The sequence below is a fragment of the Corynebacterium stercoris genome, from assembly GCF_024160105.1.
GTDB classification, from domain to species: domain Bacteria; phylum Actinomycetota; class Actinomycetes; order Mycobacteriales; family Mycobacteriaceae; genus Corynebacterium; species Corynebacterium stercoris.
In genome coordinates, this window is record NZ_JAMFTQ010000002.1 from 57,672 (window position 1) to 113,971 (window position 56,300).

The 56,300-nt window shown below is 65.3% G+C and carries 57 protein-coding genes and 1 tRNA gene (2 of these 58 cut by a window edge); 18 read left to right on the forward strand and 40 right to left on the reverse strand.

Annotated elements, in window-relative coordinates:
• From M5J20_RS02395 to pdxS, 7 genes are all read right to left on the reverse strand, one after another.
• Positions 1-286: the start of a helix-turn-helix transcriptional regulator gene (locus M5J20_RS02395; RefSeq protein ID WP_253575998.1), read on the reverse strand. 626 nt of this gene lie to the left of the window's left edge; 286 of the gene's 912 nt are visible here — the first part of the coding sequence; it begins with the start codon at positions 284-286; its stop codon lies off the left edge, out of view.
• Positions 279-1,667 carry a Pup--protein ligase gene (gene pafA, locus M5J20_RS02400; RefSeq protein ID WP_253576000.1) on the reverse strand — a complete coding sequence of 463 codons (1,389 nt, stop codon included), beginning with the start codon at positions 1,665-1,667 and terminating at the stop codon, positions 279-281. Before pafA ends, M5J20_RS02395 begins: the two co-directional genes overlap by 8 nt.
• Before the next feature lie 5 nt (positions 1,668-1,672).
• Positions 1,673-1,858 carry a ubiquitin-like protein Pup gene (locus M5J20_RS02405; protein WP_253576002.1) on the reverse strand — a complete coding sequence of 62 codons (186 nt, stop codon included), beginning with the start codon at positions 1,856-1,858 and terminating at the stop codon, positions 1,673-1,675.
• Positions 1,851-3,362, reverse strand: coding sequence for a depupylase/deamidase Dop (dop, locus tag M5J20_RS02410; protein WP_253576004.1), 1,512 nt, complete (start codon positions 3,360-3,362; stop codon positions 1,851-1,853). The genes M5J20_RS02405 and dop overlap by 8 nt, the downstream gene beginning before the upstream one ends.
• A 19-nt stretch (positions 3,363-3,381) precedes the next feature.
• On the reverse strand, positions 3,382-4,455 hold the full coding sequence (locus M5J20_RS02415) for a DUF6414 family protein (RefSeq protein ID WP_437177609.1): 1,074 nt from the start codon (positions 4,453-4,455) through the stop codon (positions 3,382-3,384).
• Positions 4,442-7,249, reverse strand: coding sequence for a DNA methyltransferase (locus M5J20_RS02420; RefSeq protein ID WP_253576008.1), 2,808 nt, complete (start codon positions 7,247-7,249; stop codon positions 4,442-4,444). Before M5J20_RS02420 ends, M5J20_RS02415 begins: the two co-directional genes overlap by 14 nt.
• Positions 7,250-7,340: 91 nt before the next feature.
• Positions 7,341-8,216: a pyridoxal 5'-phosphate synthase lyase subunit PdxS gene (gene pdxS / locus M5J20_RS02425; protein WP_253576010.1), complete on the reverse strand. Its 876-nt coding sequence runs from the start codon at positions 8,214-8,216 to the stop codon at positions 7,341-7,343.
• A gap of 76 nt (positions 8,217-8,292) precedes the next feature.
• On the opposite strand from pdxS, the gene pdxR reads away from it, so the two are divergent.
• Positions 8,293-9,702 (forward strand): MocR-like pyridoxine biosynthesis transcription factor PdxR, encoded by a 1,410-nt coding sequence (pdxR, locus tag M5J20_RS02435; protein ID WP_256478022.1) that lies wholly within the window; start codon positions 8,293-8,295, stop codon positions 9,700-9,702.
• Positions 9,703-9,820: 118 nt separating this feature from the next.
• Positions 9,821-11,467: an HNH endonuclease signature motif containing protein gene (locus M5J20_RS02440; protein ID WP_253576012.1), complete on the forward strand. Its 1,647-nt coding sequence runs from the start codon at positions 9,821-9,823 to the stop codon at positions 11,465-11,467.
• A 19-nt stretch (positions 11,468-11,486) separates the two neighbouring features.
• Here M5J20_RS02440 and M5J20_RS02445 read toward each other — a convergent pair whose 3' ends face one another.
• The 4 genes from M5J20_RS02445 to M5J20_RS02460 all read right to left on the reverse strand — a co-directional run bounded on the left by M5J20_RS02445 (position 11,487) and on the right by M5J20_RS02460 (position 16,336).
• Positions 11,487-12,539 carry a bile acid:sodium symporter family protein gene (locus tag M5J20_RS02445; protein ID WP_253576014.1) on the reverse strand — a complete coding sequence of 351 codons (1,053 nt, stop codon included), beginning with the start codon at positions 12,537-12,539 and terminating at the stop codon, positions 11,487-11,489.
• Positions 12,540-12,686: 147 nt separating this feature from the next.
• Positions 12,687-14,219, reverse strand: coding sequence for a proteasome ATPase (arc, locus tag M5J20_RS02450; protein WP_253576016.1), 1,533 nt, complete (start codon positions 14,217-14,219; stop codon positions 12,687-12,689).
• A 47-nt stretch (positions 14,220-14,266) separates the two neighbouring features.
• Positions 14,267-15,100, reverse strand: coding sequence for a tRNA (adenine-N1)-methyltransferase (locus tag M5J20_RS02455; RefSeq protein ID WP_253576018.1), 834 nt, complete (start codon positions 15,098-15,100; stop codon positions 14,267-14,269).
• Complete coding sequence (locus M5J20_RS02460) at positions 15,101-16,336, reverse strand: M18 family aminopeptidase (protein ID WP_253576020.1); 1,236 nt, start codon at positions 16,334-16,336, stop codon at positions 15,101-15,103.
• 37 nt (positions 16,337-16,373) lie between these two features.
• Between M5J20_RS02460 and M5J20_RS02465 the strand changes: the two genes are divergently transcribed.
• Positions 16,374-17,255 (forward strand): RecB family exonuclease, encoded by an 882-nt coding sequence (locus M5J20_RS02465; protein ID WP_253576021.1) that lies wholly within the window; start codon positions 16,374-16,376, stop codon positions 17,253-17,255.
• Here the strand turns inward: M5J20_RS02465 and M5J20_RS02470 are convergent.
• The 9 genes from M5J20_RS02470 to M5J20_RS02510 form a co-directional block, all read right to left on the reverse strand.
• Complete coding sequence (locus M5J20_RS02470; protein WP_253576023.1) at positions 17,252-18,916, reverse strand: formate--tetrahydrofolate ligase; 1,665 nt, start codon at positions 18,914-18,916, stop codon at positions 17,252-17,254. The two genes, M5J20_RS02465 and M5J20_RS02470, sit on opposite strands and share 4 nt — an antisense overlap.
• 6 nt (positions 18,917-18,922) lie before the next feature.
• Positions 18,923-20,233, reverse strand: coding sequence for an anaerobic C4-dicarboxylate transporter (locus M5J20_RS02475; RefSeq protein WP_367614854.1), 1,311 nt, complete (start codon positions 20,231-20,233; stop codon positions 18,923-18,925).
• Positions 20,234-20,350: 117 nt separating this feature from the next.
• A complete protein-coding gene (gene aspA, locus M5J20_RS02480) occupies positions 20,351-21,784 on the reverse strand; it encodes an aspartate ammonia-lyase (RefSeq protein WP_253576025.1) in 1,434 nt (477 codons plus the stop codon).
• 26 nt (positions 21,785-21,810) lie between these two features.
• Entirely contained in the window at positions 21,811-22,659 is an 849-nt protein-coding gene (gene hisG, locus M5J20_RS02485; RefSeq protein ID WP_253576026.1) for an ATP phosphoribosyltransferase, read from the reverse strand.
• A 13-nt stretch (positions 22,660-22,672) separates the two neighbouring features.
• A complete protein-coding gene (locus tag M5J20_RS02490) occupies positions 22,673-22,936 on the reverse strand; it encodes a phosphoribosyl-ATP diphosphatase (RefSeq protein ID WP_253576027.1) in 264 nt (87 codons plus the stop codon).
• Between the two features lie 31 nt (positions 22,937-22,967).
• Entirely contained in the window at positions 22,968-23,645 is a 678-nt protein-coding gene (locus tag M5J20_RS02495; RefSeq protein WP_302467792.1) for an HAD family hydrolase, read from the reverse strand.
• Positions 23,638-24,033 (reverse strand): hypothetical protein, encoded by a 396-nt coding sequence (locus M5J20_RS02500; RefSeq protein WP_253576028.1) that lies wholly within the window; start codon positions 24,031-24,033, stop codon positions 23,638-23,640. The genes M5J20_RS02495 and M5J20_RS02500 overlap by 8 nt, the downstream gene beginning before the upstream one ends.
• Before the next feature lie 21 nt (positions 24,034-24,054).
• Entirely contained in the window at positions 24,055-25,272 is a 1,218-nt protein-coding gene (gene mshC / locus M5J20_RS02505; RefSeq protein ID WP_253576029.1) for a cysteine--1-D-myo-inosityl 2-amino-2-deoxy-alpha-D-glucopyranoside ligase, read from the reverse strand.
• Between the two features lie 13 nt (positions 25,273-25,285).
• On the reverse strand, positions 25,286-26,113 hold the full coding sequence (locus M5J20_RS02510) for an undecaprenyl-diphosphate phosphatase (RefSeq protein WP_256478040.1): 828 nt from the start codon (positions 26,111-26,113) through the stop codon (positions 25,286-25,288).
• Positions 26,114-26,200: 87 nt separating this feature from the next.
• Between M5J20_RS02510 and M5J20_RS02515 the strand changes: the two genes are divergently transcribed.
• The gene (locus tag M5J20_RS02515) at positions 26,201-27,241 is read left to right on the forward strand and encodes an NHL repeat-containing protein (protein WP_253576031.1); all 1,041 of its coding nucleotides are present in this window, start codon (positions 26,201-26,203) and stop codon (positions 27,239-27,241) included.
• A 33-nt stretch (positions 27,242-27,274) separates the two neighbouring features.
• Positions 27,275-28,330 carry a quinone-dependent dihydroorotate dehydrogenase gene (locus M5J20_RS02520; protein WP_256478042.1) on the forward strand — a complete coding sequence of 352 codons (1,056 nt, stop codon included), beginning with the start codon at positions 27,275-27,277 and terminating at the stop codon, positions 28,328-28,330.
• On the opposite strand, the gene M5J20_RS02525 is transcribed toward M5J20_RS02520, so the two are convergent.
• The 4 genes from M5J20_RS02525 to M5J20_RS02540 are packed head-to-tail and all read right to left on the reverse strand — an operon-like array spanning position 28,305 to position 32,600.
• Entirely contained in the window at positions 28,305-28,652 is a 348-nt protein-coding gene (locus tag M5J20_RS02525) for a hypothetical protein (protein WP_253576035.1), read from the reverse strand. The two genes, M5J20_RS02520 and M5J20_RS02525, sit on opposite strands and share 26 nt — an antisense overlap.
• 25 nt (positions 28,653-28,677) lie before the next feature.
• Entirely contained in the window at positions 28,678-29,220 is a 543-nt protein-coding gene (locus M5J20_RS02530) for a YbhB/YbcL family Raf kinase inhibitor-like protein (RefSeq protein WP_253576037.1), read from the reverse strand.
• 21 nt (positions 29,221-29,241) lie between these two features.
• A complete protein-coding gene (locus M5J20_RS02535; protein WP_253576039.1) occupies positions 29,242-31,041 on the reverse strand; it encodes an ABC transporter ATP-binding protein in 1,800 nt (599 codons plus the stop codon).
• Entirely contained in the window at positions 31,038-32,600 is a 1,563-nt protein-coding gene (locus M5J20_RS02540) for an ABC transporter transmembrane domain-containing protein (protein WP_367614856.1), read from the reverse strand. Before M5J20_RS02540 ends, M5J20_RS02535 begins: the two co-directional genes overlap by 4 nt.
• A gap of 105 nt (positions 32,601-32,705) precedes the next feature.
• Here M5J20_RS02540 and M5J20_RS02545 point away from each other — a divergent pair.
• The 3 genes from M5J20_RS02545 to M5J20_RS02555 all read left to right on the forward strand — a co-directional run bounded on the left by M5J20_RS02545 (position 32,706) and on the right by M5J20_RS02555 (position 34,115).
• A tRNA-Leu gene (locus tag M5J20_RS02545) sits at positions 32,706-32,791 on the forward strand.
• A gap of 77 nt (positions 32,792-32,868) precedes the next feature.
• A complete protein-coding gene (locus tag M5J20_RS02550) occupies positions 32,869-33,531 on the forward strand; it encodes a TVP38/TMEM64 family protein (RefSeq protein ID WP_253576041.1) in 663 nt (220 codons plus the stop codon).
• Between the two features lie 20 nt (positions 33,532-33,551).
• Complete coding sequence (locus M5J20_RS02555) at positions 33,552-34,115, forward strand: MarR family transcriptional regulator (RefSeq protein ID WP_253576042.1); 564 nt, start codon at positions 33,552-33,554, stop codon at positions 34,113-34,115.
• On the opposite strand, the gene M5J20_RS02560 is transcribed toward M5J20_RS02555, so the two are convergent.
• From M5J20_RS02560 to M5J20_RS02570, 3 genes are read right to left on the reverse strand one after another with little or no spacing between them, the layout of a single operon-like run.
• A complete protein-coding gene (locus M5J20_RS02560) occupies positions 34,081-35,307 on the reverse strand; it encodes an SPFH domain-containing protein (protein ID WP_256478044.1) in 1,227 nt (408 codons plus the stop codon). The two genes, M5J20_RS02555 and M5J20_RS02560, sit on opposite strands and share 35 nt — an antisense overlap.
• Before the next feature lie 17 nt (positions 35,308-35,324).
• Positions 35,325-35,750 (reverse strand): NfeD family protein, encoded by a 426-nt coding sequence (locus M5J20_RS02565; RefSeq protein ID WP_253576044.1) that lies wholly within the window; start codon positions 35,748-35,750, stop codon positions 35,325-35,327.
• A gap of 55 nt (positions 35,751-35,805) precedes the next feature.
• Positions 35,806-36,651, reverse strand: a complete 846-nt coding sequence (locus M5J20_RS02570) for a DUF3097 domain-containing protein (protein ID WP_253576046.1) — start codon at positions 36,649-36,651, stop codon at positions 35,806-35,808.
• 46 nt (positions 36,652-36,697) lie between these two features.
• On the opposite strand from M5J20_RS02570, the gene M5J20_RS02575 reads away from it, so the two are divergent.
• On the forward strand, positions 36,698-37,456 hold the full coding sequence (locus tag M5J20_RS02575; protein ID WP_253576047.1) for an Rv1486c family protein: 759 nt from the start codon (positions 36,698-36,700) through the stop codon (positions 37,454-37,456).
• A 13-nt stretch (positions 37,457-37,469) separates the two neighbouring features.
• Here M5J20_RS02575 and M5J20_RS02580 read toward each other — a convergent pair whose 3' ends face one another.
• The 3 genes from M5J20_RS02580 to M5J20_RS02590 form a co-directional block, all read right to left on the reverse strand.
• The gene (locus M5J20_RS02580) at positions 37,470-38,516 is read right to left on the reverse strand and encodes a ferrochelatase (RefSeq protein WP_253576049.1); all 1,047 of its coding nucleotides are present in this window, start codon (positions 38,514-38,516) and stop codon (positions 37,470-37,472) included.
• Between the two features lie 63 nt (positions 38,517-38,579).
• Positions 38,580-40,301, reverse strand: a complete 1,722-nt coding sequence (locus tag M5J20_RS02585; RefSeq protein ID WP_437177610.1) for an NlpC/P60 family protein — start codon at positions 40,299-40,301, stop codon at positions 38,580-38,582.
• A gap of 573 nt (positions 40,302-40,874) precedes the next feature.
• The gene (locus tag M5J20_RS02590) at positions 40,875-41,393 is read right to left on the reverse strand and encodes an Rv1476 family membrane protein (RefSeq protein WP_253576053.1); all 519 of its coding nucleotides are present in this window, start codon (positions 41,391-41,393) and stop codon (positions 40,875-40,877) included.
• A gap of 200 nt (positions 41,394-41,593) precedes the next feature.
• Between M5J20_RS02590 and acnA the strand changes: the two genes are divergently transcribed.
• The 3 genes from acnA to M5J20_RS02605 all read left to right on the forward strand — a co-directional run bounded on the left by acnA (position 41,594) and on the right by M5J20_RS02605 (position 45,808).
• Positions 41,594-44,374: an aconitate hydratase AcnA gene (gene acnA / locus M5J20_RS02595; RefSeq protein ID WP_253576335.1), complete on the forward strand. Its 2,781-nt coding sequence runs from the start codon at positions 41,594-41,596 to the stop codon at positions 44,372-44,374.
• A gap of 110 nt (positions 44,375-44,484) precedes the next feature.
• Positions 44,485-45,036: a TetR/AcrR family transcriptional regulator gene (locus M5J20_RS02600; protein WP_253576055.1), complete on the forward strand. Its 552-nt coding sequence runs from the start codon at positions 44,485-44,487 to the stop codon at positions 45,034-45,036.
• A gap of 37 nt (positions 45,037-45,073) precedes the next feature.
• Positions 45,074-45,808, forward strand: coding sequence for a glutamine amidotransferase-related protein (locus tag M5J20_RS02605; protein WP_253576057.1), 735 nt, complete (start codon positions 45,074-45,076; stop codon positions 45,806-45,808).
• Positions 45,809-45,810: 2 nt separating this feature from the next.
• Here M5J20_RS02605 and M5J20_RS02610 read toward each other — a convergent pair whose 3' ends face one another.
• From M5J20_RS02610 to M5J20_RS02620, 3 genes are read right to left on the reverse strand one after another with little or no spacing between them, the layout of a single operon-like run.
• Entirely contained in the window at positions 45,811-46,485 is a 675-nt protein-coding gene (locus M5J20_RS02610; protein ID WP_253576059.1) for an SDR family oxidoreductase, read from the reverse strand.
• Positions 46,486-46,504: 19 nt separating this feature from the next.
• Positions 46,505-47,008 carry a hypothetical protein gene (locus M5J20_RS02615; RefSeq protein WP_253576061.1) on the reverse strand — a complete coding sequence of 168 codons (504 nt, stop codon included), beginning with the start codon at positions 47,006-47,008 and terminating at the stop codon, positions 46,505-46,507.
• An 18-nt stretch (positions 47,009-47,026) separates the two neighbouring features.
• The gene (locus tag M5J20_RS02620; protein ID WP_256478046.1) at positions 47,027-47,224 is read right to left on the reverse strand and encodes a response regulator transcription factor; all 198 of its coding nucleotides are present in this window, start codon (positions 47,222-47,224) and stop codon (positions 47,027-47,029) included.
• A gap of 162 nt (positions 47,225-47,386) precedes the next feature.
• On the opposite strand from M5J20_RS02620, the gene M5J20_RS02625 reads away from it, so the two are divergent.
• From M5J20_RS02625 to M5J20_RS02640, 4 genes are all read left to right on the forward strand, one after another.
• The gene (locus M5J20_RS02625; protein ID WP_253576063.1) at positions 47,387-47,668 is read left to right on the forward strand and encodes an ACT domain-containing protein; all 282 of its coding nucleotides are present in this window, start codon (positions 47,387-47,389) and stop codon (positions 47,666-47,668) included.
• 11 nt (positions 47,669-47,679) lie between these two features.
• Positions 47,680-49,050 (forward strand): PFL family protein, encoded by a 1,371-nt coding sequence (locus tag M5J20_RS02630; protein ID WP_253576065.1) that lies wholly within the window; start codon positions 47,680-47,682, stop codon positions 49,048-49,050.
• 95 nt (positions 49,051-49,145) lie between these two features.
• The gene (locus M5J20_RS02635) at positions 49,146-49,403 is read left to right on the forward strand and encodes a type II toxin-antitoxin system Phd/YefM family antitoxin (RefSeq protein WP_253576067.1); all 258 of its coding nucleotides are present in this window, start codon (positions 49,146-49,148) and stop codon (positions 49,401-49,403) included.
• Positions 49,403-49,663 (forward strand): Txe/YoeB family addiction module toxin, encoded by a 261-nt coding sequence (locus tag M5J20_RS02640; protein ID WP_367614859.1) that lies wholly within the window; start codon positions 49,403-49,405, stop codon positions 49,661-49,663. Before M5J20_RS02635 ends, M5J20_RS02640 begins: the two co-directional genes overlap by 1 nt.
• Positions 49,664-49,690: 27 nt before the next feature.
• On the opposite strand, the gene M5J20_RS02645 is transcribed toward M5J20_RS02640, so the two are convergent.
• A complete protein-coding gene (locus M5J20_RS02645) occupies positions 49,691-49,933 on the reverse strand; it encodes a PLDc N-terminal domain-containing protein (protein ID WP_253576069.1) in 243 nt (80 codons plus the stop codon).
• 56 nt (positions 49,934-49,989) lie between these two features.
• On the opposite strand from M5J20_RS02645, the gene M5J20_RS02650 reads away from it, so the two are divergent.
• Together M5J20_RS02650 and M5J20_RS02655 are read left to right on the forward strand one after the other, a co-directional pair.
• Complete coding sequence (locus tag M5J20_RS02650) at positions 49,990-50,727, forward strand: glutamine amidotransferase (protein WP_253576071.1); 738 nt, start codon at positions 49,990-49,992, stop codon at positions 50,725-50,727.
• Between the two features lie 149 nt (positions 50,728-50,876).
• On the forward strand, positions 50,877-51,887 hold the full coding sequence (locus M5J20_RS02655) for a hypothetical protein (RefSeq protein WP_253576073.1): 1,011 nt from the start codon (positions 50,877-50,879) through the stop codon (positions 51,885-51,887).
• Here the strand turns inward: M5J20_RS02655 and M5J20_RS02660 are convergent.
• The 6 genes in view from M5J20_RS02660 to sufC are tightly spaced (at most 33 nt apart) and all read right to left on the reverse strand, a layout consistent with a single transcriptional unit that may run on beyond the window.
• Positions 51,884-52,450, reverse strand: coding sequence for a DUF421 domain-containing protein (locus M5J20_RS02660; protein WP_253576075.1), 567 nt, complete (start codon positions 52,448-52,450; stop codon positions 51,884-51,886). The genes M5J20_RS02655 and M5J20_RS02660 overlap by 4 nt on opposite strands.
• The gene (locus M5J20_RS02665) at positions 52,450-54,078 is read right to left on the reverse strand and encodes an ABC-F family ATP-binding cassette domain-containing protein (RefSeq protein ID WP_253576077.1); all 1,629 of its coding nucleotides are present in this window, start codon (positions 54,076-54,078) and stop codon (positions 52,450-52,452) included. Before M5J20_RS02665 ends, M5J20_RS02660 begins: the two co-directional genes overlap by 1 nt.
• A 33-nt stretch (positions 54,079-54,111) precedes the next feature.
• A complete protein-coding gene (locus tag M5J20_RS02670) occupies positions 54,112-54,540 on the reverse strand; it encodes a metal-sulfur cluster assembly factor (RefSeq protein WP_253576079.1) in 429 nt (142 codons plus the stop codon).
• A gap of 3 nt (positions 54,541-54,543) precedes the next feature.
• The gene (sufU, locus tag M5J20_RS02675; RefSeq protein WP_253576081.1) at positions 54,544-54,996 is read right to left on the reverse strand and encodes a Fe-S cluster assembly sulfur transfer protein SufU; all 453 of its coding nucleotides are present in this window, start codon (positions 54,994-54,996) and stop codon (positions 54,544-54,546) included.
• Entirely contained in the window at positions 54,993-56,270 is a 1,278-nt protein-coding gene (locus M5J20_RS02680; RefSeq protein WP_253576083.1) for a cysteine desulfurase, read from the reverse strand. The genes sufU and M5J20_RS02680 overlap by 4 nt, the downstream gene beginning before the upstream one ends.
• On the reverse strand, positions 56,270-56,300 hold the final stretch of the coding sequence (gene sufC / locus M5J20_RS02685; protein WP_253576085.1) for a Fe-S cluster assembly ATPase SufC. It continues 725 nt past the right edge of the window; only the last 31 of its 756 coding nucleotides appear in the window; its start codon lies beyond the right edge, outside the window; the stop codon is at positions 56,270-56,272. The genes M5J20_RS02680 and sufC overlap by 1 nt, the downstream gene beginning before the upstream one ends.

A 56,300-nucleotide genomic window follows, 5' to 3' on the forward strand; every position in this document is an offset into this window, starting at 1 on the left:
CCGCCGCAAGCCCGACCGCACTAGCCTCCGCCTCCGTGAGCTCAACCGGCGGCAGCTCGTAGCGCTCCTTGTTCAGGAATAACTCGCCGTTCTCGATGCGCACTGGGACCCACATCGCCCGCAGGTCGCGGACGTCGCGCCGGATGAGGCTGTCCAGCGCCTCGGGCTTGCGCCCCTCGTAGCCGTCCACGTTTGCGCCCACCCACGCGATGCTGCGGGGTGTATCGGACCCGAGCAGTGCGAAGGTGAGGTTCACCAACCGGCGGACGGCATCCGAGTTAGTCACGGCCGGCGTGCTCCTGCACGTACGCGATGAGATCATCCACGCGGGCGTCCGCGGTGACGAAGGGATCGAGCAGCTCCACGGTTTGCGGCTCTGGGCGGTTGACCTTGAGGTGCACCCAGTCCACGTTGTAGTCGGCGCCCGCCTCCTGCACGGTGTCGAGGAAGCGGCCGCGCAGGGCGGCGCGGGTGGTCTGCGGCGGGGTTGCGGCCGCTGCCTCGATGTCGGCGTCCGTGATCCACCGCTTGGCCAAGCCCTTGCGTTCCAGCAGGTAGAACAGGCCGCGGTTGCGGTTGATGTCGTGGTAGGTCAGGTCGATCTGCTTGAGCTTCGGGTGGCCCCACTCCACGCCCAGGCGGTCCTTGAACTGGGTGAGCAGCTTGCGCTTGATCACCCAGTCAATCTCCTGGTCCACGCCCGAAAAGTCCTGGCTGGCAATCGCGTCCAGCGTGCGCTGCCACAGGTCCACGATGCGCGCCATCTCCTCGCTCGGCGTGCCCTCATCGGGGCGCACCTCGAGCCACTGTTTCGCGGCGTCGAGCGTGGCCTGCTGGATCTCCAGCGCCGTGGTCGTGCCGCCGTCTTTGAGCACCATCTCGGTCTGGCCGGTCGGGTCGGACGCGATCGGGCGGATGTGGATGATGGGGTTATCCAACTCGACGTCGGGAAGCGGGAAGCCCGCCTCCAGCATCTCGATGACAAGCAGTGTCGAGCCGATCTTGAGGGCGAAGGTCGGCTCCGACATGTTCGAGTCGCCCACGATGACGTGCATGCGGCGGAAGCGGTGCGAGTCGCCGTGGGGCTCGTCGCGTGTGTTGATAATCGGCCTGGTGCGCGTTGTCGCCGAGGACACGCCCTCCCACACCTGGTCGGCGCGCTGGGAGATGACGAACTCCCCCTTCTTGATCATGCCCGCGCCGCAGATGAGCTGGCGGGTGACCAAGAACGGCAGGAGCTGCTTGCCGAAAGACTTGAGCACCAGCTCGCGGCTGATCAGGTAGTTCTCGTGGGTGCCGTAAGAATTGCCCATCGAATCGACGTTGTTCTTGAACAGGAACACGTCCGCGTCAATCCGGTCGGCGGAAAGCGCCGCCACCGCCTGCTCGGCGAGCTGGTTGTAGAGGTACTCGCCAGATTTGTCGTAGGCGAGCAGCTGCGACACCGAGTCGCACTCCGCAGTGGCGAACTCCGGGTGGGAGCCCACGTCAAGGTACAGCCGGGACGCGTTCTTGGTGAAGATGTTGGAGCTGCGGTGCTGCTGCACGACGGGGCGGAACAGGTAGCGGGCCACCTCCTCCGGCGTGAGCACGGTTCTTCCGTCGCGGTAGGCGGTAACGCCGAACTCCGTCTCCACGCCCATAATGCGCCGCGGGTACGCCTCCATGTGTGCTACTGCCCGCCCTTCTGCACGAAGGAGCGGACGAACTCTTCCGCGTTGGTGTCCAAAAGCGCGTCGATCTCATCGAGCAGATCGTCCGTTCCCGTGGTGTTGATCTGCGCCTGGCCGGCCTCGAACACCTCGTCCTGCTCGTCGGAGCCGCCGCCTGCGCCGTGAATCTGCTGCTGGTTAGACATGCTTATACCCTATCGCCTTGAGCAGGTCGTAGACGTTATCCGAGCCGTTGAGGACGTCCCCGATCTCCTCCTTGGTGAAGGAATCGACGAAGTCCATGGCCACGCGGTGCGGCGAGCCGTTCACGGAGAAGATGATTGACTGCCAGCTCGCGGCAATGATGTCCTCGCCGAACTTCTGGGACACCTTGCCGCGGAAATAGGCGCGCGTGTTCTCCGGCGGGTTCGCCACGGCGCGCTGAATCTCCTCCTCGCTCACCAGCGTCTTGATCCGGCCCTTGCGCACCAGCGCGTGGTAGAGCGACTTCGCGGGATCAATGTCGGCGTACTGGATGTCGATGAGCTTCAGTTTCGGGTCCGCGATATCTACGCCGCGATCGAGGTAGGTGCGGATCAGCGCCCACTTCGCGGTCCAGTCCAGGCGGTCCGCGGTGGACAGCGGGTCCCGCTCGAGATCGTCCAGGATCTGCCCCCACATTTCAAGCACATGCGTATCGACGTCGTCTTTGCCCTCAAGCTGCTCGCAGCGGGCGCGGTACTCGCGGAGGATGTTAATGGCGGTCAGGGAACGGCCGTCGGCAAGCGAAAGCTCGTGCGTACAGGTCGGGTCGTGGGAAACGCGTTTGATCTCGGCGACCGGGTCCTTGAGGGTGAGGTCGGAGAAGTCCACGTCCGACTCGATTGCGTCGAGGACGAGCTTGGTCATGCCCAGCTTGAGGTAGTTGGAGTACTGGCTCATGTTCGCGTCGCCGACGATAACGTGGAGGCGGCGGAAGCGGCCGGCGAGTGCGTGCGGTTCATCGCGCGTGTTCACGATGCCGCGGTTCAGCGTCGTCTCCAGCGAGACTTCCTGCTCGAAGTAGTCGGCGCGCTGGGAGATCTGGAAGCCGTCCCGCTCGCTCGCCTGACCGATGCCCACACGTCCCGCGCCGATGATCACCTGGCGGGTGACGAAGAACGGGATGAGCGCCTGGGTGAGGCGCGCAAAGTCGGTGTTGCGGGAGTACAGGTAGTTCTCGTGGCTGCCGTAGGACTGGCCCTTGCCGTCCACGTTGTTCTTGTAGAACTTCACCGGCGGGCAGGGGTCGTTGCGGTCCAGGACGCTGACCTGCTGGTCCCACAGTTCCTGGATGTTCGCGGCGGCGGTGTTCAAGTAGGTGTCGCCGGCCGCGTCGTAGATCATGGCGTCCCAGGCGTTCGTGGTCTCTGGCGCGGAATACTCCGGGTGGCCGTGGTCGACGTAAAAGCGCGCGCCGTTGACCGTAACCACGTTGGCGATGCCCATCGCGTTCGGATCCACGATGGGCACCGTGCGGTAGCGCTGCAGATCGAAGCCGCGCGTATCCTTCAGCGGCGCCTCTTCCTCGTAGTCCCAGCGGGAGCGCGCGGCGGTGTTCATCGCCGCGTAGGCCACCACGGTGTGGGTCGAGGAGAGCAGCTGGCTCAGTTCAGGCGCATCGGGGGTGGTGATGCCGTACTCGGTTTCCGTGCCCATGAAGCGTTTCATGGGCACAGATGTTAGTCTCCTAGAACCTGTTTGAAGCCGGAAGCCGCGCCTCAACTTCTTCTCGAAGTTTTGCGGGATTCAATGTTCGATAAACGGCCCACGGAACGATAGAGAATCCGGGAAAACGAGGAAGATCGAGTAAGCCCACTGTTCCAAAATCACTCGTGATTTTTGCCATAAGATTAGCGATCTTTCCTCGGTTAACAGAGGATTCGTTTACAAATTCAAGGTCTAGATCAGAGCTACCCTCGTTGGCATAGTGTCCGACAACGCCCACTACGGTCCATTCTTGAGGTGCAACGCCATATCGAGAAAATAGAACGCTCGGATCTGCGTTGAGGAAGTCATAGCCATCCTGAAGCCGAACTGTAACGCTTCCACTGGGGTCGCACTCCGAACGGAGGAGCAGATGTACACCTGGAGAGAAGAGACCCTTCATAGTTTTGATGAGACCTCGCAGTACTTCTCCGGTCATAACGGATCCGACGAGAGGCAAGGGGCCATCAGGAATCGCATCTTCCGGATGCAGCGGATCAACATCATTCCGACGATGTCCCCTTTTTTGCTTATTTTGGTTTCCTCCCTTTCGTTTGGTTTCTGCGATTTGGGAGGGGGCCTGGGAGAGGCTCGAGACTCCTTCAAGGGTGAGGGTTATATCGGCAAGAGTTGAGGCTAAGTACCTTGAATCAACAATCATCCCTGGGGCAGTTAGCCGTACGATTGACCCAGCAGGATAGTTGGTGCGAAGAATTTCCCAGTTGCCGTTGTAGACATACTGGGAGATATCGGTTAACGCTTCCTGGGCTTCTAAGTCTCGTTCCAACGTTGGAAAGTGGCCCTCACCCATTGACCGATTTAGAGTTACTTCGCGAGACGATGACTTCTCATGACTAGCTATACCCCTAAACCCTCCCTCGGTCGCCTGATTATGTTTGTCCACTTCCGATCGGGTTTCGGGAATACCCTCATCAATCTGAGCTAAGACGCTTCGAACTACGGCAAGATCTAGATACAAGAATTCCCGAAGAATCTGGGGTCTATTTACCAACTTTCCTGAACCTCCTGATGCACATATAGACCTAGATTGCGCCAACTTTAACCGAATATAAATTGAACAGGTGGTTGACTATCTCCTGCTCATCGCCGTTGGACTCCAGTTCAAAGGCTTCCTCTACCGCGGTATCGAGTGTACGATGCGCGTCCACTAGTTCCGGATAGAGAAAGTCGTTGCTAGGGTCGTACATGTGCGCGAGAGTTATGCCGCTGTACTGGGCGCGTGCATCCAATACGGCTTGAGCGCATCGGCTAATCTCACTCTCGCTGTCCTTGCACGGCTTTGGCCAAACAAAGTTGTTGTAGACCACGCCACCGGAGTAGCGGTAATCACTCTTAAGTCTGCCTGCGACACGTCGCATCCACGCGTTATGGAATTGTGACTGCAGAATTCCAAAGTGGTACAGAGTTGCGTTCGGAATCAAAAATACTAGATCGCTGCATAAGGTCTCTGGACCGACAAATCCAATCGGAATATAGCGCCGTCGCTCAGAGGAAACCTTTGGGATGAGAATTGAGTTGCCACTCGGCATGTTCTCTACATGAAATCGTCTCGGCCTATCAGCGATCTTCCGGGTGGTGGCGCTTCTGCTAGATTCCCGGAACTCCTTCACTGCTCTCACCCGCTCCATCGCGTGCGGCATTTTCGCCAACTCTTGCGGCTGGGCATCTCCAAGCCACAACACCCACCTGCTCTTGCCTTGTAAGAACTCAATCGATCCGAGCCACGGCTTGAAATACTTCTCGGCGAGTGGCTCTAGCTGGATGAACTCTTCCTTCTCGGCGTCGGTGAAGAGATAGTTGCCCCCATCGATCGGTTTGTTGCCGATGCCGATGCGTGGGACATCGCAGAGAGGCTTCGAGCGCGACCAAACCAAAGCGTCCGGCGCGTCAACGAGATAGGGATTGAGCCTCGACGGGTGCTGTAGCTTTGGCTCGGCATCGGGGTGGGCGTAGTGGAAAAGACGAACTTCGTCGGCCTGCCGGGAAAATCCCACGATCACGCAAAAAACGTGCGCTTGATCTGCAGACTCATTTGCCCACCGGAACGTGTTGTGCGCGAAGTCGATGTGGAAGCCCATCTGAAGGATGGGGTGCCAGATATTGGCCACCTGCTCGCCCTGGCAAATAGAGTTAGTGGAAACGAAGGCCGCCCGGGTGGGGTGGTCAGCCATGTACCCTGCTGCCTTGATGTACCAGCCGGCAACGTAGTCGATATTGCCCACGTTCTTGGTCCCCGCCGGAAAGGCCTGGATAAGGTCCTCTTTTTGCTCCTTGCTCTGGTTGCGGGCACCCAAAAAAGGCGGGTTGCCGATGATGTAGTTGCACCGTTCCGCTGGCAGCACGCTATTCCAGTCCAAAGTGAGTGCGTTTCCGCGCCGGATCGACGGCGCATCCACAAGCGGCAGGTCTTGGATGTCGTGGGTGACAATTGTTTGTGCTTCGATGTTGGCTTGCAGCTTCGCAATCCAAAGCGCCGTTTGCGCCACCGATACGGCAAAGTCGTTGATCTCAATCCCGAAGAACTGGTCAAGGTTGATTTTCAACGGCGTCAGATCTTCAAATCCAAGCGAGGTTTGACCCTTTGACAGTTCCGAGATGACCTTATTTTCCATGCGTCGTAAAGAGACGTAGGTCTCGGTGAGAAAGTTGCCCGAACCACAAGCGGGGTCGAAGAACGTCAGCCCGGCAATCTTGTCGTGAAATCGAGAGAGCTTAGTGCGTCGCCGGTTCTCTGAAACGCCTTCTTCCGTAAGAATCGACTCCAGCTCGGCGGTGAGCGTATCCATGAAAAGTGGGTCAATGACTTTGTGAATGTTTGCCGGAGAGGTGTAGTGCATTCCTCCGCTGGCACGGGTTTCCGGGTTCAATGTCGATTCGAAGACACCGCCAAAGATGGTCGGCGAAATTTCAGCCCAGTTGGTGTTCTGGGACACGTCGAAAAGCAGGGCATCAAGGATGTCCTGGGTGAAGGGCGGGACTTCCTCCTCCTGGGCGAAAAGTCCGCCATTGACGTACGGGAAGACTCGGAGGCGCTCGTCGAGGTAGGGGTCGCGCTCTGCGGGTGGGGTGTTGAGGGTGCGGAACAGGTCCTTGAGCATGCCCCGGACGAGGTGGGCTGGTGCGCCATGCAGGTATGAGAAAAACGCATCCTTTGGAAAAACTCCTGCATCTTCTGCGAAGAGACAGAAGACGAGACGCACACATAGGACATTGAGCGAGTGCTGATTCTCCGGAGCGTCCGGATCATGGAACTGTTCACGCAACATGCGGTACAGGGATCCAATGAGGACACCGGCATCCATGGATGCCTTTTCTTCGCGAATTGCGCGAGCTCGCTGCGGGTCAACGAGGAAGTCCAGCAGGTGCAGTTGATCGCTGAGCTCGGAAAGCGAAAATGCCAGGTAATCGACTTCAGGGTTGAGCTTGTTCAGGTCATGAATCCGGAAGTCCGAGAAATTGCTGACGACGATGTAGTCCGGTCGTTGGCTATTTGGTAGCGAATTTGCGTACTCTCGCGCCTGCTGGAAGGGAGTAACCGCTTTTCCTTGACGGAGATCCGCCTTGTCAAGGTCGATGCCAAGAGATTTCTGCTCGATGAACGTTTTTGCATCGGGTACAACGACATCGATAAAGCCGCCAGCTGTGGTGCGCTGCTCAAAGCGCACGTTGGTGGTGACATCCTCCATGCCAACCACATCCCGAAGCAGCTCGAGCCAGAAGGAGGAAGTGTCTCCCTTCTCGTACCCGCGCCCCTTCCAGCGGGCTGCGAAATCGTTCGCGGCCTGCTGCTTACGGGCGAAAGAGCGGCTTTGGGACGAGGCGTTCGGCATGCTCTGATTGTAGCCTCGGGGGCGGAAAGCGCAGGTTGACTCCGGTTTTTGATTGCGACCTGGAAATTCAACCGTCGATAAGCAAAAGCCCCTACCAGCCGCGCTCGGCGAGGCGGTGCGGCGCGGGCAGGTCGGCGACGTTGATGCCCACCATCGCCTCACCCAGGCCGCGTGAAGCCTCGGTGACGGCGGCGATGTCCTGCCAATTCTTCGTGGCCTTGACCACTGCCTTCGCGCGGGCCTCCGGGTTGCCGGATTTGAAGATGCCGGAGCCGACGAACACGCCGTCCGCGCCGAGGTGCATCATGAACGCGGCATCCGCCGGGGTAGACACGCCGCCGGCGACCAGCAGCGGAACCGGAAGTGCGCCGTGCTCCGCCACGTACGCGACCAGCTCGTACGGCGCCTGCAGTTCCTTCGCGGCGACGTAGAGTTCGTCACGGTTGCCGTTCCAGATGGCCTGCAAACCGGCGATCTCGCCCTTGATTTGGCGGATGTGCTTGGTGGCTTCGGAAACGTCGCCGGTGCCCGCTTCGCCCTTGCTGCGGATCATGGCGGCGCCCTCGTTGACGCGGCGCAGCGCCTCGCCGAGGTTCGTTGCGCCGCACACGAATGGGACGCTGAAGTCGCGCTTGTCGATGTGGTTGACGTAGTCCGCCGGGCTCAGCACCTCGGACTCGTCGATGTAGTGCACACCGAGGTGCTCCAGGATCTTTGCCTCGTAGAGGTGGCCGATGCGGGCCTTCGCCATCACCGGGATGTCGACCGCGCCCAGGATGCCCTCGATCAGGTCCGGGTCGCTCATGCGGGCCACGCCGCCCTGTGCGCGGATATCCGCCGGCACGCGCTCCAGCGCCATAACCGCGCTCGCGCCCGCGTCTTCCGCGATGCGCGCCTGCTCAGGCGTGACAACATCCATGATCACGCCGCCGATGAATTGCTGGTTCAGCTCAGAAAAGTCAGCCATACAGACCAGTCTGCGTGAACCACTGGTAGATTCCTAGAGCCAGTTCCCTATTCATTCTCTGGACCAGTTCGGGCTCATGCTTTACGACGTTTCTTTCAGCAGTCCATTGCCGCTCCCCGCCCAGATCGCCGCCGCGGTGCGGGCGGCGGTGGCCGACGGGGTCCTGCAGCCAGGTGACGAGGTGCCTTCCACCCGCGCCGCAGCCCAGCAGGCGGGCGTGTCGCGAGGGACCGTGGTCACTGCCTACGACCAGCTGGTTAGCGAGGGTTACCTATTGGCCGCGCAAGGCGCCCCGACGCGGGTGCATCCTGATCTGCGGGTCGTGGCGGCCGCTCCGTCGGTAGGCGGGCAGGAAAGGAACGTCGAAAAGCGAAAGCCCCTGCTGTCGCTGCGGCCGACCGGCGGCGGCGTCGGTGCCGTGAGTGCGACTGCGTGGCGGCGAGCCTGGCGGGAGGCATCGGCTGAGCCCGCCGCGCCCGGCCAGCGTTTCGACCCGGCCGGGGAGCCCGAGCTGCGCGACGCCATCGCCGAACACCTCCGGCTTGCACGCGGCGTGACCGTGGACCCCGCGCGCGTCGTGGTGACCGGCGGTTCCCGCGAGGGGTTGCTGCTGATCCTGATGTCGCTGGGTAAAGGCCTGCGCGTGGGCGTGGAGGACCCCGGGCACCCGGGCTTGAGGCGCGTGATCCCGCTCGCCGGGCACGAGGTGGTGGGGTGCCGTACCGATGCCGATGGCGTTGTGGTGTCCGAGCTGGATCCCGCGCTCGACGCGCTGCTGGTCACGCCCGCGCACCTCTACCCCATCGGCGGCGTCATGCCGGCGGCGCGGCGCGCGGCGCTCATTGAGTGGGCTGGAGAGACAGGCACCGTGCTCATCGAGGACGACTTCAGCGCCGAGCTGCGCTACCGCATCTCCCCGCATCCGCCCCTGGCCGCGCTCGGCGGCGTCGCCGAGGTGGTGACGCTGGGGACCTTCTCGACGCTGCTCTCGAAAGAACTCGCCGCCGGGTACGTCGTCGCCCCGCCTGGCGCGGTTTCGTCGCTTCACGACGTCCGTCGCACACTCGGCATGCCCGTCAGCGCCGTCACGCAGCGCGCAATCGCTGGACTGCTGCGCGGCGGCGCGGTGCGGCGAACCACGCGCGCGGCGCACGCGGTGGTTACCCGGCGGCGGGGTGTTGTGGAGCGCGATGTGCTACCTGCTCTACGCACCGTCCCCGGCGTTGAGCTGCGGGTTTCGGCCGCAGGAGTAGACGTACAGTTGCTTTTCGACGCCACCGAGCAGCGCGAACGTTTTGAGCGGGCCTTGGAGGTCGGGGGCCTGGAGTGCGCCGCGGTGGAGTCACTCGGGGCCGGTGGGGATGGTGTCGTGATGTCTTTTATGCACCTGACCGACGAGGAGTTTGCGCGCGCCGTGCCCGGAGTTCAGCGCGCTTGCACTGGTGTTGGTGAGGCTGGTGGTAGTGGTGATGCAGTAAGTTTGTGATCCTTATCTCACTTTTGCGGCTATGTTTACCCCGGCGGACATAAGGCGGCTTGGTGTCGGAAGGGGTTTGTAGGGTGATGCCCAACTTCGAAAAAGCGTTCTTCTGAAGGGAGGGAACATGGCCACTGAGCTGGGCCGACTCGTCGACACCGTCGGCAATGCGCTGCTGCAGATCCGCGACATGTTCGCCGACCCTTCCGACCTTCTCTTCCACGAGATCCACGCCGATATGGAGCGCCTCGAAGCATTCTTTAACTCGAAGGCTCTTATCGACGCCTCCTTTGCCTACGTCTGCGAGCGCGACGAAGCCGGGCGACTTTCCGGCGCCAAGTATCCGAATGCGTATTTGAAGGAGCATCTCGGTCTGAGCCCGCGAGAAGCGTTCGATCGCCTGGCCCGCGGGCGAGACCTGTTCGCTGAGCCTGAGATCCCGGATACGGAGCCGGAGACTGGGTCCAACACTGAGGCTGAGCAAGTGGAGGACCTGTTCGGGTTCGCTGCCGAGGAATCGGACGAGGAGCGCCAGGAGCGGGAGGCTGAAGAAGCGCGTCGCCGCGCACGCGAGCGCGAAGAAGCCAAGGAGCGGGCCCGCGCCGAGCAGGAGGAGGCTCGGAAGCACGCCGAGAAGGTCAGCGCAGCCAAGCAAGAGGCGATCCGCCAGGAGCTGGACAAGCTTCTCGACGCCGCGAAAGGCGAGCGTCCCCGTTTGCTCGCTGCTGCGTTGGCTGAAGCCGATAAGCGCGACGTGAAGGACCTCCGCGCCACCGTTCGCCGCTGGGTGGATGCGGAAAACCGGAAGCACCGCCAGCCGGACAACCCGAACGCCGGCATGGAGAAGCGCAGCATTCACGTCGGCAACGTGGGGGCAGACGACCTCGTGGACATCCACATCAAAGCCACCCGCGGCGGTGCCGCCCTGTTCAAGGCGCTCACCGATAAGGGTCTAGTTGCTAACTCGAACCTTCCCGAGGGCGTGGAGGATTACCGCACGCCCGGACAGCGCCGCTACGACCAGTTGATGGCGATGCTCCAGCATTTCGACAACTGCGAGAAGCCCCGCAACGGCGGCGCTGCATCCGTAGTCGTGACGGTCACGCCCGACGACATCGCGGATGCCGACGCCACCACCCTCTTCTCGACCAACACCGGCATCGACGTCGACGCTTTCGACATCACCCGGTTGGGCACCGACGGCGCCGCCGAGTTCGTTCTCACCGTCGACGGCGCGACCTCGGTCCCACTCAACCTGTACCGCACACGCCGCACGGCCTCGATCGGGCAGCGTATCGCGATGCTCGCGGTCCAAGGTGTGTGCTCGTGGGCCGGGTGCTCTACCCCGCTCACTGAGTGCGAGGCCCACCACATCCTCGCATGGGTCAAGGGCGGCGACACGAACATTGAGAACCTCACCGGACTCTGTCGAGAGCACCACAGGCGAAACAACGACCACTGTGACAACGCTTTCAACACCAGTCACATGGAGTATGACCCCGAGAGCCACCGCGCTGGCTTACGGCGCCCGAATGGGGATCTGGTTTTCAATGGCACTGACGGGGCGGAGAGTTCTGCCGTCGGAAAGCTGCGGAAGCGAGGGCAGCACCGAGCCGCCCCGCCGGCCGGGCCACCTTCAGCTGCTCCGCCGGGCACTCCGCATGCCCGCGAACCTGAACGGGCTCCAGTTCCTGCCGCACCTCCTCCACCACCGCGTGGGGCAGTCAGGCTGCCCAAGGAGTTTCCGCTTGGGCCAGACGGGCCGCCGTTCTAGGGGCGGAATGTGCAAGGGCTCACGACGCCGCCGGCACCTCTGCCGGATCAGCCGCGCGTGCTGCGTCATCCTCCCCTGCCGCGATGTCTTTCTCGGTCGGGTGGGTGCGAACCAGCCATGCGTACACGGCACCCGTGATGTTGTGGAGTACCGCGGCGACCGCACCCGGCAATGCGGCCTCCGGGGAGAAGAACTTGCCGGCCATACCGCTGGACAGGCCGGCGGACTGGGTTCCCACCTCGATGGCCACGGTGCGTCGGTAGCTCTCGGGCTGGCCGGTGAACTTCGCCGCGTAGTAGCCGAGCAGGTATCCGAGCACGTTGTGCGCCAACACGGCCAGGAACACGATGAGGCCGACCTCGATGAGGGCTTCGCGGTTCTTGGCCACCGTCGGGAAGACGACGCCACCGATGCCGATGATAGAGATCCACGGCAGGACCGGGGAGATCTTCTCCATCCAGGAATCGAGGAGGTAGCGCAACACGAGGCCGCCGATCACCGGGATCAGGATGGTCTGGGCGAGCGACTTCGCCATGCCCGCGGCGTTGACTTCGACGTTGGCACCTGCGAGCAGCAGCATCAGGATCGGTGTCATGATGGGCGCCACCAGCGTGGACACCGAGGTCATGGCCACCGACAGAGCCACGTCGCCCTTAGAAAGGTAGGCAATCACGTTGGAGGACGTGCCGCCCGGCACCGAGCCGAGCATGAGCAGGCCGACGGCGAGGGCTGGGTTCAGCCCGAAGATCTTCGCAACCAGCACGGCACTCAGTGGCATGACCACGAATTGCGCCACCACGCCGATGAGCACGGGCACCGGGCGGCGGGCCACCTCTTTGAAGTCCGGGATGGTGAGTGTGAGGCCCATGCCGAACATGATGATCATGAGGAAGTACGTGATGTACTGGGTCAGCGGCAGGAAGGGCGCGGGGAAGAAGAACGCGAGCGCGGCGCCGGCGAGGATGAACGCCGGGAAGGCTGCTACAGCGATGGCTGCCGAGCGGTCCTTTTGCGCAGTGAACTCCGGCTCCACCGGCGCTCCCCCGGCGTGCTGCGTGTTGGCGGTGGTCATCGTACCCTCCTGTTCATGCAGTGAAACACTTTCCCACTGGTTGGGACCAAGCGTTGCAGGGAGTGTACGACAGGTCACATTCTGATGCGACAAGTACCCCCGGTTACTTGAATCCGGGGGTAATCGCTAGAGGTTCACAAGCGCCCTCTACGCCTGCTCAGTCAACACCTCAGCCGAGGCAACTCGCTTGCCCTGCCGGCCGGTGATGCGGGCCCACTCGTCCGGGTTTGCGGTGTTGGGCATGTCTTCGCTCTCGTCCTGCTCGGCGCGCACCGCCGCCCGCAGGTGGTCTGCGGTTATACCCTGGCCGCCGCCCGCAATGTGGTCCTTGATGGCCAGCTTCTTGGCGCGGTCGACCACGTTGGCGATCATCGCGCCAGAGACGAAGTCGGAGTAATGGAGGGTCTCCTCGCTTCCGTCGATAAGTGTGAGGCGCACGAAGGGCCGCGGCGCGAACATGGCGTCGACGGCCGCCTCGATCAAGGCCGCAGGCGATGCGGCCAGCGGAATGTCCTCTGTCAGGTAGCGGGTGAAAATGTCGGCGGCTTCCGCACGGTTCGGGCGCGACACGCGGATCTTGATGTCGAGGCGGCCCGGGCGCAGGATCGCAGGGTCGATGAGCTCCTCGCGGTTCGTGGCGCCGATGACGATGACGTTCGCGATGCCCTCCACGCCGTCGATTTCCGTGAGCAGCTGCGGCACGACGGTAGTTTCCATGTCCGACGACACGCCAGAGCCGCGGGTCCGGAAAATCGACTCCATCTCGTCGAAGAAGATGATTACCGGGCGGCCCTCGGAAGCCAGTTCGCGGGCGCGCTCGAAGATGAGGCGGATGCGGCGCTCCGTCTCGCCCACGAACTTGTTCAGCAGCTCGGGGCCTTTGACGTTGATGAAGTGCGCCTGCCCGCCGTCGCCGATGCGCTGGGAGAGCGAGTTGGCCACCGCCTTCGCGATCAGCGTCTTGCCGCAGCCCGGCGGGCCGTACAGCAACAAGCCCTTGGGCGGCGTGAGCTTGTACGAGCGATACAGTTCCGGGTAGGCGAACGGCAGCTCGACGGAATCGCGAATGGTCTCGATCTGGGAGGAAAGGCCGCCAATGTCGTCGTAGGTCACGTCCGGCACCTCTTCGAGGGAAAGCTGGTTGACCTCGGTTTTCGGGATGCGCTCAAACGCGTACCCTGACTTCACGTCGACAAGCACTGTGTCGCCGGCGCGCGCCGCCTGCTGCAACGGTTCCGTGAGGTGGACGAGGTGTTCGGTGCCCTGCTGGTCCGCCACCACGGCGCGTTCGCGGCCGATCTTCTCCACGAGGGTGGTCAGCTGGCCGGTCGACTCGTACCCGCAAGCCTCGACGACCACGGTGCCGTCGCCGAGGCGCACCATCGTGCCGGGCTTGAGCGCCTCCGGCGGCACCGTAGGGGCGACTTTCACCCGCATCTGGCGGCCAGAGGTGTGCACCTCGGCCTCCATCGGGTTCGAGGCCGGCCCGAGGTAGATGCCGTACGTCGAGGCGGGCTCCCCCAGCGCCTCAACTTGCGCGTACAGGCTGTTGAGCTTGTCGCGGCTCGATTTAAGCAGCTCCGCCAGCTTCTTGTTGCGGGCGCTCATCGCCTGGTTCTCGCGTTTGAGCTCGCGCAGCTCGGGGCCGAATGCGTCGTCTTCGATCTTGTAGCCGGACATGACATCCAGCCTAGCCCGGGGCTTTTCGCTTATCGACGATCCCCTTTTTAGCGCCTCGCTCGACGCTGGGGCCGCGGCGGCACGGCACCGTCGGCAAGCCTGCGAGTCCACACCAGGAATGCGGTGTGCGCGTTCATGCGGTGCTCCGGACGCGTGGCCAGGCCTTCCACCTTCCATTCGCGCAAGAGGGTTTCCCACGCGCGCGGCTCGGTGAAGCACTGCGCCCCGCGGATCGCTTCCATGATGTTCATGAGCTGCGGCACCGTTGCCACGTACGTCATGAACACCCCACCCGGAATGAGCAAGTCTTTCACCGTGTCGATGAAAAGCCACGGCTCCACCATGTCGAGGATGATGCGGTCCACCGGGCCGTCGAGGTCATCTTGGGTGACCTCGCCGAAATCGCCGAGGCGCGGCGCCCACCACTCGGGCTCGCCTCCGAAGTACTCGGCGACGTTGTCGCGGGCGAAGGCCAGGTGGTCGTCGCGGATCTCGTAGGAGAACACCCGCCCCTCAGGCCCCACCGCGCGCAGCAGCGACATTGACAGCGCACCGGAGCCGGCGCCCGCCTCGAGCACGCGGGCACCCATGAAGATATCGCCCTCGACGAGGATCTGCGCCGCGTCCTTGGGGTAGATTACGGCGGCACCGCGCGGCATGGACAGCACGTGGTCCACGAGCAGGTGGCGGAAGCACAGGTAGTCGGCACCGAGGGTGGAGCGGACCACGCATCCTTCGTCGTTGCCGATGATGTCGTCGTGCGCCACCATGCCCTTGTGGGAGTGGAAGTGGGCGCCTGGGACGAGCTCGATGGTGAAGTGGCGGCGCTTCGCGTCGGTCAGCTGCACCTTGTCGCCCGGCTGGAACTTGCCTGAGTACATTTACGACCCCTGGTAGTAGGCGGTGAGGGCGTCCTCGAACCAGCGCTGATCCTGCAGGCCGCACAGCTCGCGGGCGGAGTGCATGGACAGCAGCGGAATACCCACGTCGACCGTCGGAATGCCTAGGCGAGTCGAGGAGATCGGGCCGATGGTGGAGCCGCACGGCACCGCGTTGTGGCCGACGAAGAATTGCACCGGCGCTCCCGCGGCCTTCGAGGCGCGCTGCCAGATCGCCTGCGTCTCGGCATCGGTGGCGTAGCGCTGGTTGGCGTTGACTTTGAGTACCGGGCCGTGGTTGAGCAGCGGGCGATGGGTCGGGTCGTGCTTCCAGGCGTAGTTGGGGTGCACGGCGTGCGCCGCGTCGGCGGAGATCTGGGAGGAATTCACGTAGATATCGAGCGGGTCCCCCACTTCCGCAGCCAGTTTAGCCAACGCGCGTTCCAGCAGCGGGCCGCCGGCGCCGGTGGTGGTGGCGGAGCCGATCTCTTCGTGGTTGTAGGCAGCCAAGACGAGGATGTCGCCGTCCGCAGGCTTCTCTTCCACCGCGCGCAGCAGCGCCACCAGCGACGCGTGCACGCTGGACAGGTTGTCCAAGCGGCCGGCGGCGAGCAGGTCCCCCAGCACTTCCGGCTGCTGAGCGTCCGCGCAGATCATCTCGTGCGCCACAATGTCGTCCGCTGCAACACCGGCTGCATCCGCGATGATCTCCATCATTGGTGTGTCGGTGCCCAGAATCGGCTGCATGTGCGTCTGCCGGTCCATCTCCGGCGGGTTCTGGCGGTAGAGGTGGATCGCCAGGTTGGGAACGCGTGCGATGGGTCCGGTGTTGACGAGCTTGGAGGTGCCGTCGGCAAGCGAAATGCGCCCCGCGAAGGTGAGCTCGCGGTCGAACCAGGTGCTCAGGATCGCGCCGCCGTACACCTCGACGGCGAGCTGTCGGTAGCCCTCGCGCTCGAAGTCCGGCTGCGGCTTCAGCGCAAGGCCCGGCGAGTCCGTGTGCGAGCCCACGATGCGGAAACGCGGGTTCGGGTTTTGCGGCATCCACCACGCGAGAACCGCGCCCCCGGTGACCACGACGTGGCCGCCCGGGGTGGTGCCGGCATCTTCGGCGAAGCCGGCGTCGACAAGCGCGTCGCGCACGTTGGCGGCGGCGTGAAAGGCGCTGGGGCTGGCGGCGATGAACTCGGCGAGGGTGCCGGCGGTGCCTGCAGTGTGCATTTCAGTGGACATCGTCATATCAACCAGCCTAGCGCTGGGTTACCCTTGACCCACCATGACCGCTGCCACGCCCAAGCCGCTCGCCATCTCGCCGTCCCGCGCCGCCGATTACCGGCAGTGCCCGCTCCTGTACCGTCTGCGCACCATCGACAAGCTGCCGGAGCCGAAGTCGATTCACCAGGTGCGCGGCACGCTCGTGCACGCGGTGCTGGAAACGATGTTCGATTGGCCGCGCGATCAGCGCACCTATCCGGCCGCGGTCAAGCAGCTGCGCCCGGCGTGGGCCGCGATGCGGGAGCAGGAGCCGGAGTGCGCGGAACCTGTCGCCGACGAGATGCAGCTGCTCATCGAGGCCCGACTACTCCTCCGCGGCTACTTCTCCATGGAGAACCCCGTGGGCTTCGACCCGAAGGCGCAGGAAATGTACGTCAACGCCGTGCTACCGAACGGCGTGCCGGTCCGCGGCTTCATCGATCGCGTCGATGTCGCCCCCACCGGCGAGGTCCGCGTCGTCGACTATAAAACGGGCAAGATGCCGAAACCCCAGTATTCCGCTACCGCCGTCGCGCAGATGCGCTTCTACGGCCTCGTGTACTGGCGGCTCTTCGGCGTGATTCCCACCCAGCTCAAACTCATGTACCTGGGCGTAATGGACTCGCTGATCCTCACACCGTCGCGCGAAGAGCTCGAGTTTTTCGAGCGCGACCTGGGCGACCTGTGGCAGAAAATCGTCGCCGACGGCCAGGCCGGCTCCTTCCGCCCGCGAACCTCGCGGCTGTGCGATTGGTGCCCCCACCAGGCGCTGTGCCCCGCGTTCGGCGGCACTCCGCCGCCGTACCCGGGTTGGCCGGGCTCCGCGGCGGACGCTGTCGCCGAGGTGAGCGAAGTGCTTGCCGACGGCGCGAATCCAGCCGCACCGGGGACACCCCAGCCCTAGAAGAGGCCGGAGATCACGCCGTCCGCGTCGATGTCGATCTTGTTCGCGGAAGGCACCTTTGGCAGGCCCGGCATCGTCATCACGTCGCCCGTCAGCACCACGATGAAGCCCGCACCGGTTCGCGGCAGCAGGTTGCGGACGTGCAGCGTATGGCCGGTGGGTGCGCCCAGCTGGGACGGGTCATCCGAGAAGGAGTACTGCGTCTTGGAGATGCACACCGGCAGCGTATCGAAGCCGTTGTCTTTCAGCGTCTGCAGATCCTTCAGCGCCGACGGCGAGTATTGCACGTCGTCGGCGCGGTAGATTTCGCGGGCGATGGTGGCGATAGCGTTCTCGACGCCGTCGGCTGGGTCGTAGAGCTGCTTCGCGGTGTCCTCGGTCAGGTTGTCCAGCAGGGTGCGGGCGAGATCCTCGGCACCCTCGCCGCCGCGGGCCCACACCTGAGCTTCCTCGAGCGCTACGCCGAAGCGCTCCGCCCATTCCTTCACCCAGGCGCGCTCCGCGTCGGTGTCGGTGGCGAAGTGGTTCAGGGCGACCACCGGGGTGACACCGAACTTGCGCACGTTTTCCACGTGGCGCTCCAGATTGACGATGCCCTTCTCAAGCGCCTCGAGGTTCTCCTCCTTGAGCTGATCCTTTGCCACACCGCCGTTGTGCTTGATGGAGCGGATAGTCACCACGATGACGGCTCCGGCCACGTCGAGATCGCCGTAACGGGCCTTGATGTCGAAGAATTTCTCCGCACCCAGGTCCGAGCCGAAACCGGCCTCCGTGAGCACGATATCCGCGTACGACATCGCTGTGCGGGTGGCGATGAGCGTATTGCAGCCGTGCGCAATGTTGGCGAACGGCCCGCCGTGGATGAACGCGGGGGTGCCGCCCAGCGTCTGCACCAAGTTCGGGTTCACCGTCTCCTTGAGCAGCGCCGCCATGGCGCCTTCTGCGTTGAGCTGGGACGCAGTGACCGGTTGCTTGTCGTAGGTCAGGCCGATGGTGATGTTGCCGAGGCGGCGCTTGAGGTCCTCCAAGTCGGTGGCGAGGCCAAGGATCGCCATGATTTCAGACGCGGCTGTGATGGTGAAGCCTGTCTCCGTCGGCACGCCGTTGCCCGGCCCGCCGAGACCGGTGACAACGTGGCGCAGGCTGCGGTCGTTGACATCGAGGCAGCGCTGCCACGTGACGCGCCGCGGGTCGATGCCGAGCTCGTTGCCCTGCTGGATGTGGTTGTCGATCAGCGCCGCGAGCGTGTTGTTGGCGCTGGTGATGGCGTGGAAATCGCCGGTGAAGTGGAGGTTGATGTTCTCCATCGGCACGACCTGGGAGTAGCCGCCGCCGGCCGCGCCGCCCTTGATGCCCATCACCGGGCCGAGTGAGGGTTCGCGCAGGGCCACCATGGCGTTGTGGCCGAGCCTGCTCAAAGCGTCGGTAAGCCCGATGAGCATCGTGGACTTGCCTTCGCCTGCCGGAGTCGGTGAAACGCCGGTCACAAGCACGAGCTTGCCCGGCGTTTGCTGCGGCACCTGGGTGATGTCCACCTTGGCCATGTACTTGCCGTACGGGACGAGCGCGGCGTCCGAGACCCCGGCCTTTTCGGCGATCTCACCGATGGGCTTGAGTTCGTGGGCCTGCGCGATTTCGACGTCGGATTTCGGTTGAGTCATGCCTCCCTAGAGTACTAGCGCACCGATGCCGTAACCCAGCATCACGGCGATGGCGATGCACGCCACGCCCGGAACTAGGAACGGGTGGTCGAAGACGTACTTGCCGATGCGCGTGGTGCCCGTGTCGTCCATCTCCACCGCGGCGAGCAGCGTCGGGTACGTCGGCAGCACGAACAGTGCCGACACGGCCGGGAAGGCGGCAACCGCCGTGAGCGGGGTGACGCCGATGGCCAGGGCCGCCGGCATGAGGGCCTTCGCCGTCGCGGCCTGCGAGTAGAGTAGGCATGCTGCGAAGAAGAGCACCACGGCGAGGAGCCACGGCTGCGCTTGGAGCACGTCGCCGGCGATGACCTTGATGTCCTCGATGTAGTAGTTGATGAACGTGGTGCCCAGCCACGCCACACCGAGCACGCACACGCAGGCCGACATGCCGGACTTGAACACCTGGGTGTTCAGGACCTCACCGGCCTTCGACTTGCTGCTGAGCAGAATGATCGCGGCGGCGGCGAGCATGATGGCCATGATGGCCTCGTTGCGCGGGATGGCCGGATCCGTGATCAGACCGATCTGGTCGGAGATGAGGGTGGCGTAGACCATGACCACGAGGATGGCGACGAGGAAAATGATCACCGAGGTCTTCGCGCCCGGCTTCGTGGCCGCCGCGGTGCGCCCGGTCGGAGCGGCGACCAGGCCGTCGCGCAGACGTTGCTGGTAGACGGGGTCGTCTTCGAGGTCCCGCCCCATGCGGTTGGCGATCCATGCCGTCGGGAAGATGGCGAGGAACGTCGCCGGGATCATAACGGCGAGGAGCTGCAGGTAGCCGACCCCCAGCGGCTCGAGGATGGAGGCCATGAACACCACCGCGGCGGAGATCGGCGACGCCACAATGGCCATCTGGGACGCGATCACCGCGACGGACAGCGGGCGGGACGGGCGCACCTTGCCCTCCTTGGCCACCTCCACGATCACGGGGAGGGTGGAAAAGGCGGTGTGGCCGGTGCCGGCGAGCACCGTCATCAGCCAGGTCACGATCGGTGCGTACAGGGTGATACGCTTCGGGTTCCGACGGAGGAATTGTTCCGCCAGCTGGACCAAGTAATCCATGCCGCCAGCGAGCTGCATCGCCGAGATGGCGGCGATGACACACATGATGATGCCGATGACGTCGAACGGAATGGCTTCGGCGGTGACCGGCATGCCGGTCAGGCCAAGCAAAAGGACTCCGAGGCCACCGGCGAAGCCGATAGCGACGGAGCCCATGCGCGCACCGAGAACGATGGCGCCGAAGAGGATAACGAGTTGCAGTACTAGGAGCACGGCACAAACCCTTCGATAGTGGGATTAACGATCACTCCCATTATCGCGCTCTACATATCACCAAACCCAACCCGGGAGCTGTGATCTGTGCTACTCCCCTACAACCCGCAGACCGCTCTATTCCTCGTCGAGGTAGATCTTGCCGCGGTACTCCGGGTGCATGAGGTTCTCCTTGCTCAGCACCTTCTTCAGCTCGTCCTCGGTCATGAGGCCCTTCTCCAGCACCAGGTCGTAGACGCTGCGGCCGGTGGCGGCGGCCTCGCGGCCGATCACGTCGCCGGCGTGGTGGCCGATCACCGGGTTCAGGTAGGTCACGATGCCGATGGAACGAGTCACGTAAGTCTCGCAAACCTCCTTGTTGGCGGTGATGCCCTCCACGCACTTCTCACGCAGCGTCTTGGCGGCGTTGCGGAGCAGCGTGATGGTTTCGAACAGCGCCTGGGCAATGACGGGCTCCATCACGTTGAGCTGGAGCTGGCCGGCCTCGGCCGCCATGGACACAGTGACGTCGTTGCCGAAAACCTTGAAGCAGACCTGGTTGACAACCTCCGGGATCACCGGGTTGACCTTGGCCGGCATGATGGAAGAGCCGGCCTGGCGCTCCGGCAAGTTGATCTCGTTGAGGCCGGCGCGCGGGCCGGAGGACAGCAGGCGCAGGTCGTTGCAGATCTTGGACAGCTTCATCGCCGCGCGCTTGAGCGCGGAGTGCATCATCACGTACGCGCCGGTGTCGGAGGTCGCCTCGATCAGGTCCGGGGAAGCCTGGATGTCCAGGCCGGTGACCTCCCGCAACGCCGCGACAACCTGGTCCTTGTAGCCGTTCGGGGTGTTGATGCCGGTACCGATCGCGGTGGCGCCGAGGTTCACCTCGAGCAGAGACTCGGCCGCGCTGCAGATGGTGCGCTGCTCCTCGTTCAGGTTCGCGCCGAACGCGGTGAACTCCTGGCCGAGGGTCATCGGCACAGCGTCCTGCAGCTGGGTGCGGCCCATCTTGATGATGTCGGAGAACTCGTCACCCTTTGCGCGGAAGGACTTCTGCAGCTCGTCGAACTCGGTGAGCAGGTCCTGCACCGCGTAGTAGACGCCGAGCCGGAAGCCGGTCGGGTACGCGTCGTTGGTGGACTGGGACATGTTGACGTCATCATTCGGGTTGATGACGTCGTACGCGCCCTTCTCCTCGCCGATGAGCTCGAGCGCCACGTTGGCGACAACCTCGTTGGTGTTCATGTTCACCGAGGTGCCCGCGCCGCCCTGGAACACGTCGGAGGGCCACTGGTCCATGCAGTAGCCCTCGTCCAGAATCTTGTCGCAGGCCGCGACGATGGCCTCGGCCTTCGCCTTCGGCAGGGTGTGGAGGCGGCGGTTCGCCATCGCGGTGGCCTTCTTCACCTGGACCATGCCGCGGATGAACTCGGGGAACTCGTTGATGGTGGTGCCGGAGATCTGGAAGTTGTCCACTGCGCGCAGGGTGTGCACGCCGTAGTACTTGTCACCCGGCACTTCCATCGTGCCGAGGAGGTCTTCTTCAATACGGGTATTCGGAGTGGTCATACCCTCTAGTGTACGGACCTTGCCAGCTACAGGCGGGCGATGCGGAGCTCCGTCGCCAGGATGCCCTCCGCCCCGATGGCGGCGAGCTCATCCATCACCTGGTTCGCCCGCTCCTTGAGCACCATGGCGCGCACAGCCACCCAGTTCTCCTGCTGCAGCGGTGCCACGGTCGGGCCGGTGATGCCCGGGGTGAGCGCAACTGCCGCGTCGAGCTGCTCGCGGGCGACGTTGTAGTCGATCATCAGGTAGTTGTGTGCTGTGAGGATGCCGGTGATCCGCTTGAGTACCCGTTCGTGGTCCTCCCCCAGCTCGGCACCAGCCCGCTTCACGACGACAGCAGCACTCGACATAATCGGCTCACCGAACGGCGCAAGCCCCTGCTGGCGCAAGGTGGCGCCGGTGGACACCACGTCGGCGATGACGTCGGCAACGCCGAGCTTGATCGAGATCTCCACGGCGCCGTCGAGGCGGATGATCTCGGCCGGCTCGATGCCGCGCTCCGCGAGGTAATCGGCCACCAAGTGCGGGTAGGACGTGGCGATGCGCTTGCCCTCCAGCGCCTCCACCGTCCACGTCTCGCCCTGCGGGGCGGCGAAGCGGAACGTGGAAGCGCCGAAGCCGAGGTCGAGTACCTCATCGACCTTCGCGCGCGAATCCGCAGCCAAGTCACGGCCGGTGATGCCCAGGTCTAGGTGGCCCTTCGCCACGTAGATGGCGATGTCTTTGGGGCGCAGGAAGAAGAACTCGACACCGTTCGGTTCATCGATGACGTTGAGGGCTTTTGTCAGCCCGCGGCCCTTGTAGCCTGCCTCCTTGAGCACGGTGACGGCGTGCTCGGAGAGGGCACCCTTGTTCGGCACGGCAATCTTGATCATGGTGTCAGCCCCTTTAGAGGTACTTATAGATGTCTTCGGGTGTCAGGCCGCGCTTCAGCATCATCACCTGGGTCCAGTAGATGAGCTGGCTCATCTCCTCGGCGAGCTCGGCGTCGGACTGGTACTCGGCAGCGATCCACACCTCGCCAGCTTCCTCGATGATCTTCTTGCCGATGAAATGCTCGCCCTTGTCCAGTGCCTCCACGGTGCCGGACCCGGCTGGGCGCTCGGCAACCTTGTCGGACAGTTCAGCGAACAGCGCATCGAAGGATTTCACGGTCGTAGAGCTTAACCCACGCCCGTCGGGCTCACGCCACGAGACGCGGATTCCATGCGCCGAACCAGGCGTCGACATCGTCAGCGTCCGCGCCGACGAAACGGGCCGGGTCGAAAACTTCCACCCCGGCAGGGACCTCGTCAGCCAATCCGAGCACTCGGCAACCAGCCGCCGCGGCCGCGCTCATCCCGGACCAGGAATCCTCGAACACCAGGCAATCCTCGGCGCGGGCGCCGACGCGCCGGGCCGCTTCCAGATACATGTCCGGAGCCGGTTTCGCCTGCTCGACCTCGTCCCCGCAGATGGTGTCCACGAAGTACGCGCGCCCGATCGCGTCGATGCAGGGATCAGCCAGCACGCGCTCGGTGTTCGTCGCCACCAGCATCGGCGTGCCCCGCGCGGCCAGTGAGCGCAACACACCCTCCACACCCGGGGTCAACGCAATCCCGGCGGCGAAGAGCTCGCGCATGCGGGAAAACATCCAGGCTTTATAGTTCGCGCCGTCGGCAAGCGAAAGTTCTTTCCCCGCCCACTCCGCGAGGATGCGCAGCGTGTTGTCGAAGCTGCCGCCGACGGTGCGTTCGCGGACCTCGGGCGTGAGCGGACGGCCGAGGAGTTCGCCGAGTTCGTACGTGGCCTGCCCCCAGAGCGGCTCGGTGTCGATGAGCGTGCCGTCCATGTCCCAGAACACCGCGGCCGGGCTACTCAATTTCGGGCAGCTCCTGAAGCGCCTCGTCGGTGGCTCCGGTCGCGGCGGCCGCGCGGAAGACGAAGGACTCGATGTCTGCCTTCTCCTCCGGCTCGAGCACCGCGTTGGCGTGCTTCTCGTTGAAGTCGTCGAGGTTGGTGTAGAACGGCGTGACCACCTTCGCCAGCTGCTCGCCCTCCGGATCGTCGCCGAGCAGGTCGAGGGCGTCGAGGAACATCTCCATGAGCGCCTTGAGATCCGGGAGCACCTCCGGATCGAAGGGTTCGTCCCACAGCTCCTTATCATCCTCGTTGAGGTAGGAGCCGGTGGCGAAAGTGCGCAGGTCGTCGATGAATTCGTCGACGTCGGACTGGAACTGGGCGCGGATGGAGTTCTCCGGGGCGGTCATGGCCCCAATCTTCCACGATAATCAGGCGATTCGCACGCCAAGCAGGCCGTCGAGCGCAGCCGCGAGCATGCCGTCGCGATCACCGGGTGCCGCGTCCACGATCTCGAGTGCGCGCGGCGTGTCCAGGTCGTCCGCGAGCGCTTCGCGCAGCTTGCCGACGATCACTTCCACATCGCCCCGTTCCGCATCCTTCGCCAGCGTGTCGCGCCAGGCAGCTAGGCGTGCCTCGGCGCGGTCGAGTCCCTCGTAGGTGAAGTCGCGGTCCGCGCGGTAGTGGCCGGCGAACACGGCGAGCCTGATCGCCGAGGGATCGTGGCCGGCCTCGCTGAGCTTGTGCACGAAGACGAGGTTGCCGAGCGACTTCGACATCTTCACGCCGTCGAGTGCGATCATGCCCGCGTGGACGTAGTGGCCGGCCATGCGGGGCACGCCGAAAGCGGCCTCGGCGTGCGCGGCGGAGAATTCGTGGTGCGGAAACGCCAGGTCCGAGCCGCCGCCCTGGATGGCGAACTGCGCGCCGAGACGGGTCGTGGCGATAGCGGAGCACTCGATGTGCCAACCCGGGCGGCCCGGGCCGAAGGGCGATTCCCACGCCGGTTCGCCCTCGCGGTGGCCGCGCCACAGCAGGGCGTCCAGCGGGTCGCGCTTGCCCGCGCGGTCGGGGTCGCCGCCGCGCTCGGCGAAGTACGCCTCCATGGTCGCCCGGTCGAGGTTGGATTCGTAGCCGAACTGCCGGGTCGCGGTGATCGGCGCGTAAATGTCGCCGTGGTCCAGCTCGTACGCCGCGCCCGTCTCGAGGAGGCGCTCAATCATCGCGATGACCTCGTCGATGGATTCCATCGCACCGATGTAGTCGCGCGGCGGGATTACGGAGAGAATCTCCATGTCGCTGCGGAAAAGGTCAATCTGGCTCGTACCTAGCTCGCGCCAGTCCACGCCGTCGCGCTCCGCGCGCTCGAACAGCGGATCATCCACGTCGGTGATGTTCTGCACATAATGCACCTGGTGGCCGTTGGCCAAAAGCTGGCGCTGGATCAGGTCGAACGTCAGGTAGGTGGCCGCGTGGCCGAGGTGCGTCGAGTCGTAGGGCGTGATGCCGCAGACGTACAGGCCCACCTCGCCGTTCGCATCTGCCGTGACATCGACGGGTTTGATGCGCTGGTCGGCGGTGTCGTAGAGGTTGAGCGGCACCGCGGTGCCCGGGACGGCGGGGATGTGCGGGTGGGGCCAAGCATGCATGCCGGCCAGCCTACTAGTAGGCGTTCATCACACCAGTGCCCAGCAGGACCATGACGATGATGCCGAGCGGAATGCGGTACGCCGCAAACCACGCGAACGAGTGGTGGGAGACGAAGCGCAGCAGCCACGCAATGGAGATGTAGCCGAGCACGAAGCCGATCCCGGCGCCCACGAAGAGCTGGAGGCCAGTGGCGGCCTGGCCGGCTTGCGGATTGAAAGCGTCGGGAAGCGAGAACAGCCCCGAGGCAAGGACCGCCGGGATGGCGAGCAGGAAGGAGAAGCGGGTGGCCACCTCGCGGTCGAGGTTGAGGAACAGGCCGCCCGAGATCGTGCCGCCGGAGCGGGACACGCCCGGGATGAGCGCGAGGCACTGCCACAGACCCATGATGACGGCGTCCTTCATTGTCAGCTCCTCGAGCCCGCGGGTCTTCTTGCCCAACCGCTCCGCGGCGATGAAAACGAAGGAGAAGACGATGAGCACCGTCGCCGTGATCCACAGGTTGCGGAAGTTCTCCCGGATCAGGTCCTTGAGCAAAACGCCCGCCAGGCCGACGGGGATGGTGCCGGCGATGACCATCCAGCCCATGCGGTAGTCGAAACCCCGCTTGGTCTTGTCGAAAAGCCCCGCGAACCATGCGGTGAGAATGCGCCAGATGTCCTTGGCGAAGTAGACCAGCACCGCCAGCTCGGTGCCGAGCTGAATCACCGCGGTGAAGCTCGCGCCGGCATCCTGGCCCCAGAAGAGTTCGGACACGATGCGCAGGTGGCCCGAGGAGGACACGGGCAGAAACTCGGTGAGTCCCTGCACAATCGAGAGGACGATGACCTGCAGCCAGCTCATGGAATCAGTCACGCCAGCACACACTACTCGCCGCACGCTCGTTGCTTGCCGACGGACGCGCCCCCACCCATTGCTAGTGTTTAGAGCGTGAAAGACTCCCGCATGTTCGTCTCCGCGGCCGCCCTCGGGCTGGCCGCCGTCCTGACCGCGTGCGGCGCCGGCCCCACCCAGCTCGCCGACGAGTTGGCTGTGAACATGGGCGACGCCTCCCCGGTCGCCTCTCCCCCGGTGGCTGACCGCGCTGCGCTGCCGGGCGCCGTGATCGAGTTCGAGGCGATCCGCGATCTGGACACCACCGAGGGCCTTGTCGGGCTGCGCACCGAGAGCGCCCTGCACGTGGGCACCCTCGACGAGATCGAGGCCGGCACAGCGAAGACGTACGAGCTGGGCGCCGCCTGCGGCGATGTCTCCGCTAACGCCGGCACCTTCGCCATTGGCTGCGGAGATGCGATCCGCCTCTTCACCTCCTCCGGCGAGGAGACCATCCAGACCGATGTCCCGGTCACTGCGGCAACCGTGGCGACCACGGGCGAGGTGCTCGCGGGCAGCGACACCGAGCGCTCCGTCTGGCTTTTCCGCGACGGCGAGTTAGCGAAGACCTTCTCCGTCGCGCGCGAGACCGACCAGATCCAGGCGGTGCCGGTCGCAGGCCAGCCGGACACCGTGGTCCGCACGAACAGCTTCGACACCACAATCCAGGACATGGACTGGCAGGAAGGCCGCCAGGGCGGAACGCTGCGAGTGGGCCTCGGCGTGGGCAAGGTCGCCGCGGGCGAGAACGGCCTGATCCTCGCCGCCGACGCGACTGGATCCCAGCTGCTCGTCTACACCTCCGACGACATCATCCGCCTCCACCAGATGGCGCCTGTCCCGGAGAGTCCGTGGGATGCCGCCTGGGATTCCCGCGACCGCCTCGCGTGGGCCGCATCCACCGCCGGCAACCGCGCCAGCGCCTACGACATCTCCCGCGGCGTGCCGCTGGAGCGCGCCTCACTTGCGACGGTCGCCGACCCGCAGAGCATTGCAGTGCTTGACGACGGCACCGTGCTCATCGCCTCGGCGAGCGGTGGCGGCCTGCAGGTGATTTCAAACGTCGATAAGCAATTGCGAGACCTCCCGGAGGCTTAAGAAGTGACCCTTTACGAACGCGCTCTGAAAGTCATGTTCCTGCTCCCGCCGGAGCGCATCCACGGCATTATCAGCGGCGCGCTGGGTGCGCTGCACGCCGTGGCACCGGCGAACCGCGCGATGGAGCGCGTCGTGCGGGTGCATGATCCGGTGTTGCGCCAGGAACTCTTCGGGGTCGAATTCCCCGCCCCGCTCGGCCTCGCCGCTGGATTCGACAAGAACGCCTCCGAGGTCGACGCCTGGGGCGCGCTCGGCTTCGGCTACGCCGAGATGGGCACCGTGACCCCGAAGCCGCAGCCGGGTAACCCTGCGCCGCGCCTGTTCCGCCTGCCAGCCGACAAGGCGATTCTGAACCGCATGGGGTTCAACAACGAGGGCGCGCTGAAGGTCGCCGAGAACCTGCGGAAGCGCCGCTCTGGCGACGTGGTGGGCATCAACATCGGCAAGAACAAGACCGCCGACGACGCTGTCGCCGACTACCGCGCCGGGGCCACTGTCCTCGGCCCGCTCGCGGATTACCTGGTAGTGAACGTCTCCTCCCCCAACACCCCGGGTTTGCGCGACCTGCAGGCCGTCGAGGAGCTGCGCCCGATTCTGAGCGTGGTCAAGGAAGCGACCGAGACCCCGGTGCTGGTGAAAATCGCCCCGGACTTAAGCGACGAGGACATCGACGCGGTGGCTGACCTCGCCGTCGAGCTCGGTCTCGACGGCATCGTGGCCACCAACACCACGATCTCCCGCGAGGGGCTCACCACACCCGCCGACGAGGTGGAGGCCATGGGCGCCGGCGGCATCTCCGGCGCCCCGCTCGCGGAGCGCTCCCTCGAGGTGCTCAAGCGCCTCCACGAGCGCGTGGGCGACAAGCTGGTGCTGGTCAGCGTCGGCGGCATTGCCACGCCGGAGCAGGCGTGGGAGCGCATCGCTGCGGGCGCGAGCCTGCTGCAGGGCTACACCCCGTTCATCTACGGCGGGCTCGGATGGATCCGCGGCATCCACACGGGTATCGCTGCCCAAGTGCGCGCGCACGGTTTGCGCAACATTTCGGAGGCTGTCGGCTCCGGCCTTACATGGCGCTCCGACGCAAAATAAGCGCGCACAAAAGCGCGCCGACGGCCCACAGGCCGAGCCAGTAGGTCGGCGTCACCGCCAGCGCGGTGTTGGGCACGAGCACGCCGAGGCCCAGCAGCAGGACCGCCGCGCCTAGCGCGATGAGCTGCTTTCGCGATCCGCCCTGCGCCGTGTTGAAGGTGGCGAAGGAGCCGAAGATCACCGCCGCAACCGCGGTGCAGATGAACTGCGGCGTGATGGTGTACAGCGTGTCCCCGCGCAGGAACGCCACGAACGCAAAGAGAAAAAGCACGAGGGCGAGCGCGATGAACGCGCCGCCCGCGCGCAGCTGAATGGGAACCATGCCGGTAGAGGTTACCGGGCCCGGCCTACTCGTTCTCGTACCAGCCCCAGATGATGGCGCGTCCGAGGGTGTGGAAGTAGAGGTTGAAGCCGAGCTGGGTCGGGTTCGCGATGCTCTCCGCGTCCAGCTCCGTGTCCACAGCGTGGACGGCGAAGAGGTAGCGGTGCGGGCCGTGGCCGGCCGGCGGGTTCGCGCCGTAGTATCCCTTTACGCCGGAGTCGCCCGCGAGCACGACTGCACCAACGCCGAGACCTTCTTCGGAGCCTGCGCCGGCAGGCAGCTCGGTAACGTCGGCCGGGATGTTGAACGCGGACCAGTGCCAAAAGCCGGATGCGGTCGGCGCGTCCGGGTCGAAGCAGGTCACCGCGAGGGTCTTTGTGCCCTCCGGCAGGCCGGACCAGGCAAGCTGCGGGCTGGTCGCGTCGTCGCCGGCGTGCTTGTCGTCGAGACGCTCGCCGTCCGTGATGTCGGTCGAGGTCAGCTCGAAGGACGGCACGTCCTTGAGCGGGGCGTACGGGTCCGGGCCCGGGAAGCGGTCGGAAACATAGGTCGGGTTTGAAGTAGCCATGACCCCACTACTACCCGAGCATCAGTGACCCGCGCCACTCCATGCGGTAAAGAGTTGCGCATATCTCCCCTGTGCAGCCAGAAGTTCCCCGTGGGTGCCGTCTTCGACGATTGCGCCCTCCTCCATCACCAGGATGCGGTCCGCTTCCGCGGCTTGGTCTAGGCGGTGCGCCACCACCAGCGCCGTGGCCTCGCGCGTCAACTCCGCAGCGGCGCCCTCGAGCATGTTCGTTGTGTCGCTGCCGGCCTCCGCCGTCGCCTCGTCGAGGATCAGCACCTGCGGCCCGGCGAGTGCGACCCGCGCGAGGGCGATCTGCTGCTCGATCTCCGGCGGGAGGTCCTCTGCCCCCGCGCCCACTTTGGTGTCCAGCCCCTCCGGGAAGGTGCGCTGGAAGGTGATCTCCTCCGGGCCCAGCCCGACTAGAGTGAGCGCGGCCGCGAGCTCCGCGTCGCTAGCCCCCGGTGCGGCCATGGCGAGGTCCTCGCGCAAGGTGCCGGAGAACACGTGCACCTCTTGGCTCACCAGGGTGACGTTTCGGGAGGTCCAGACGTCGCTCACCTCGCCCGTATCCACGCCGCCGATGCGGATCGCGCCGCCGGTCGGCTCGACCAGCCCGGCAATGAGCGCCGCGAGCGTGGACTTGCCCGCGCCCGACGTGCCCACCAGCGCCGTCGTCGAGCCCGGGGCGAGCGTTACCGATAGGTCCTCGATAACGTTCGAACCGCCCGGGTACGCGAACGTCACGCGATCAATCTCCACGGCGGGCGGGGTGCGCAGGTCATCCGGCATGCTGGCGGCGCCTCGGCCGTCGTGAAGCGTGGCAAGGCTCACGGCGCGTCCCAGGGAAGTCGCGGCGGACTGCAGCTCGCCGACGAAGAAGATGGCGTTGAACACCATCACCTCGGCACGGATTACCAAGAATGCCGCGGCAGACGCCTGGCCGGGCGTGAGCGTCCCGACGCTCGCCAGATATCCACCCAAGAGCAGCGTGCCTATCAGCCACGCGCCGAACGCCCACTGGCCGATCGCCGTCATGCGGATGAACCACGGCGCGCGGTCCATCTGCGCGAGCACGGCGCCCCACGACGTGCTGCGCATGCGGTCGAGCGCCCAGCGCTCCAGCCCGAAAGCGCGCAACGTCGGGCGTCCGCGCAGCGTGTCGAGGAGCACCGCGTTGCGCTGCGCCTCCGCCACACTCACCGCGTTGGATACCGCCGGGATGGCCCGCACCACCTCCCGCGCGAAGGGGTACGTGGCGGCGGCGACGACGAGGAAGACGAGGAGGAAGCGAACGTCGATAAGCGTGAGGCTCAGCGCGGTGAGCGGGAAGACGAACACCGTGGTGAGCACGCGCACGCCGATGCGGGAGGTGTTCACCACGTCGTCGATGTCCTTGGTCATGCGGGTGATCACGTTGCCGGTGCCCAGCTCCATGACGCGCGGCACGGGGGCGCGCAGCACCGCATCGAGGCAAGCGCGGCGCAGGTCGATTGACGCGCGACGCACCCGCGAGCCGATGGCGAAGAAAGAGACGTGGCGGAACGCGATTTCGATCAGCATGAGCACCAGCGCGAGGGCGATGGCCGAGATGAACGCGCGCGGCCCGCTGCCGAGGCCCGGTACTTCCCCGCCGCTCAGCGCGTCGACGCTGCGGCCGAAGAGGTTCGCCTGCAGGTTGTACGCCACCACGATGATGATGTGGAGCACCGCAAGCCCGGCCCACCAGCGCTTGTTCAGCGCATTGGGCAGCGTCGCGAGGTACGCGAAGGAGTCGCGCACGCTTGCCGGCGCGACGGCATCGGTGCGTTGGTATCCGCTCACAGCGCCAGTTCCTTTCCTGCCCCGCGCCAGGCGGCGTTCGAGGTGATCACGATGGTAGTCTGCGCCGCGCGGATCGCGGCGACGGCTTCGACGACGTTCGCTTGCGTCACCGAGTCGAGGCCTGTCGTGGGGTCGTCGAGGATGAGCACCTCCGGCTGCGCCGCCAGCGCCCGAGCCAGCGCAACGCGTTGCCGCTGTCCGCCGGAGAGGTTCAGACCCGCCTCGCCCAGCGGCGCGTCCGGCAGCTCGCCGTTCGGCCCGATGCCGCCCAGGCGCCGCAGGATGTCCTGGCAGTGCGCCGCGGCCAGCGCTTGCTTGACGACGCCTTCTTCCACCTCACCAGTCGGATTCACGTTGTCCTCGATCGTGCCCTCGAAAACGTTGACCGTGTGCGGCGGGTACAAGACATCGCCGCGCGCACCCCAGGCCTCCGCCTCGCGGAACGCCGCTTCTGTGGGCTGCAGTATCCACAACCCTGGTCCCGGAACGGGCGATGATGCCCGGGCTGCCTCCAGGTCCCGCACCGCGGTGACCTCCATGAGGTCGCGGACGCGGTTGCCCGACGCCACCGCACGGCCCCACTCACCTGCGAGATCGCCGAAAGCGAAGCCCGACATGTTCAAGGCCGGCGGGATGAGCAGCGCCACGGCGGTCATCTCCCCCGGCGTGATCTCCCCGCGCAGCGCCATACGCGCGGCCACAGCGAGAATCACCGCGTTGCAGACCACTGCGCTGGACTGGCGGGCAAAACTCAGGACCGTGTCCACGCGCAGCTGGCGCATCATCGCCTCGAGCGCTGAGTTGGTATTGGCGGCAAAGCGGCGAGTGGAGGCATCCACAGCACCGAGGCCCTTGACTGTGCGCAGTCCCTGCGCCACGTCGGTGGCTTGGCCCGCCACCTTCGCCTCCGCCGCGCGGCGAATCAGCGAGACTTTCGTGACCGGCCCGGTGGTCAGGTAGGACACGAGGGCGATGACACCGGCGCCGACCGGGATCATGAGCGAGATCCACGGCGAGATCGCCCACATCGCCGCGATCGCGCCCACGGAATAGCCGATTGCCATGAGCGGGAAAGAGATCACGCTGCGGATCGACGCCGCCGTATACGTGTCCGCGTCCACCGTGTTGAGCACGGTGCCAGGGCTCAGGTGACCGGCGCCGTTGACCAGGACGCGTTCGGTTTCCACAAGCCGGGCATCGTGCATCACCCGCGAGACCGAGGCCTGATCCAAACCGTCACCCGTTGCCTCACCAATGAAGGTGAGGATGAAGATGGCAATCATTGCGGCGATGAGCAGCCACGCGGAGCGGGTTTCCCCGGCAATGAGTCCGTCCACGACCATGCCGACCAACACGGGCATGAATGCGGAAATGCCGCTACCGACGAGGTAGCTGAGAACATGCAGCGTGAATACCCCGGGGTACGAGGTGAGCATGTCGCGCGCGACGCGCCCGCCAGTCGTCCACCGATCGGGGTGCAGCTTGTCCGCGTCACCGGGTGGCGGGGCGGAAGGTACGAACCACCGGTAGGTGGCCATCATTCTGGGCGGTGGAAGCACCCGGCAACCATAACAAAGCCCGCCGTTGCGCTGGGGATTTGGTGCTTAAGGGCCCAGCCCTTATAGTTCTACGAGTGCCAAGCCGAGAGGCTGACAACACCCAAAGCCCGGGTGGCGGAATGGCAGACGCGCTAGCTTGAGGTGCTAGTGTCCTATTAACGGACGTGGGGGTTCAAGTCCCCCCTCGGGCACAGACTCCGGCCTGTTGCACGTGGTTCTCCACGGCAGCGGGCCGGTTTTTTCATTTCAGCGCTTTCAGGAGGCGGGCATGCGGTCACTTTCTCCGCGCAAGGCCGCGCTCCTCGTCGTAGCACTCGTGCTTTTCGCAGCCGCGTGGATCTTCCTCGACGTGCCGCCCCTCGCCGTGCTCCGAGAGTGGGCGGAGCAAACCGGCCCGTGGTTTCCGGTTATCTTCTGGCTGCTCTACGTGCTCATCACCCAGTTCCCTATCCCGCGCACCATCATGACCATCTCCGCCGGCGTCCTCTTCGGCAGCGCGTTGGGCGTCCTGATCGCGATTACCGCCACCACCGTCGCGGCCGTCATTTCTCTCGTGATCGTGCGTTACCTGCTGCGGGACTGGATAGCACCGCGCCTCACCCATCCGGCCGTGGAGACCATCAACCGCCGCCTCGAAGCCCGCGGGTGGCTCGCCGTCGCCAGCCTGCGCATGGTCGCGTTCGTCCCCTTCTCGGTGATGAACTACGCCTCCGCTCTCACACGGGTGCGCGTACTGCCCTTCACGCTAGCCACCTTCGTCGGCTCGTTGCCGGGCACGATCGTCGTCGTCCTCTTCGGCGACACGCTCACCGGCCAGGCCAACCCGGTCATCGTCGCGTGCACTGCCGCGCTCACCGTCGTGGGGCTCCTGGGCGTGCTTCTCGATGCTCGTTTGCCCGCCCCCGTGTCGGAAGTAAAGCCTGGGGGGTAGACAGCGTACGATTGTCACCCATGATCGGTGTGCACGCGAGGTATCGGGGCAGGGACAAGCGGCGCGCGGACGTAGTGTCGCGCTCCGCTGAGGCGCTGTCCACGCTGCCGGGCGTGGGCGAGTTCGATGTGGTCGGCGTCGAGGACATCCGGGCCGACGTGGACAACCCAGAGGCCGCGTTGAACGTGGTGATGGCACTGCTTTCCGACGGCAACTGGGCCATCGGCCTCGGCATCTGTGCACACGGGAGGGGCATTTACGCGGCATCCGATGCCGTCGGCACGCGTCCCGCCCAAGTCAGAGTGAGCGTGGATACCCGCCACCCTGGCACGGCTGCGGAAGACATCGCCGCGGCATTTGCTCTCATCGGGCACGTGCTGCACAAGCGCACCCTCGAGGGCCGGGAGGCGACTGCGCTGGTGCGCCGCGGCCTCAACCAGAACGAGGCGGCGCAGGAGCTGGGAATTTCGAAGCAAGCGATGAGCCAGCGCCTGCAGGCCGCCGGGTGGCAAGCGGAGCAGGCGGGCTGGCGCCTCGCCATGAACCTGATTACTCGGGCTGAGGCAGATCTGCCGGCTGCGTAAGCGGCCCGTCCACCTGCGGCGCGGCGGCCTGCCCGATCTCGCGCTGCCCGATGCGCGAACTTGCCGACACCTGCGGTCCCGGCGCCGGGTTCTGGGTCGGGTCCGGCTCGTCGACGTGCTTGTTGGCCACGGCACGGGCTTCGGCGAGCGCCTTGGCCAGCTCGGGGTCGGTGGATGTGTCGAACCACTGGTCCGTGTCCTCGTGCCCAGCCATGTCCTTCGTCTCCTGGTCGACGCGCTCCGCCTGGTAGCGGAAGACACCGTCGTCGTCCTTGTTGGCGAAGGCCTTCGCGAACTGCTCCAGGGAGTTACCGAACTGGGACGGGATCATCCACATGGTGGCCGCCTCGTTGGACGCGATCTTCGGCAGCTTGTCCAGGTACTGGTACGCCAGGAGCTCCGGGGTCACGCCCGAGGACTTGATGGCCGCGTTGACCTTCTGAATGGCGCGAGCTTCACCCTGCGCCTCGAGGTATTTGGCGGCGCGCTCGCCTTCGGCGCGCAGGATCATGGCCTGGCGCTCCGCTTCAGCGGCCAGAATGGCGGCGTGCTTTTCGCCCTCCGCGGAAAGGATGCGTGCCTGCTTTTCGCCCTCGGCGGTCTTGATGTCGGACTCGCGCTTACCTTCCGCAGTCAGAATCATGGCGCGCTTCTCGCGGTCCGCCTTCATCTGCATTTCCATTGACTGCTGGATCGACGGCGGCGGGTCAATCGCCTTCAGCTCAACGCGGCTAATGCGCAGGCCCCACTTGGCGGTGGCTGCATCGAGCTCGCCGCGCAGGCGGCGGTTGATGGTCTCGCGGGAGGTCAGTGTTTCCTCGAGCGTCATGCCGCCGACGACGTCGCGCAGCGTGGCCACCGAGATCTGCTCCACACCCACCAGGTAGTTGTCCACGCCGTAGATCGCCTTGGCGGGGTCGTTGATCTGGAACGTCACTACCGTGTCAATCGCCACAGTCAGGTTGTCCTGGGTGATCACGGCTTGCGGCGGGAAGGACACCACGCGCTCACGGGTGTCCACGCGGGCACGGATGCGGTCGATGTACGGCACCAACAGCGTCAGCCCGCCAGAGACGGTGCGGGTGTAGCGGCCGAGGCGCTCGACCACCGCGGCCTCACCCTGCGGAATCAACTTCACGGACGCGAACAGCAGCGCCACCACCAGTACGAGGATGATGGCAACAGTAATCAGCGTGCCCACGGGCTCACCTATCCTTTCCAGACGACCGCCACTGGGCCGTCAATCGCAGACACTGTCACAGATTCCCCGGCCGGAATGATTTCGGCCGGGTCGAGGGCGCGGGCGGACCAGATGGAACCGTCGAAACGCACCTGCCCGCCGGACGGGGTGATGTCTTCGAGCACCTCGGCGCGGGAGCCCACGAGGGCACGGGGAGATTCGTCGTACACCATGGGCTTCTCCAGCCGCTTGCGCAGGTAGGGGCGGAGGAAAAACCAGAAGCCAGCCGACGCGATGGCGAACACCGCCACCTCCGCCGCCAGCGGCACGCCGAACAGCGCAACACCGGCAGTGGTCAGCGCGCCGGCGGCCAGCATGAGTAGGGTCATCTCCCCCACCAGCAGTTCGAGCGCGGCCAGCAACCCGGCCGCGGCGAACCAAACCAAAGCACCCATAAGCCTCAGGGTACACGGGGCTGCAGGGCCCGCGGGAGAGCCGAAATCGCCTGCCCTAAGCGTCGGATTTCGCCAGCTCCGGGTTGGTCACAAAGTCCACCAGGCGCTCCACCGCGCCAATCAGCGTCGAATCCAGGTCGCGGAACGTTTCCACCGCCGAGTACACGCGGTGCCACCCCTCTTTCGGATCCGACCAGCCGAGGCGGCGGCAGACGCCTTCCTTCCAGTCCTCCCCGCGCGGCACCTCGGGCCAGGCCCGAATGCCCAAGCGCTCCGGCTTCACAGCGGCCCAGATGTCGATGTACGGGTGTCCGGTCACCAGCACGTGCTCGCCCACGCCCTCTACGAGACGGGACTCCTTCGTGCCCTCGACCAAGTGGTCCGCCAACACCCCGATGCGCCGCCCCGGCCCGGGCTGAAATTCGGCCAGCCGCGCCGGGAGGTTATCCAGGCCCTCGAGGTATTCCACCACCACCCCCTCAACGCGCAGGTCGTGGCCCCACACCTTCTCCACAATTGCGGCGTCGTGAATGCCCTCGACCCAAATGCGGCTCGGCATCGCCACCTTCGCCTTGACGTTTGCCACTTTCCGCGAGCCGGAGTTTGAGCGCTTCGGCCCTTCTTCGCGCGGTGCCACGTAGCGCGTCAGCGTCACGCGCTGGCCCTCCAGCAAGAATGCGCCGGGCAGCATCTTGAACAGGCGCTGGGTGCCGCGGCGGTCCTCGAGCCGGATGAAGTCGCCGTCGTAGGTCCGCTCAAACCCCACCACGGCGCCAACAAACTCGTCGCCGACGACTTCCACCACAATCCCGGGTTCGGCCGGCACCTCCGGGTAGCTGGGCCACCGCGTGCGCGCATGGCCACCGAAAATGTCTCCCCCGTAGCGATCATCAAAGCTCATAGTGGCGGCAAGTCTACCCACCCGCACCTCGGCTACACTTCCACGGATGCGCACCCGCCCCGAGGTCTATTCCCCGCTGCAAAACACCGGCGTCTGGCTCGCCGCGTGGCTCTACAACGTCGAATCCACCGACGACACGGTCCAGGCGCTCACCGACCTCGGCGGCCCGCACTCCTACCAGGGCCTGCCCATGGCGCATTTGCTTGCCGACGTTCGCTCCGAGGCAGACCTCGAAGCCCCTGAACCGGTAATCCGTCTCGTGCTGTGGGGGCCGGGCCAGGCGGCGACGCTGCGCGCCGGGTCACCGGCGATGGAGGCGCTAACCCCCGCCGGGGCTCTCGTAGTGCGCGGTGCCAGCGGCGTGAACCACATCCTGGTGCCCACGTACCGCGAGCGCGGCGTGACCTGGCGCTGGTTCGAGGACTCCGAACGCCTCCCCGAACCCGAATGGCTCACCCCGGGGGAGGCAGACGCGCTGCTCAGCCGCGCAACCAACGAGGCGGCCGTGCTGATCGAGGCCGCCGGTGGCACCCGCGCAGAGCTCCCGAACCCGCGCCTTGCGGTGGGCACACTCGCCGATTTCTACGACACCCCCGGACTGCCGGCGGGCGTGACCCCGCGCGCGGCGAAGCTCTTCGCCCGCGCCGACGTCGTTGCCGCCACAGTGGAGACAGTCACCGACCGGCTCGGCGACCACAGCTTCGATCCGCAACTGTTCGGGCTGTGGCGCCACATCCGCACCGCGCGCATGGCGGGTGTGGCGGATGCGGTGATGGACTACCGGCGGGAATATCTGGCGTCGTAAAGCACCCCGGCCCCTAGCGGGCGGGACGGCGCACCGGCGTGCAGCAGTCCGGCGCGCAGGGGGCGCCGTTGACCGTGCAGCCTTGGACGGTGATCGTGGACAGCGTCGTCGGCTCGGTGCCCTGCGCCACGGCCTCGGCAATGGTGACCACCATGGCGGCAAATGCTGGCTCGAGGCCGACGGTAGGGACGCGATCCAGCGTCATGCCGCGCTCCTCGCAAGCCGCCTTGAGCTCGGTGTCGAGATCCCAGACCACCTCCATGTGGTCGGTGATGAAACCGACCGGGATGCAGATGATGTGGGTCGTGCCCTCGGTGTCGTTGAGTTCGAGCGCCCGGTCCACGATGTCCGGCTCGAGCCACGGGGTGGCCGGGTTGCCGGAGCGGGACTGCCACACCACCTCGTAGTCGTCGATCTCCGCCTGCTGCGCGACCAGGCGGGAAGCTTCCTCCACCTGACGGGAGTAGAGGTGCTCGTTGCCCGGACCGCCGGATGCCTTGTCGGCTGCCGACGGCACGCTGTGGGCGGTAAAGAGCACCTTCACCTTCGCATCCTCCGGCGTGCGGGCCACGGCTTCCTTGGCCCCCTGGGCCATGAGGTCGATGAAGGCGGGGTTGCCGTAGAACTGCCACAGCTTCGTGTACTCCACCTCCGGGGTCACCTCGCGCAGGCGCAGGATGTCCTCGTCGTACTGGCGGCAGGCGGAGTAGCCGCCCCACGCGCTGGTGGCAAAGACCAGGACGTTGGTGTGGCCGTCTTCCGCGATCTGGCGGGCGGCGTCCTCCGCAAACGGGTGCCAGTTACGGTTGCCGAAGTACACCGGCAGCTCGTGGCCCCGCTCAGCGAGCTCGGCCTCGATACTAGCGATCAGCTCGCGGTTCTGAGCGTTGATCGGGCTCACGCCGCCGAAGTGGAAGTAGTGCTCACCGACTTCTGCAAGGCGCTCGCGGGGAATGCCGCGGCCGCGCGTCACATTCTCGAGAAATGGAATAACCTCGTCCTCCCCTTCGGGTCCGCCGAAGGAAAGAACGAGGAGTGCATCGTAGTCAGTCAGTGCCATGAACGTCATCGTAGTGATTGTGCGCCATGGCGAGCGCGCTTTGGCTCGCTTTCGGGTCTCCCCTTACAGGAGGCGCACGGCGTGTTCGGACATGCCGGACCAGCGGACCGGCACCACTGAGACGTTCTGGCCGGCGCGCGGCGCCTCAATCATCATGCCGTCGCCGAGGTAGATCGCCACGTGCTGGCTGCCGCCCGGACCCCAGAAGAGGAGGTCGCCGCGCTGCGCCTGGCTCGGGTCGATCTTGGTGCCGCGCTGGTACTGGTAGCCGGTGTAGTGCGGCAGGGACACACCCGCGCCGGAGAATGCGTAGAGCACGAGCCCGGAGCAGTCGAAGCCGTTGAGGCTGCCGCCGTTGACACCGGTGGTCGGACCGTTGGCGTCGCCGCCGCCCCACACGTACGGGGTGCCCACCATCGACATCGCGCGGGAAATCACCGTCTCCACTGAGCCGGAGTTGGGTGCGGTCACCGTGGACTGCACCTTCTTAGTCACCGTCTCTGGCGTGCTCACCTCGGGCAACACGCCCGCGACGTCGGCGATCGCGGAGGCGACATTGATGGCGTCGGCAAGCCTGACGTCACCGGTGGTGTTCGTGGAGTTGAGCGAGTCGCTGAGGCCCATGCCGGACTGCAGGCCGCCGGCGAACGCGGTGATGATCTCGGCGGCGCCGGAGTCAGTCACAGCGCCGAGGTCCAGCGACGAGCTCAGGGAACCGAGCGAGCTGAGGGAACCGACGGAGCTCAAGGAGCTGCCGCCCGCCCCGCCCGCGTACGGGTCGGCGAAGGTCGCGTGCGGCACCTGAGAATCGCCGACCAGGGCAGCCGCCGCAGCAACCTGCGCGGCATCCTCGATCGCACCCTCCGAAATCTCCGCAGCGTCGGTTGCCCCGCCGCGGGCGCTGTGCGCGGAAGCCAAAGCCTGGGCGACCACATCCGCACTCGGCGCGCTGGCCTCCGGGGCGAGCTCCTCGACGCGACGCTGCACGTCCTCGATGACGGCGGCATCATATGCGTCGGCACGCACCGGCTCCGCCGGAGCCGCGTACGCGGACTCAGTAGCGACGGTCGAGCCCGGGCGGGCTTCCTCGAGCTCCTGCTGCGCTGCGCCGAGCGACGCTTCCGCAGCCTGGAGCTCCGCCGTCTGCACCTCGAGCGACGCAGCGCTTGTCTCAAGCAGCTCGCGGGCGCTCTGCTCCGCCTTGACAGCTTCGGAGGCCGTCGCATCGGCCAGCTCGCTGGCTTCGCGCGCGACGGCAGCCTCGTTGGCTGCCTCTGTGCGGGCGCGCTCCACAGCGGCGAGCGCCTCGCGCTTCTCATCGGTGCGCTGGCGCAGGAAGTTCGCGCGCTCCAGCACGTCCTTCTGCTTTCCGTCGCCGGCGAGCGCGCCCAGCACACCGGATTCGCTTGCGCCCCGGTACTGAGAGCGGGTCACGGAAGCCAGGGCCGCCTTCGCGGCGTCGACATCGGCCTCAGCGGCCCGCAGTCGCTCTTCCGCCTCCGCGGCGCCACGGCGGGCCTGCTCCGCGATCGCCTGGGCATCGCGCAGATCGACGAGCGCGCGGTTCACGCTCTCCTGCAGATCACCCAGGCCGAGCGAAAGATTGTCCACCTCAGCCTGCGCACGGGCGACGGCTGCGGCCAACGCAGCGGCGGACTGCTCCGGCTGCGCGGATGCGCTCGGGCTGAAGATGCTGGACATGAGCGCGAGTGTGGTCGAGCACGCGACGGCACTAACCGCGTAACGCGGGCGTGCTGCACGGGTGCGCCTAGATGGGGTTGCCACGGAGGTGCTCCTCACACCGCTCGCGGCGGGCAGGGCTCACCGAGGGCACAGGTGCTTGCCGACGAACGGATCCAAGCATCTGCCAAAGCGGTCTCAGCGCGTGACTAGTGCGCTCAGACCGCGCCACCGGCAAGGGCCAAACCTTGACGAGCGGTCAGACGAAAGTTGACTACTGATGCAGGCGCGCTCGATCCGCGTCAGATTCCACTCCCACCGTTCTGCCTCGGCGCTCTTGGTACTTGGCGTGCTTCCCCACATGCCCGAACCGACTGAGACTCATTTGGCAGTCAGTGCGCCCCGCTTGACTAGAGCGCGTCGCATCCTGTGACTGGTGTTTCCTGTGTTATCCTCCGCCGACTCACGAGCCGACACAAGAACCATACGTCACGTAATCAGTCTGTTGCACAACCTTTACCAACTTTCACACGAGTCAAGCTCTTTCACATGACTCACAACGGTTACCACCAGCCACTTTAGACGTTACATAAACGTGTGTGATGATTGTCACACGATCGATAGAGGTGGCGGGCTCGCCGCAAGGTCAAGCGTGGAAACCTGACTGGCCGTGACCATCTAGAGATGTTCAGAACGTCGCGTTGCCAGAAATCCGGCTGCGAACGCGAGGGCGCAGAGGCCTATCAACAGCGCACCGACAACGCCCCATTGCACTGTGAAACCCTCCGCCGTGTCGACGAAGGCCCGAACACCTGCAACATAATCGGGCTCAGCCGCCATAACGCGCTCCCCGACCTCGATTTCGGCGCGAGTAAGGGTGTCGCTCACGCCGATAGCGACGTTGGGAGTGCGGATCAGTACGGTCTCCGCGTCGCCGGCCATGAGGAGATCCTGGGCGGCGTCGCGCAGATCGGCGATCATGGGCGGGGTGTGGTCAAGGACAACGAGATCCACATCACCGGCTCGAGTGTTCGACGCGGCAGCGACCGCACCGGCCAGGTCGGCCTCAAAGGCCGGATCTCGGGGGGCCGCCGGGTGAAAGACAACGTCACTGCCCCGCAGCGCCTCCGCGAGCGCCGCGATGTCGAGGCCCGCGGGGCCCGGTACTGCGGCTTGCGAGGCGGGTAGCGCTGTCACGGTTAGCGGATCCTTTGCGGTTGAAACGAGTGAACGTCGTTAAGCGGAAAGCCTATCGGCGGTGCGCCCTAATGGGAAACATTACGTCCGTACTGTTAAGATGGCCACGGAACTGTGGCCGGTCGAATATGATTGAAGGTTGACCGCCATGGGTCAGCAAAACCCAAATATTGGTTTAACTACGAGGAATGGAGCTCACTGTGGCAGAAAGCAAGAACTCCTTCAACGCCAAGAAGACGCTCGAGGTCGGCGACAAGTCTTACGACTACTTCGCTCTCGACGCTGTCGAAGGCATGGAGAAGCTTCCGTACTCCCTCAAGGTGCTGGGCGAGAACCTGCTTCGCACCGAGGACGGCAAGAACGTCACCGCAGACCACATCAACGCAATCGCGAACTGGGACCCCTCGGCTGAGCCGTCCATCGAGATTCAGTTCACCCCGGCCCGCGTGCTCATGCAGGACTTCACCGGTGTGCCGTGTGTCGTCGACCTGGCCACCATGCGCGAGGCTGTGTCCGCTCTCGGCGGCAGCCCGGAGCAGGTGAACCCGCTCAACCCGGCTGAGATGGTCATCGACCACTCCGTGATCATCGAGGCCTTCGGCTCCGAGGACGCGCTGAACAAGAACGTCGAGATCGAGTACGAGCGCAACGAGGAGCGCTACCAGTTCCTGCGTTGGGGTGCGGAGAACTTCTCCAACTTCCGCGTTGTGCCCCCGGGCACCGGCATCGTCCACCAGGTAAACATCGAGTACCTCTCCCGCGTCGTGTTCGACAACGAGGGCGTGGCCTACCCGGACACCTGCATCGGCACCGACTCCCACACCACCATGCAGAACGGCCTGGGCATCCTGGGCTGGGGCGTGGGCGGCATCGAGGCTGAGGCCGCCATGCTCGGCCAGCCGGTGTCCATGCTCATCCCGCGCGTCGTGGGCTTCAAGCTCACCGGCGAGATTCCGGCCGGCGTGACCGCAACCGACGTGGTGCTCACCATCACCGAGATGCTGCGCCAGCACGGTGTGGTGCAGAAGTTCGTCGAGTTCTACGGCAACGGCGTCAAGCAGATCCCGCTGGCGAACCGCGCCACCATCGGCAACATGAGCCCGGAGTTCGGCTCCACCTGCGCGATCTTCCCGATCGACGAGGAGACCATCAACTACCTCCACCTCACCGGCCGTTCCCAGGAGGACATCGACCGCGTCGAGGCATACGCGAAGGCTCAGGGCATGTGGCTCGAGCAGGACGCTGAGGAGGCCGAGTACTCCGAGTACCTCGAGCTGGACCTCTCCACCGTCGTGCCGTCCATCGCTGGCCCGAAGCGCCCGCAGGACCGCATCCTGCTCTCCGAGTCCAAGTCCACCTTCCGCGCCCAGCTGCCGGACTACAACACCGCCGGTGACGAGACTTTCGAGCCGGTCCGCGCCCCGAAGGTTGACACCGTTTCCTACAACGAGTCTTGGCCGGGCAACGGCGAGTCCGCTGCCGAGGGTGCTGAGGGCCGCGCTTCCAAGCCGGTCATCGTCGAGTCCCCGCAGGGCGGCGAGTACACCCTCGACCACGGTGCTGTGGCGATTGCCGCCATCACCTCCTGCACCAACACCTCCAACCCGTCCGTCATGGTCGGTGCTGCACTGCTGGCCCGCAAGGCCGCTGAGAAGGGCCTGAAGGCCAAGCCGTGGGTGAAGACCATCATGGCTCCGGGTTCCCAGGTTGTCGACGGCTACTACGAGCGCGCCGACCTGTGGAAGGACCTCGAGGCCGTCGGCTTCTACCTCACCGGCTTCGGCTGCGCATCCTGCATCGGTAACTCCGGCCCGCTGCCGAACGAGGTTTCCGAGGCCATCAACGAGTTCGACCTCACCGCGACCGCCGTGCTCTCCGGCAACCGCAACTTCGAAGGCCGCATCTCCCCGGACGTGAAGATGAACTACCTCGCGTCCCCGCTGCTGGTCATCGCGTACGCGATCGCCGGCACGATGGACTTCGACTTCGAGACCCAGCCGCTGGGCCAGGACCAGGACGGCAACGATGTCTTCCTGAAGGACGTCTGGCCGTCCACCCAGGAGATCGAGGAGACCATCGCCTCCACCATCACCCGCGAAATGTACGAGGCGGATTACGCCGACGTGTTCAAGGGCGACGAGCAGTGGCAGGGCCTGGACGTTCCGCAGGACGAGACCTTCCAGTGGAACGAGGACTCCACCTACATCCGCAAGGCACCGTACTTCGACGGCATGCCGGAGGAGCCGGAGGCAGTCACCGACATCGAGGGTGCCCGCGTGCTTGCCAAGCTGGGCGACTCGGTGACCACCGACCACATCTCCCCCGCTTCCTCCATCAAGCCGGGCACCCCGGCAGCTGACTACCTGGACTCCCACGGTGTGCAGCGCCAGGACTACAACTCCTTCGGTTCCCGCCGCGGCAACCACGAGGTCATGGTTCGCGGCACCTTCGCGAACATCCGCCTGCGCAACGAGCTGGTTGAGGAGCAGGGTGGCTACACCCTCGACTTCACCAAGGAAGGCGCGCCGCAGGACTTCATCTACAACGCGGCGATGAACTACGAGGCTGCGGGCATTCCGTTGGTCGTGCTCGCAGGCAAGGAGTACGGCACCGGTTCCTCCCGTGACTGGGCTGCTAAGGGCACCAACCTCCTCGGCGTGCGCGCCGTGATCGCGGAGTCCTTCGAGCGCATCCACCGTTCCAACCTCATCGGCATGGGCGTGCTGCCGCTGCAGTTCCCGGAGGGCGAGTCCCACGGCTCCCTGGGCCTGGACGGCACCGAGACCTTCGCGATTTCCGGCATCACCGCCTTCAACGAGGGCGATGAGATCCCGGCCACCGTGCACGTGACCGCAACCAAGGACGGCGGCGAGACCGTCGAGTTCGACGCAGTTGTCCGCGTGGATACGCCGGGTGAGGCGGAGTACTACCGCCACGGCGGCATCCTGCAGTACGTGCTGCGCCAGATGGTGAAGAGCTAGCCCCGCTAGTCTCTAAGCCGTAGAAGGGGCTACCCAGCTTTCCGACGACTGCTGGGTAGCCCCTTGCTTTACGTCGTCACGCCCCTCGCCCTCTCCAGAAAGGACCCCTCGTGCCCATCATCAGCGACACCGAACTTGCGCGTCGCCGCCGGGAGATCATGGACGCCGCCCGTGTCTGCTTCGCCCGCCACGGGTTCGAGGGGGCCACGGTCGCACGGCTCGAGGAGGCGACGGGCAAAACGCGCGGCGCGATCTTCCACCACTTCGGCGACAAAGAGTCGCTCTTCCTCGCCATCGTGAGCGAGGACGCGGAGCGCCAAGCCGAGGTGGTGTCGCAGCGCGGGCTCGTCGAGGTGATGCGCGACATGCTGCATAATCCCTCGGACCACGACTGGTTTGCGACCCGCGCCGAGATTATCCGGAAGCTGCGCACGGACCCCGACTTCGAGGTGCGGTGGCGCGAGCACCAGGTCGTCCTCGATCGCGCGGTGCGGCAGCGCCTGGAATCCAACGAGCAGATGCGCGGGGATGTGCCTGTTGAGGTGCTGCAGACGTACCTCGAGACGGTGCTGGAGGGCTTCATCACGAAGCTCGCTGCCGGCGAACCCGCGGAACGTCTCGAAGCGATGCTCAATGTTGTGGAACAGTCGGTTCGCGGCTGATTCCACGAAGTAGACCAAGCGGTATAGACTGGCCGCCATGGCTCAACTGCTCTTCCTCTCCCTCCGCAACGGCGAGATCGGCCCCCAGGTCGCGCGCGCCGAGTACCACGACGCGCTGCAATCGGCGGGGTTGGACGAAGTTGACATGGAGCTGCGCGTCATCGACGCGCCCGGCGTGGCACTCGGGCCCCTAGACGGCGTCGCGGGGGTCATCGTCGGCGGCAGCTCGCTCAACGTTACTAACTCGGAGCCCGAGCTTTACGACGATTACCAGAAGCACGTCCACGCCGTCCTCGCCGAGCTGATTGAGTCGGGTGTGCCCGTCTTCTTCGTCTGCTTCGGCTTGTCTTGGCTGGTGCACCAGTTCGGCGGCAACGTGGGTCACGACCACGCCGAGGATTCCGGTCCCACCACGGTCAGCGTCACTGACGCAGGCCGCGAGGACGTGCTCCTTGCCGGCGCGCCCGCCGAGTTCACCGCCCTGACCGGCCACACCGAGAATCCGCAGGAGGTGCCGGAAGAGCTCACGCTGCTCGCCACCGGCCCGGACGGGCTCGTCCAGATCGTGCGCTACGGCGACCATGTGTGGGCCACCCAGTTCCACGCCGAGATGGATGCGGACGCGATGCGCACCCGCATGGACTTCTACTACGACTACGGCTACTTCGCGCCCGAGGACTACGCCCGCATCGTGGCAGACCTGCCCAACCACGACGTTGCGGCTGCCAACGGGCTGGTGCGGCGTTTCGCCGAGTATTGCGCGGCGCGCTAACGCTACGGCAGCTCGGTGACCGGGGTGGTGCCGTCCTCGAACTCGAAGGGGTTCGGGCTGAGGGCCTCGTCGCTCGAGACAGCCTCCACGATCACCTGGGCAACCAGCTCTCGCGACGTCGTGGAGTCCGCGTCGCGAGCGCTGCTGAGCACCGTGATGCCCTGCGAAGGTTCGTCGGTAAGCTTCGTCGGCCCCAGGATCACGTACGGCAGGTTGGAATCGATGAGGCGCTTGTCCACGGCCTTCTTGCTCTCGACGTAGGCGTACCAGGAGTCGCCCTTGTCTTCTGCGGTGTTCGTCATCGCACCGGCGTAAGACACCATGACGAGGCGCGGGGCGACTTCGTCGAAAAGCTCGAGGGCGTCGATGAGCTTCATCGCCGCGTCGCGATCGACCTCCCACGTGCGCTCAGCGCTGCCGCCGCCCGCACCCGCCGACCAGACGATTACATCGAACGGGGTGACCATACGCTCCCAATCGGAGGTAGTGAGCTCGGTGATGTCCTTGACAATCACGGTGGCACCATGAGCTTGAAGCTGCTCAGCGTGATCCGGGTTGCGGACGAGCGCGGAAACGCGGTGTCCGGCGTCGATGAGCATGGGGACCGAGTGCTTGGACACGTTGCCGCCGGCACCGATGACGAGGACGTGGATCTGTTCAGTATCTGGGGTAGCCATGGGTCCCACCGTAGCGATTTCACTCCGGCATGGTCGCCGCGTCGCGCCGCACCAGCGCGATAACGCTCGCTGCGAGGAGGAGCGGAAGCCCGCACATTATCCACGCGTAGAAGAGGCCAATCGCCCAGAGCCCCGCCCCGTCGTTGAAGTGCGTGAGGGCGTCGACGACGGAGGCGATACCCACGCCCACCGTCGCCGCCAGCGCTCCGAAGAGCGGTCCCGTCACCGGGTGGTTGGGCAGCTTCCTCGTCGCGCACAGCACCACGACGAGGACAACGGCAATGGCAACGGAGAAGAACCAATCGTCGATACGCAGGAGCGAAGGAATCGCGAACCCGGCGAGGGTCACTCCCGCCCCAACTACTACCATGAGCAGCGCGTAGGCGGCGTTGGACCAGCGCCCGACCGGCGGGACCGGCACCTCGACGCGCCTGCCGACGGTCGCGATAAGCGCGCCGAGCATCACGGCTGGGAATGCGAGAAGGAGCCCAGCTGGTGCGAGTACTTCAAGCGCCGTCTCCATGGTTGGATGCTACCACGGTCAATCGTGGCTCAGCGCAATCAAGCGGCTTCTGCTGGGCAGGTCGAACTTGGCGAGAATGCTCGAGACCCGCTTGCGGATCGTGATCTCTGAATAGTGGAGGCGGTTGGCGATCTCTGCGTTGGACATGCCCTGCACCACCAGCTCGTAGACTTCGCGTTCGCGCGGCGTGAGGAGCTCGAACGCTGGGTGCTGCAGACGTTGGGCAGGCCTCTCGCCGGCGGAACGCCGGCATCACTAAGAACAACGACGCGAACGTGAAAACAGAAGCCCAACTTACCACTGCTACCTCCTCCGATGTGTTCTCTGCAGATGATGCTAATGAGCAGGTTGGCGGCGCGTAAGGATACATTTGTACCCATGCACGCAATCATCACGACCACCGGCAAAGACCGCGTTGGCATCATCGCGGGCGTGGCCAACGCCGCGGCTGAGCGCAACCTGAACATCGTCGACCTGTCGCAGACGCTCATGGACAATTTCTTCACCATGATCATGCGCGTCGAGCTGCCGCAGGCTGCGGACGGCACCCCGGTGGACATGGGTGAGCTGCAGGAACACCTCGCGGCGACCGGCGAGCAGCTCGGCGTGATGGTGCGCATCCAGGCGGAGGACCTGTTCACCGCCATGAACGAGATCTAGGGCCGGCAGCTATGGCAACCGATTTCGATTTCAAGTCCCGCCGCATCCTCGACGTCATCCAGATGATCGAGGACTACCGCCTCGACATCCGCACTGTGACCATGGGCATCTCGCTCATTGGCTGCACCCGCGCCACGATGGAGGCCACGGCGCAAGCTGTCTACGACCGCGTCACCGAGCGCGCCGCGCAGCTCGTGCCGGTGTGCGAGGGCATTGAGCGCGAGCTGGGCATCCCGATCGTGAATAAGCGCATCTCGGTCTCCCCCATTGCACTGGTCGCCGCGGGTGTCGAGGGCAACCCCGTCGAGGTCGCCCGCGCGCTCGACCGCGCAACCGCTGAGCTGGGCGTGAATTTCGTCGGCGGCTACTCGGCGCTCGTGGAGAAGGGAGCCACGCGTGCCGACGCTCGGTTGATCAACTCCATTCCCGAAGCACTCAGCGTCACGGACAACGTGTGCGGCTCCGTGAACGTGGCCACCTCGCGCGCCGGCATCAACATGGACGCCGTCGCCGTGATGGGCCGCGTGATCAAGGAGGCGGCCGAACTCACCGCCGACCGCTCCTCCATCGCCTGCGCCAAGCTCGTCGTCTTCGCCAACGCCGTCGGCGACAACCCCTTCATGGCCGGCGCCTTCCACGGCATCGAGGAGCCGGACACCGTGGTTTCCGTCGGCGTTTCCGGTCCGGGCGTAGTCGATAACGCAATCGGCTCCCTCGAAGGAGCGAGCCTCAACGAGGTCGCCGAGGAGATCAAGAAGGCCGCTTTCAAGATCACCCGCGCTGGGCAGCTCGTCGGCACGATGGCGTCGGAACGCCTCGGCGTGCCCTTCGGCATCGTCGACCTCTCGCTTGCCCCGACCGCGGAGATCGGCGACTCCGTCGCCCACATCCTCGAGCACATGGGCCTGGACCAGGTCGGCACACACGGCACGACGGCCGCGCTCGCACTACTGAACGACGCGGTGAAGAAAGGCGGCATGATGGCCTGCTCGCGCGTCGGCGGCCTCTCCGGCTCCTTCATCCCGGTCTCCGAGGACCAGGGCATGATCGACGCCGTCCGCGCCGGATCCATCACCATGGACAAGCTTGAGGCGATGACCTCGATCTGCTCCGTGGGCTTCGACATGATCGCCATCCCCGGCGACACCTCCGCAGAGCTCATCGCGGGCATGATCGCGGACGAGGCTGCCATCGGCGTGATGAACCACAAGACCACCGCCGCCCGCCTCATCCCAGTGCCGGGCACCAAGCCGGGCGACGAAGTGAACTTCGGCGGCCTCCTCGGCTATGCGCCGGTCATCCCGGTGAGCCAGGTGGGCAACGACGCCTTCATCCGCCGCGGCGGCTTCATCCCGGCCCCGGTGCACGGCTTCCGCAACTAAGGTTGCCCGAAGCGGGCTTGCCCGCAAAAGCCGCAACGGGTTACCCTGTACGCAATTCTGTACATCGGCCCAGGACCACGCAACGGAGGCCAGCTGTGAAAGTCATGTCGTACACCGAGTCGCGCGCGAGGTACGCGGACGTGCTCACCCGTGTGGTGGATGACTGCGAAGAGGTTGTCATCACCCGCTCGGGCCACGACCCAGTCGTGATTGTCTCCCTCGCCGAGTACGAAGCGCTCAAGGAGACTGCTTACCTCCTCCGATCACCCAAGAATGCCCGTGTGCTTCAAGAGCGGATCGCGCGGGTCGAGCGAGGACTGGCCGAGGAACACGCCTTGCTCGAGGACGACTAGTGCTCATCCGCTGGGAACGGGACGCGTGGGACGAGTACTGCGCCTGGCAGACCCAAGATCGCCGCATGCTCAAGCGTATCAACGCACTCATTACCGACATCTGCCGAAACGGGAACGAGGGCATCGGCAAACCCGAACCGCTCATGCACAATCTGTCAGGCTACTGGTCCAGGAGGATAAACAGCGAGCACCGCTTGGTGTACAAAATCGATGAAGCCGGTGTCACCATCGTCGCCTGCAAGTACCACTACGGCAACTAGCCTGCCTGGGCGCATTACCGCACCCGCCTAGTACTTCCTGCCCACCGTGAAGTAGGCCAGCCATCCGAGCGTGTTCACCGCGGGAATCGCCACGCCCCAGAGCCACTTCGGGCCGCGGAGGGAGCGATCGTCGGCACGCGCAAGGTCCCAGAGCGCAGCACCCTTGCCGAGCGTGTCGATGCCCACGAGGATTCCCGCGATGGTGCGCTGCTCGCCGGACATTGCGTTCCAGCCGTCGCGGAGGGTGTCGAGGAAACTGTCTTTAGCCATGCGTCCGATCGTACGCGAGCGCGGGCGGCGCGAGGCCGTGTACTAGATTCATGTGAATGACCGTCGATCGCCCTTTCCTGCTGCTCAGCACGCGTCCCGAGGACGCCGCCTCCGCCGAGGAGTACGCATCCTTCCTCTCGAAGATGCGCATCCCGGAGGCGGCGCTCGAGCAGCGCCGCGTCGAATCCGCGCCGCTCGGCGAGGTCGATTTGGACAAGTACTCCGGCGTCCTACTCGGCGGCAGCCCGTTCAACAACACCGACGCGGTCAAGGGCGAGGTCCAGCTGCGCGTCGAGCGCGAAATCGGCGCACTGGTGCGCGAGATCATCGAGCGCGACTTCCCGCTCATGGGCGCGTGCTACGGCATCGGCATGGTCGGCGGCGCGATCGGAGCCCGGCTCGGCGACGAGTTCGCGGAGGAAGCCGGCATGATCGAGCTCTTGCTTACCGACGACGGCAAGCGCGACCCCCTCCTCGACGGCTTCCCCGATACGTTCCCGACCCTGGTCGGACACAAGGAGGCGATTTCGGAGCTGCCAGCCGAGGCGACGCTGCTGGTCACCGGGTACGCCTGCCCCACGCAGATGTTCCGCGTGAAGGAGAACGTCTATGCCACCCAGTTCCACCCGGAGCTGACGGCGCAGGCGCTCGAGGCGCGCCTGCGGCTGTATGCGCACATGGGGTACTTCCGACTCGACATGTTCGACGACATCCTCGCCACCGCGTACGCCCACGACTACACCTGGTCCAACCGCATCCTCTACAACTTCGCGGAGCGCTACCGCCAGTTCTAGTTTCCGCACCGGCCGGGGGCACCCGAATGCGTACTTGAGTGTGCATCCGCAACTGGCACCTACCTTGAGGTACTTCAATCGCGCTAGTTTCGAACCACCAGCATCCGAAACATTCGGAGATCTGCTGGAACTAACGTGAAAGGAATCCCATGTACGACGAATACTACGGTGGCTACGACCCGCGGGATCATGTCGAATCCGACTATGATCCGCACGTCAACGAAGTCGACATCATCTTCGACCGCGGCGACGACGGCGAGGAAATCGGTCTCACCGTTAACGGCACAACCAACGGCCCCGCCACCATCGCACTGATCCTCGAAGCCATCGCAATCCACGATGTCAACACTTCCGACCCGCTCCAGGGCATGAAGGAGGTGCTGGAGAAGTACGGCAACTTCGAACGCATCCGAATCTTCCGCGGCAACTCGGAGACCGTCAAAGCACTGCCGGAGCTCACCCTCGCGAACTTCGAAAAGGCGCTGCCCGGCGGCCGAGGTTACGGCGACAGGGTGTGGCACCTCCGGCTGGACTACCCCGGCAAGGAGATTGCCATCAAGCACCCCGACGGGCCCGCCGTGCTCCGTGGCCCCTTCGACGCACCGAGCGCGAAAGAGCTCAGCACCTCATTCTTCACCCAGCTGACTGAAGCGCTCGATCACTTTGCGCCGACCGCCACGGCCGGCAACGCCTTCATCATCTTCGAACGTGACGGGACGGAGGTCTCCGGTGTGCACGTCCACGTGCCGCAGAACGCGCCGGATGCATTGAGCTGCGTGCTGGCGTGGTTGAAAGACACTGACCGCGGCATCGTCGGGCAACCCGAGCGAGCAGCCACCGGCATCGTTCGGGCTTGCAGAGGCATCGATCCGGTCGTCGTGCCGTTCCAGGCCGAGGAAGAATACCTGAGCGCTGGGAGCCTGCCCTTCTCCAACGATTGCCCCATCATCGTTGTCGACTGCCCGGAAAGCATGCTCCGCCTGCATGTTGCAGACAAACCCGAGCCGGCCGAAGCCAAGCTGCATAAGACGGGTGCGGGCCAGATCCGCAAAGAGCTGCACCAGATCTTCCGTGAACAGGGGATTTCCCTGGAGCCCGACTACCACGACCGTTACGGGTGGCAGCGCAACTACGCGGGAGCTAGGCCAATACCGTTTTAGACGGCGTCGGTGGGCCCTTCGCTGCCGCCCTCGGGGTTGCGCCTCACTGTCTTGAATACTGCATTGTGCGCCGGCGGGGGCGCGTCCTCGGAGCTCGCGATAACGGATATGGTGCCGTCGGTCTCGAGGATGACCGCTTGGACCCCCTCGAGGCTAGCAGCGCCGCTGTTGCGCACTGCTTGGAGGATCTCACGCTCAGTTACCCGCTCGGCGCGCATCGTATCCAGCACGTAGTCTCCGCCGTAGTACAGGAGGGCAGGATCGGCTTTGATGACGCGCTCAAACCTGTCTGAGCGGAACGCCAGGCGCGAGATCAGCCACTGTGCGCCCAGCAAAACGACGATCGCCGTCACAGACTGTGCGATCTTCAAGTCCTCCGTCGTCAATGTGCTCGCGAAGATCGAGCCGATGGCGACAGTGATGATGAAGTCGAAGATGTTGAACTTCGAGAGAGACCGCTTGCCGCTGATTCGGAGTAAGACGATTAGCGTCACGTAGATGATGACGCCCTTCAGGGCAGTGGCGGCGAGCGTGCCCCACTCGCTGGCGAAAATCTCAGGCATCAGGCTAGCTCCACAATTTCCATGTATTCGTCGCTCCAGAGATCTTCGTCGCCCTCGGGCATAATGATCACCCGCTCCGGTTCGAGCGCGCGCACCGCGCCAGGGTCGTGGGTGACGAGCACGACTGCACCGGTATAGGTCTTCAGGGCATCGAGTACCTGCTCGCGGGATTGGGGGTCGAGGTTGTTCGTCGGCTCATCGAGAAGCAGCACGTTCGCGCGGGAGGAGACGAGCGTGGCCAGTGCTAGGCGCGTCTTCTCGCCGCCGGAGAGCGTGCCCGCCGGCTGCTCCAGCTTGTCGCCGGAGAACATGAACGCGCCGAGTAGGCCGCGCAGGTCCTGCTGGCCGGCGTCGGGGCAGGCGTCGATGGTGTTCTCCCACACCGTCTTCTCGCCGTCGATCGTGTCGTGCTCCTGCGCGAAGTAGCCGATCTTCAGCCCGTGGCCGGTAACCAGGCCGCCCTCGCCGTCGGTGCGCTCGACACCCGCGAGCAGCTTGAGCAGCGTGGTCTTGCCGGCACCGTTGGTGCCCAAGACCACGACGCGCGAGCCCTTGTCGATCGCCAGGTCCACGCCCGCGAACACCTCGAGCGAGCCGTACATTTTGGTCAAGCCTTTGCCGTAGAGCGGGGTCTTGCCGCACGGTGCCGGCTCCGGGAAGGAGATGGCGGCGAACTTGTCGGCCACACGGATATCGTCGAGCTCGCTCATCATGCGGTCCGCGCGCGCGAGCATCTGCTTCGCCGCAGCTGCCTTCGTCGCCTTCGCGCCGAGCTTCGCAGCCTGCTTCTGCAGCGCCGCGGCCTTCTTCTCGGCGTTTGCGCGCTCGCGGCGGCGGCGCGCCTCATCTTCGGCGCGGGCCTTTTGGTACGTCGAGAAGCCCATGTTGTAGACGTCGGCCTCGGCGCGCACGGCATCGAGGAACCAAACCTTGTTGCACACGTCGTCGAGGAGCTCGACGTCGTGCGAGATCATGATCAACCCACCGTCGTGCTTCGACAGGAAGCTGCGCAACCACGCGATCGAGTCGGCATCGAGGTGGTTGGTGGGCTCGTCGAGCAGCAAGGTGGTGCTCGACTTGCCGGAACCGGAACGCGACGCGAAGAGGATCTGTGCAAGTTCCACGCGACGGCGCTGGCCGCCGGAGAGCGTCTTCAGCTGCTGGTCCAGCACGCGCGTGGGCAGCCCGAGGTTGTCGCAGATCTGTGCTGCCTCGGCGTTCGCCTCGTAGCCGCCGAGTGCGTCGAAACGCTCCTCAAGGCGGGAATACTTGCGGATCGCCTTGTCGCGCTCTGCGCCGTCGGTGGTTTCCATGATGGCCTGCTGCTTCGCCATCGAGCGCTGGATCTCGTCGAGGCCGCGGGCAGACAGTACGCGGTCGCGCGCCGTCTGCTCGATGTCGCCTTCCTTCGAGTCCTGCGGCAGGTAGCCGATCTCGCCCGAGCGGGTCACCGTACCGCCGTAAGGCTCGGTCTCCCCCGCCAGGATGCGCATCGTCGTGGTCTTGCCGGCGCCGTTGCGGCCGACTAGCCCGATGCGGTCGCCGGGCTGGACCCTGAGGTGCTGGCCGGGGGCGTCGAGGAGCGTGCGGGCACCCACGCGCACCTCGAGATCATTGGTGACAATCACGTCATGCCACCTTACGCGGGCGGGCCAGGTGCGCTAAACCGCGAAGCCGAGGGCGCGGAGCTGCTCGCGGCCTTCTTCGGTGATCATCTGCGGTCCCCACGGCGGCATCCACACCCAGTTCAGGGCGATCTCATCCACCGCGGTGTTCTCCACGACGGCGAGACGCGCCTGCTCCTCGATGATGTCGGTCAGCGGGCACGCCGGCGAGGTCAGCGTCATGTTGATCACGGCAACCGTAGGTGCCGCGGTGCCGTCTTCAGCGGCACCGCCCTCGATCCAGATGTCGTACACCAGGCCGAGGTCCACGACGTTGATGCCCAGCTCCGGGTCGATCACGTCGCGCATGAACTCCTCGACATCAGCCGCGAGCTTGATCTGCTCCTCGGTCTGCGTCGGACGCTCGCCGACCTGACCGAAGGTCGCGCCCTGCGTCTCCTTCTGTTCGTTCTGCTGCTCTTCCATGTCCTAATCCTCCCTCTGCTCCACGGCCTCAGCGGCCGCGGCTTCAAACGCCTTCCACCCCAGCAGCGCGCACTTCACGCGGGCAGGGAACTTGGCGACGCCAGCAAACGCCACCCCGTCACCGATCATCTCCGCGTCGCCCTCGACGGTGCCGCGGGAGGTGACCATCTCCTCGAACGCCTGCAGCTTTTTGAACGCCTCGCCGATGCTCTGGCCGATGAGCTCCTCGGCCATCACGCTTGTCGACGCCTGCGAAATAGAGCACCCTTCCGCGTCGTACGACACATCCTCGACGGTCTCGCCGTCGCTGGAGAGCTGGAGGCGCAATGTCAGCTCGTCGCCGCAGGACGGGTTGACGTGGTGGACCTCAGCCTCGAAGGGCTCGCGGAGCCCTGCGTGCTGCGGGTTCTTGTAGTGGTCCAGGATGACTTCCTGGTACATCGCCTCAAGGTTCATCGAGCGAAAAACTCCTTCGCTTTACGGATGGACGCCACCAGGGTATCCACCTCATCCAGCGTGTTGTACAGGTAGAAACTCGCGCGCGACGTGGACTGCAGGTCCAAACCGCGGTGCGCGGGCCATGCACAGTGGTGACCGGTGCGGATGGCCACGCCGTCCGCGTCGAGCACCTGGCCGAGGTCGTGCGGGTGCACGCCCTCTACTGTGAACGCAATCGCGCCGCCACGCATTTCCGACGTCAGCGGCCCAGCAATGCGCAAGCCCTCGATCGTCTGCATCTGCTCCAGCGCGTACTCGGTGAGCACGTGCTCGTGAGCGGCGATGTTCTCCATCCCGATCTCTTCGAGGAATTCCACCGCGGCACCCAGGCCAACAACCTGGGAGGTCATCTGGGTGCCCGCCTCGAAGCGCTGCGGGGCTGGGGCGTAGGTGGAGCCCTCCATGCGCACGACCTCGATCATGGAGCCGCCCGTCAAAAACGGCGGCAACTCCCCCAGGTGCTTGGAGTACACCGCGCCGACACCGTTCGGGCCGCACATCTTGTGGCCGGAGAACGCGGCGAAATCTACATCTAGCGCGCGGAAGTCCACCGGCATGTGGGGCACCGACTGGCACGCATCCAGCACAGTCAGCGCGCCGACGGCCTTGGCGCGGCGCACCATTTCCGCCACGTCCGCGTGCGCGCCGGTCACGTTGGACTGGTGGGTGAACGCAACGACCTTCACGGTGTCGTCGAGCTCGAGTGAGTCGAGGTCGATGCGCCCGTCGGCCGTCATGCGGTACCACTTCAGCGTCGCACCCGTGCGGCGGCAGAGTTCCTGCCACGGCACCAAGTTCGCGTGGTGCTCCAGTTCCGTGATCACGACGGTGTCGCCCTCGCGCACCGCCATCTCGCCGGCGCGCTCGTCGCCGAGCACGTACGCAACCAGGTTTAGCGCCTCGGTGGCGTTCTTGGTGAACGAGATCTCGTCGCCGGCCGCGCCCACGAACGCGGCAATCCGGTCGCGGGCGGTCTCGTACGCGTCCGTCGCCTCCTCCGCGAGCTGGTAGGAGCCACGGTGCACCGGGGCGTTACAGCCCAGGACAAAGTCCCGCTCCGCGTCCCACACGCGCTGCGGGCGCTGGGAGGTCGCGCCGGAATCCAAGTACACCAGCGGCTTGCCGTCGCGGACCGTTCGGGAGAGGATCGGGAACTCGGCGCGGATGGCATCAACGTCCAGCGGCGAGCCGGACACACCGCGCTCGCCGCCGTCGGAAAGCAGATAGCTCATTAGATGAACTTCTCGTAGCCCTCGGCCTCG

Coding starts and splice junctions, on each gene's coding strand:
- pafA (WP_253576000.1), bottom strand. CDS start 1,667: ATGGAGGCGTACCCGCGGCGCATTATGGGCGTGGAGACGGAGTTCGGC.
- M5J20_RS02405 (WP_253576002.1), bottom strand. CDS start 1,858: ATGTCTAACCAGCAGCAGATTCACGGCGCAGGCGGCGGCTCCGACGAG.
- dop (WP_253576004.1), bottom strand. CDS start 3,362: ATGAAACGCTTCATGGGCACGGAAACCGAGTACGGCATCACCACCCCC.
- M5J20_RS02420 (WP_253576008.1), bottom strand. CDS start 7,249: ATGCCGAACGCCTCGTCCCAAAGCCGCTCTTTCGCCCGTAAGCAGCAG.
- pdxS (WP_253576010.1), bottom strand. CDS start 8,216: ATGGCTGACTTTTCTGAGCTGAACCAGCAATTCATCGGCGGCGTGATC.
- pdxR (WP_256478022.1), top strand. CDS start 8,293: ATGCTTTACGACGTTTCTTTCAGCAGTCCATTGCCGCTCCCCGCCCAG.
- M5J20_RS02440 (WP_253576012.1), top strand. CDS start 9,821: ATGGCCACTGAGCTGGGCCGACTCGTCGACACCGTCGGCAATGCGCTG.
- M5J20_RS02445 (WP_253576014.1), bottom strand. CDS start 12,539: ATGACCACCGCCAACACGCAGCACGCCGGGGGAGCGCCGGTGGAGCCG.
- arc (WP_253576016.1), bottom strand. CDS start 14,219: ATGTCCGGCTACAAGATCGAAGACGACGCATTCGGCCCCGAGCTGCGC.
- M5J20_RS02455 (WP_253576018.1), bottom strand. CDS start 15,100: ATGTACTCAGGCAAGTTCCAGCCGGGCGACAAGGTGCAGCTGACCGAC.
- M5J20_RS02460 (WP_253576020.1), bottom strand. CDS start 16,336: ATGACGATGTCCACTGAAATGCACACTGCAGGCACCGCCGGCACCCTC.
- M5J20_RS02465 (WP_253576021.1), top strand. CDS start 16,374: ATGACCGCTGCCACGCCCAAGCCGCTCGCCATCTCGCCGTCCCGCGCC.
- M5J20_RS02470 (WP_253576023.1), bottom strand. CDS start 18,916: ATGACTCAACCGAAATCCGACGTCGAAATCGCGCAGGCCCACGAACTC.
- aspA (WP_253576025.1), bottom strand. CDS start 21,784: ATGACCACTCCGAATACCCGTATTGAAGAAGACCTCCTCGGCACGATG.
- hisG (WP_253576026.1), bottom strand. CDS start 22,659: ATGATCAAGATTGCCGTGCCGAACAAGGGTGCCCTCTCCGAGCACGCC.
- M5J20_RS02500 (WP_253576028.1), bottom strand. CDS start 24,033: ATGACCGCCCCGGAGAACTCCATCCGCGCCCAGTTCCAGTCCGACGTC.
- mshC (WP_253576029.1), bottom strand. CDS start 25,272: ATGCATGCTTGGCCCCACCCGCACATCCCCGCCGTCCCGGGCACCGCG.
- M5J20_RS02510 (WP_256478040.1), bottom strand. CDS start 26,113: ATGAGCTGGCTGCAGGTCATCGTCCTCTCGATTGTGCAGGGACTCACC.
- M5J20_RS02520 (WP_256478042.1), top strand. CDS start 27,275: ATGTTCCTGCTCCCGCCGGAGCGCATCCACGGCATTATCAGCGGCGCG.
- M5J20_RS02525 (WP_253576035.1), bottom strand. CDS start 28,652: ATGGTTCCCATTCAGCTGCGCGCGGGCGGCGCGTTCATCGCGCTCGCC.
- M5J20_RS02530 (WP_253576037.1), bottom strand. CDS start 29,220: ATGGCTACTTCAAACCCGACCTATGTTTCCGACCGCTTCCCGGGCCCG.
- M5J20_RS02550 (WP_253576041.1), top strand. CDS start 32,869: ATGCGGTCACTTTCTCCGCGCAAGGCCGCGCTCCTCGTCGTAGCACTC.
- M5J20_RS02555 (WP_253576042.1), top strand. CDS start 33,552: ATGATCGGTGTGCACGCGAGGTATCGGGGCAGGGACAAGCGGCGCGCG.
- M5J20_RS02565 (WP_253576044.1), bottom strand. CDS start 35,750: ATGGGTGCTTTGGTTTGGTTCGCCGCGGCCGGGTTGCTGGCCGCGCTC.
- M5J20_RS02570 (WP_253576046.1), bottom strand. CDS start 36,651: ATGAGCTTTGATGATCGCTACGGGGGAGACATTTTCGGTGGCCATGCG.
- M5J20_RS02575 (WP_253576047.1), top strand. CDS start 36,698: ATGCGCACCCGCCCCGAGGTCTATTCCCCGCTGCAAAACACCGGCGTC.
- M5J20_RS02580 (WP_253576049.1), bottom strand. CDS start 38,516: ATGGCACTGACTGACTACGATGCACTCCTCGTTCTTTCCTTCGGCGGA.
- M5J20_RS02605 (WP_253576057.1), top strand. CDS start 45,074: ATGGCTCAACTGCTCTTCCTCTCCCTCCGCAACGGCGAGATCGGCCCC.
- M5J20_RS02610 (WP_253576059.1), bottom strand. CDS start 46,485: ATGGCTACCCCAGATACTGAACAGATCCACGTCCTCGTCATCGGTGCC.
- M5J20_RS02615 (WP_253576061.1), bottom strand. CDS start 47,008: ATGGAGACGGCGCTTGAAGTACTCGCACCAGCTGGGCTCCTTCTCGCA.
- M5J20_RS02625 (WP_253576063.1), top strand. CDS start 47,387: ATGCACGCAATCATCACGACCACCGGCAAAGACCGCGTTGGCATCATC.
- M5J20_RS02630 (WP_253576065.1), top strand. CDS start 47,680: ATGGCAACCGATTTCGATTTCAAGTCCCGCCGCATCCTCGACGTCATC.
- M5J20_RS02645 (WP_253576069.1), bottom strand. CDS start 49,933: ATGGCTAAAGACAGTTTCCTCGACACCCTCCGCGACGGCTGGAACGCA.
- M5J20_RS02650 (WP_253576071.1), top strand. CDS start 49,990: ATGACCGTCGATCGCCCTTTCCTGCTGCTCAGCACGCGTCCCGAGGAC.
- M5J20_RS02655 (WP_253576073.1), top strand. CDS start 50,877: ATGTACGACGAATACTACGGTGGCTACGACCCGCGGGATCATGTCGAA.
- M5J20_RS02660 (WP_253576075.1), bottom strand. CDS start 52,450: ATGCCTGAGATTTTCGCCAGCGAGTGGGGCACGCTCGCCGCCACTGCC.
- M5J20_RS02670 (WP_253576079.1), bottom strand. CDS start 54,540: ATGGAAGAGCAGCAGAACGAACAGAAGGAGACGCAGGGCGCGACCTTC.
- sufU (WP_253576081.1), bottom strand. CDS start 54,996: ATGAACCTTGAGGCGATGTACCAGGAAGTCATCCTGGACCACTACAAG.
- M5J20_RS02680 (WP_253576083.1), bottom strand. CDS start 56,270: ATGAGCTATCTGCTTTCCGACGGCGGCGAGCGCGGTGTGTCCGGCTCG.